32 protein-coding genes and 1 tRNA gene (1 of these 33 cut by a window edge) are annotated in these 45,549 nt (G+C 64.0%); 11 read left to right on the top strand and 22 right to left on the bottom strand.

Going from position 1 to position 45,549, the window contains the following annotated elements:
- Positions 1–229 precede the first annotated feature (229 nt).
- From CCC_RS02490 to CCC_RS02480, 3 genes are read left to right on the top strand one after another with little or no spacing between them, the layout of a single operon-like run.
- Complete coding sequence (locus CCC_RS02490; RefSeq protein ID WP_041039619.1) at positions 230–1,879, top strand: peptide ABC transporter substrate-binding protein; 1,650 nt, start codon at positions 230–232, stop codon at positions 1,877–1,879.
- On the top strand, positions 1,876–2,817 hold the full coding sequence (locus CCC_RS02485; protein ID WP_009867384.1) for an ABC transporter permease: 942 nt from the start codon (positions 1,876–1,878) through the stop codon (positions 2,815–2,817). Before CCC_RS02490 ends, CCC_RS02485 begins: the two co-directional genes overlap by 4 nt.
- A complete protein-coding gene (locus CCC_RS02480; protein WP_009867385.1) occupies positions 2,814–3,638 on the top strand; it encodes an ABC transporter permease in 825 nt (274 codons plus the stop codon). The genes CCC_RS02485 and CCC_RS02480 overlap by 4 nt, the downstream gene beginning before the upstream one ends.
- 9 nt (positions 3,639–3,647) lie before the next feature.
- Here the strand turns inward: CCC_RS02480 and CCC_RS02475 are convergent, their stop codons facing one another.
- Positions 3,648–4,469: a universal stress protein gene (locus tag CCC_RS02475; RefSeq protein ID WP_041039615.1), complete on the bottom strand. Its 822-nt coding sequence runs from the start codon at positions 4,467–4,469 to the stop codon at positions 3,648–3,650.
- Positions 4,470–4,569: 100 nt separating this feature from the next.
- A complete protein-coding gene (locus tag CCC_RS02470; RefSeq protein WP_041039612.1) occupies positions 4,570–5,916 on the bottom strand; it encodes an SPOR domain-containing protein in 1,347 nt (448 codons plus the stop codon).
- Positions 5,917–6,108: 192 nt separating this feature from the next.
- Here CCC_RS02470 and CCC_RS02465 point away from each other — a divergent pair, with 192 nt between their 5' ends.
- On the top strand, positions 6,109–7,644 hold the full coding sequence (locus CCC_RS02465; RefSeq protein WP_009867671.1) for a CYTH and CHAD domain-containing protein: 1,536 nt from the start codon (positions 6,109–6,111) through the stop codon (positions 7,642–7,644).
- Positions 7,645–7,652: 8 nt separating this feature from the next.
- Here CCC_RS02465 and CCC_RS02460 read toward each other — a convergent pair whose 3' ends face one another.
- Positions 7,653–10,073 (bottom strand): EAL domain-containing protein, encoded by a 2,421-nt coding sequence (locus CCC_RS02460; RefSeq protein ID WP_082036470.1) that lies wholly within the window; start codon positions 10,071–10,073, stop codon positions 7,653–7,655.
- 141 nt (positions 10,074–10,214) lie between these two features.
- A complete protein-coding gene (locus tag CCC_RS02455; RefSeq protein WP_082036471.1) occupies positions 10,215–10,391 on the bottom strand; it encodes a DUF4169 family protein in 177 nt (58 codons plus the stop codon).
- Positions 10,392–10,513: 122 nt separating this feature from the next.
- Here CCC_RS02455 and CCC_RS02450 point away from each other — a divergent pair.
- Positions 10,514–10,590, top strand: a tRNA-Asp gene (locus CCC_RS02450).
- Between the two features lie 269 nt (positions 10,591–10,859).
- On the opposite strand, the gene CCC_RS22525 is transcribed toward CCC_RS02450, so the two are convergent.
- Positions 10,860–11,012, bottom strand: coding sequence for a hypothetical protein (locus CCC_RS22525; RefSeq protein WP_162484138.1), 153 nt, complete (start codon positions 11,010–11,012; stop codon positions 10,860–10,862).
- Between CCC_RS22525 and CCC_RS02445 the strand changes: the two genes are divergently transcribed.
- The gene (locus tag CCC_RS02445) at positions 10,941–12,218 is read left to right on the top strand and encodes an ammonium transporter (RefSeq protein WP_041039608.1); all 1,278 of its coding nucleotides are present in this window, start codon (positions 10,941–10,943) and stop codon (positions 12,216–12,218) included. The two genes, CCC_RS22525 and CCC_RS02445, sit on opposite strands and share 72 nt — an antisense overlap.
- Positions 12,219–12,272: 54 nt before the next feature.
- Here CCC_RS02445 and CCC_RS02440 read toward each other — a convergent pair whose 3' ends face one another.
- From CCC_RS02440 to CCC_RS02390, 11 genes are all read right to left on the bottom strand, one after another.
- Positions 12,273–13,880, bottom strand: coding sequence for a hybrid sensor histidine kinase/response regulator (locus tag CCC_RS02440; RefSeq protein ID WP_041039606.1), 1,608 nt, complete (start codon positions 13,878–13,880; stop codon positions 12,273–12,275).
- A gap of 5 nt (positions 13,881–13,885) precedes the next feature.
- The gene (locus tag CCC_RS02435; protein ID WP_009867587.1) at positions 13,886–15,586 is read right to left on the bottom strand and encodes a response regulator; all 1,701 of its coding nucleotides are present in this window, start codon (positions 15,584–15,586) and stop codon (positions 13,886–13,888) included.
- Positions 15,583–16,641: a chemotaxis protein CheB gene (locus CCC_RS02430; protein ID WP_082036469.1), complete on the bottom strand. Its 1,059-nt coding sequence runs from the start codon at positions 16,639–16,641 to the stop codon at positions 15,583–15,585. Before CCC_RS02430 ends, CCC_RS02435 begins: the two co-directional genes overlap by 4 nt.
- Complete coding sequence (locus tag CCC_RS02425; protein ID WP_009867589.1) at positions 16,638–18,935, bottom strand: hybrid sensor histidine kinase/response regulator; 2,298 nt, start codon at positions 18,933–18,935, stop codon at positions 16,638–16,640. Before CCC_RS02425 ends, CCC_RS02430 begins: the two co-directional genes overlap by 4 nt.
- Entirely contained in the window at positions 18,932–20,554 is a 1,623-nt protein-coding gene (locus tag CCC_RS02420; RefSeq protein WP_236686278.1) for a methyl-accepting chemotaxis protein, read from the bottom strand. The genes CCC_RS02425 and CCC_RS02420 overlap by 4 nt, the downstream gene beginning before the upstream one ends.
- Before the next feature lie 11 nt (positions 20,555–20,565).
- Entirely contained in the window at positions 20,566–21,168 is a 603-nt protein-coding gene (locus CCC_RS02415; RefSeq protein ID WP_041039602.1) for a chemotaxis protein CheW, read from the bottom strand.
- Positions 21,168–22,625: a CheR family methyltransferase gene (locus CCC_RS02410; RefSeq protein WP_009868366.1), complete on the bottom strand. Its 1,458-nt coding sequence runs from the start codon at positions 22,623–22,625 to the stop codon at positions 21,168–21,170. The genes CCC_RS02415 and CCC_RS02410 overlap by 1 nt, the downstream gene beginning before the upstream one ends.
- A 13-nt stretch (positions 22,626–22,638) precedes the next feature.
- Positions 22,639–23,151: a chemotaxis protein CheW gene (locus CCC_RS02405; protein ID WP_041039600.1), complete on the bottom strand. Its 513-nt coding sequence runs from the start codon at positions 23,149–23,151 to the stop codon at positions 22,639–22,641.
- A 14-nt stretch (positions 23,152–23,165) separates the two neighbouring features.
- Positions 23,166–24,257, bottom strand: a complete 1,092-nt coding sequence (locus CCC_RS02400) for a ParA family protein (RefSeq protein WP_009868368.1) — start codon at positions 24,255–24,257, stop codon at positions 23,166–23,168.
- 379 nt (positions 24,258–24,636) lie between these two features.
- A complete protein-coding gene (locus tag CCC_RS02395; RefSeq protein WP_009868369.1) occupies positions 24,637–25,107 on the bottom strand; it encodes a cache domain-containing protein in 471 nt (156 codons plus the stop codon).
- 17 nt (positions 25,108–25,124) lie between these two features.
- A complete protein-coding gene (locus CCC_RS02390; RefSeq protein ID WP_009868370.1) occupies positions 25,125–26,828 on the bottom strand; it encodes a methyl-accepting chemotaxis protein in 1,704 nt (567 codons plus the stop codon).
- A gap of 470 nt (positions 26,829–27,298) precedes the next feature.
- Here CCC_RS02390 and CCC_RS02385 point away from each other — a divergent pair, with 470 nt between their 5' ends.
- A complete protein-coding gene (locus CCC_RS02385; RefSeq protein ID WP_041039598.1) occupies positions 27,299–28,837 on the top strand; it encodes a PAS-domain containing protein in 1,539 nt (512 codons plus the stop codon).
- On the opposite strand, the gene CCC_RS02380 is transcribed toward CCC_RS02385, so the two are convergent.
- Complete coding sequence (locus CCC_RS02380; RefSeq protein ID WP_009868372.1) at positions 28,827–29,606, bottom strand: GNAT family N-acetyltransferase; 780 nt, start codon at positions 29,604–29,606, stop codon at positions 28,827–28,829. The genes CCC_RS02385 and CCC_RS02380 overlap by 11 nt on opposite strands.
- Before the next feature lie 228 nt (positions 29,607–29,834).
- On the opposite strand from CCC_RS02380, the gene CCC_RS02375 reads away from it, so the two are divergent.
- The 3 genes from CCC_RS02375 (at position 29,835) to CCC_RS02365 (ending at position 31,338) form a co-directional block, all read left to right on the top strand.
- A complete protein-coding gene (locus tag CCC_RS02375) occupies positions 29,835–30,200 on the top strand; it encodes a hypothetical protein (RefSeq protein WP_009868373.1) in 366 nt (121 codons plus the stop codon).
- Between the two features lie 48 nt (positions 30,201–30,248).
- Positions 30,249–30,884 (top strand): peptide-methionine (S)-S-oxide reductase MsrA, encoded by a 636-nt coding sequence (gene msrA, locus CCC_RS02370; protein WP_041039595.1) that lies wholly within the window; start codon positions 30,249–30,251, stop codon positions 30,882–30,884.
- A 70-nt stretch (positions 30,885–30,954) separates the two neighbouring features.
- Positions 30,955–31,338 (top strand): hemerythrin family protein, encoded by a 384-nt coding sequence (locus CCC_RS02365; protein ID WP_009868375.1) that lies wholly within the window; start codon positions 30,955–30,957, stop codon positions 31,336–31,338.
- Between the two features lie 17 nt (positions 31,339–31,355).
- Here the strand turns inward: CCC_RS02365 and CCC_RS02360 are convergent, their stop codons facing one another.
- The 5 genes from CCC_RS02360 to CCC_RS02345 form a co-directional block, all read right to left on the bottom strand.
- Positions 31,356–31,856 carry a chemotaxis protein CheX gene (locus CCC_RS02360; RefSeq protein WP_041039593.1) on the bottom strand — a complete coding sequence of 167 codons (501 nt, stop codon included), beginning with the start codon at positions 31,854–31,856 and terminating at the stop codon, positions 31,356–31,358.
- Positions 31,857–32,145: 289 nt separating this feature from the next.
- Complete coding sequence (locus CCC_RS02355; protein ID WP_041039591.1) at positions 32,146–33,267, bottom strand: patatin-like phospholipase family protein; 1,122 nt, start codon at positions 33,265–33,267, stop codon at positions 32,146–32,148.
- 27 nt (positions 33,268–33,294) lie between these two features.
- The gene (locus tag CCC_RS22690) at positions 33,295–34,629 is read right to left on the bottom strand and encodes an alpha/beta fold hydrolase (protein WP_009867570.1); all 1,335 of its coding nucleotides are present in this window, start codon (positions 34,627–34,629) and stop codon (positions 33,295–33,297) included.
- 42 nt (positions 34,630–34,671) lie between these two features.
- Positions 34,672–39,510 carry a type I polyketide synthase gene (locus CCC_RS02350; RefSeq protein ID WP_236686277.1) on the bottom strand — a complete coding sequence of 1,613 codons (4,839 nt, stop codon included), beginning with the start codon at positions 39,508–39,510 and terminating at the stop codon, positions 34,672–34,674.
- A 30-nt stretch (positions 39,511–39,540) separates the two neighbouring features.
- A complete protein-coding gene (locus CCC_RS02345) occupies positions 39,541–39,768 on the bottom strand; it encodes a hypothetical protein (RefSeq protein ID WP_009867082.1) in 228 nt (75 codons plus the stop codon).
- Between the two features lie 510 nt (positions 39,769–40,278).
- Here CCC_RS02345 and CCC_RS02340 point away from each other — a divergent pair.
- On the top strand, positions 40,279–45,549 hold the 5' portion of the coding sequence (locus CCC_RS02340) for an AAA family ATPase (protein ID WP_052472907.1). It continues 555 nt past the right edge of the window; the window shows 5,271 of its 5,826 coding nt (coding positions 1–5,271); the start codon lies at positions 40,279–40,281; its stop codon lies off the right edge, out of view.

The following is a 45,549-nucleotide window of genomic DNA, read 5'->3' as shown; positions in this document are numbered from 1 at the left end:
GATCGGCCCTCCATAAGCCGACCTCTTATGAATCACGCAAACTTGCTCTTGGGAACCCCAAAAAACCGCCCGTAGCTAAAATATGCCAAAGTAGTGCTAATATCTAAAGATATATTTTATACTCCAAAAACTACGCCATATGGCATAGCTCAATCTCCATGTTTTCAATTTTTGGACGGCGCAAGTCCCTTGGCTTGACAGCCGGGGACGGGGCTTTGATTCTAGGACGATGTTCAAGCGCCTCGCCCCACTGGTCCTCTCACTCCTGTTTGCCGCCCCGGCGCTTGCCAAGGACGAGCTTGCCATCGGCATCACCCAGTTTCCGGCGACGCTGAACCCGTCCATCGAATCCATGCTGGCCAAGACCTATGTCCTGGCCTTCGCGCAGCGGCCCATCACCGCCTATGACGCGTCGTGGCAACTGATCTGCCTGCTGTGCGAGACACTGCCCAGCATGGAGAACGGCCTGGCCAAAGTGGAGTCACTGCCGGGCGGCAAGAAGGGCATCGCCGCCACCTATACCTTGCGCGCCGATTCCCGCTGGGCCGACGGCAAGCCGGTGACCAGCGACGACGTGGTATTCAGTTGGGAGGTGGGGCGCCACCCGCAATCGGGCGTGGCGGCGGCCGAGTTGTTCCGCCGCATCACCCGCATCGAGGTCAAGGATGCGCGCAGCTTCACGCTGCATGTGGACAAGCTGACCTTCGACTACAACGCCATCAACGATCTGCGCCTGCTGCCCGCCCATATCGAGGGGCCGCGGTTCAAAAGCGCCCCCGCCGAATACCGCAACCGCACCGCCTATGACCAGGATTCCACCAATCCCGGCCTCTATAACGGCCCCTACCGCATCACCGCGGTAGTCCAGGGCAGCCATGTGGTGCTGGAGCCCAACAGCCATTGGGGCGGGGCGAAGCCCGCCTTCAAGCGCATCGTCATCAAGGCCATCGAGAACACCGCCTCGCTGGAGGCCAATCTGCTGTCGGGTGGAGTCGACATGATCGCCGGAGAGCTGGGCCTGCCGCTGGAGCAAGCCATCGCCTTCGAAAAGCGCCACGGCGCCCGCTTCAATGTCGTCACCAAGCCCAGCCTGACCTACGAGCATCTGGATCTCAATCTGGGCTCCCCTATTCTCGCCGATCTCAAGGTGCGCCGCGCCCTGCTGCTGGGTCTCGACCGCGAGACCATGTCGCGCCAATTGTTCGAGGGCCGTCAGATCGTCGCGGAATCCCTGGTTCCACCCCTGGACTGGGTCTATGCCGCCGATCTGCCCAAGGCCTCCTTCGATCCCGTCCGCGCCGCATCGCTGCTGGACGAGGCCGGGTGGAAGCCGGGTCCGGGCGGCATCCGGGTCAATGCCAAGGGTGAGCGTCTTGCGCTGGATCTGGTCACCACCGCAGGCAACCGCTCGCGCGAGATGGTGGCCCAGGTGATGCAGTCCCAGTGGAAAAAGATCGGCGTGGAACTGCGCCTGAAGACCGAGCCGCCCCGCATTCTGTTCGGCGATACGGTGACCCGTCGTAAATTCCCCCATATGGCCCTGTTCGCCTGGTATTCGGCCCCGGAAAGCGTGCCGCGCTCCTCGCTCCATTCCGCCATGGTGCCTAACGCCGCCAACAACTGGTCGGGCCAGAATTATACCGGCTATGCCAGTCCGGCCATGGACCGGCTGATCGATTCGGTCGAGGTGGAGTTGGACAAGGACAAGCGCAAGGCCTTGTGGCGCGAGATCCAGGCGCTTTACGCCGCGGATCTGCCCGCCTTGCCCCTGTTCTTCAAATCGGATTCCTTTATCCTGCCCAAGGCGTTGAAGGGGCTGGTGCCCACCGGCCATCAGGACCCCTCCCCCTATTGGGTGGAGAATTGGCGGTGGGAGTGACCGCAAGGCTGGTCCATTCGGTCCTCGTCCTGGCCGTGATGTCCTTCGTGGTCTATGGCCTGATGGGCCTGATGCCCGGCGATCCCATTGATCTGATGATCGCCGCCGACCCTCGCCTCACACCCGACGACGCGCTGCGGCTGAAGGCGCTCTACGGCCTGGACCGCCCCTGGACCGAGCGCTGGCTGCGTTGGCTGGGACAGTTCGTCCAGGGGGAATTGGGCTATTCGCGGCTCTATGCCCGACCGGTCGGGGAAGCCATGCTTCCGGCCTTGGGCAACAGCGCGCTCTTGATGCTGTCCGCCATGGCTTTGTCCCTGTCCCTGGCTATTCCGCTGGGAATCGTCGCCTCGTTGAAGCCCCACGGCATGCTTGACCGACTGGTCAACCTCTTGGCCTTCGCCTCGGTCTCGGTGCCGGTGTTCTGGCTGGGCCTGATGTTGATCGTGGTCTTCGCCGTGTCGCTGGGCTGGCTGCCCGCTGGCGGCGTTGCGGATGTGGGCGATGGCGGGCTTGGCGACCGCCTGCGCCATATGGTCCTGCCGGTCTCGGCCCTGGCGCTCGCCGGTCTTGGCCAGGCGGCACGGCATATGCGGGCCGCCATGATCAACGAGGCGGGAGCCGATTATATGCGCACGGCCCGCGCCAAGGGCTGCGGCCCCGCCCGAATGGTGCTGGTCCACCAGTTGCGCAACGCCCTGCTGCCCATCACCACCATCATCGCCCTGGAATTCGGCGGGCTGTTTTCCGGCGCGCTGATCACCGAGACGGTGTTCGCCTGGCCCGGCATGGGCCGCCTGATCTACGAAGCGGTGATGGGCAATGATTTCAATCTGGCCCTGTCGGGTCTACTGCTGGCCACCGCCATGACGCTGATGGGCTCGATCCTGGCGGACATTGCCTATGGGCGCCTCGATCCCCGGACCAGCCGCACATGAGGGCGGGCGCGGTCATTCTCTTGCTGCTGCTGGCCGCCATCGCGCTAGCGCCTTGGGCTTTGCCCGCCCCCGATGATCTGGACCTGGCCGCCCGTTTCGCTCCGCCATCGCCGGACCATCCCTTAGGCACCGACGATCTGGGCCGCGATATCGGTGCAAGACTGGCCCAGGGCGGGCTGGTTTCGCTCAGCGTGGCGGCCATCACCGCCCTGATGGCGGCGATGATCGGCACCTTTGTCGGGCTGCTGGCGGGCTATCACGGCAAGAGGACAGACGCCCTTCTGATGCGCCTCACCGACGGAGTGATGTCGCTGCCCCTGCTGCCGCTGCTGATCGTGCTGGCCGCCGCCGATCCGGCCAAGCTGGGCGTGCCCCCTGGCATGACGGAGTCGCCGGTCTTCGCCGTTCTGCGCCCCGCCCTGATCATCGCCTGCGTCGCCTGGACCGGGGTGGCGCGGCTGGTGCGCGCCGCGACGCTGTCGGTGCGGTCGCGCGATTACGTGCGGGCGGCCGAAGCGCTGGGCGCGCGGCCGGGCCGCATCATGCTGCGGCACATCCTGCCCAATGTGGCCTCGCCCATGGTGGTGGCCACCACCTTGTCGGTGGGCAATATCATCCTGATCGAAAGCGCCCTGTCCTTCCTGGGCCTTGGCATCCGTCCGCCCCTGGCGTCCTGGGGCAATATGCTGACAGGCGCCATGGACGTGGTGTGGAGCGCGCCGCTCATGGCGTTTTGGCCCGGGGCCGCCATTTTCGCCACCGTGCTGGGCTTCAACCTGCTGGGCGACGGGTTACAGCGGGCTCTGGACCCGAAAAGGTAATATCCGGCCTCAGTGGCTGAACAGCACCGGCACGGTCATGGAATTGAGCATGTGCCGCGTGGCGCCGCCCAGGACCATTTCGCGCAGGCGGGAACTGCCGTAACCGCCCATGACCATCAGGTCCACATCCTCGTCGGCCAGACGCGACAGCAGCATCTCGCCCACATTGAGATCGTCGGAAACCACATGCTCGCACACGGCCTTGACCCCATGGCGCGACAGATGCAGACAGATATCGGCGCCGGGAATATCGCCGTGCCCGGCCATGCCGTGTTCGGGATTGATGGCGATGACGTGCACCACCTCGGCGCTGACCAGCAGAGGCATGGCGTCGTGGATGGCCCGCGTCGCCTCGCGGCCGCCGTTCCAGGCCACCATGACCTTCCGCCCCAAGCTGGGGAAACGCCCGGCAAAGGGCACCACCAGGACGGGGCGGCCCACCGACATGATCAGTTCATCCGCCAGACGGGGGGCCGAGGAATCGGCTTGTCCCTGCCCGATGACGGCCAGATCCGTGTAACGGGCGTGCAAGGCCACCGTCTCGGACATCAGCCCCGTCACGTCCCGCCATTCCAGCGTCACGGCGGGCGGAACCTGGAAGGCATCCACCACGGCCTTGACGCGCTTGGCCGCCTCGGCGTCTCCGGCGGCGCGAAACTGATCGAGATCGCCACCGAACCGGGCCGTCATATGGGACGGCAGCAAGGTCTGGTCGCGCACATTGAGCGCAATCAGATGGGCCTGGAAGCGGGCGGCAATACCGGCCGCCAGTTCAAGACGAATCCGGGCGCGTGGATGATCGTCCATATGGACCAGGATGTCCTTGTACATGACGGCGCCCCCCTTAAAACCTTTGCGACAAGACATTGTATACCCGCAGAGGTGGTTCCAGCCCCCTCATTGGCGCAAGGTCTGACCGTTGGAATTTGCGTTAATAGGAGGTGGCTTCGCAGGACTGCCGGTGCAGTTTCAGCACCTTGCACAGTTTGGTCGCGTCGGCGCGGCTCTTCATGGGACCGGCGACGATCCGCCAGCGGGTTCCCCGCTCGCCCTGATCGACCTTGGGGAATGTGGCGTTAACGCCCCCCAGTTCCTCGGGGAACTTGGCTTTGATCTTTTCCCAGGTGTCGCGCGCCGCCTCCTCGGTCTTGGCGCTGCCCAGACCCACACCTGGCGTTCCGCCGCCATTGGAGGACTTGGCCCCATTGGCCGATCCCTGGCGCAGGCCCGACGCGGTGCCCGACACTGGCTGCTTGGCGAGCTGGCTGTCGAGAACCTTCTCGACCGCGGCCTTCTCGCGCTTGGCTTCCTCGGCGGAAACCAGATTGGCGGCCCGCAGACGCTCGACCCGGCCGACGGCGCTGGCGGCTTCCATCACGTCCTTGGGCGGCAGGACTGGCATATCCACCTTGCGCGGCTCGGCGGGCAGCAGGGCCTCGAGGATGGCGGTGCGCTCGGCCCCGTGTTCGGACGGAGACAGGGCCCGGCTTTCCAGGGCCACGGCCAGGGCACGCAGACGGTCCACCACCTGTTCCTCGGTGGGACCGGGGCGTTCCAGCCCCTGGGCCGGGGGCAGCGAGGAGGAATAGGGCAGCAGGGCGCCGAGATTGGTGCTGCGCCGCCGCGAATGTTCCTCGGGCGTGATCAGTCCCTCGTCCAGCAGACGGCGCAGGGTGCGAAAGCGGGTGGCCACATTGGTTTCCGCCTGGGTGGCGCCCCGCGTCGACATCTGGGAGGCGGGGCTTCCCGGTTCGCCCAGCGGCTCGGCGGCGATCGTGCCGCGCGATGCCGATTGCGGCGTCGTGGGCTCCAACTGCTGCGGCGTGATTTCGGGGCCGCGCCCGGAGCGCAAGGCCGAACCGGCAACGGTGCGGCCCAGCATCTTATCGACCACCAGCAGATTGGCCTGGGCCACGTCGATCAGCGAGCGGACTTGAGGCCCGCCCTGGGACGGCACGGTGAGGGTGACCTGGGGCCGGTTGGCCAGGATCACCTCGTAATACTGGTGGGCGAGATCGTAGCGGCCCGTGGCCTGATAGACCATGCCCGCGGTGTAAAGGGCGTAGGGGTCCTTGGGGTTGCGGCGCAGGGCCCCGATGGCCAGGCGCTCGGCGGTGCTGTACTCGCCGCGGGTCAGCGCGGTCATGGCCTTCTCGCTGGAATCATCATCGAGCAGCGGAGACTTCATCACCGCGTCGGTAAAGCCGCGAGGGTCATTGAGCACGCCGCACGCCGCAAGCATGGCCGCCAGCGATACGGACAGAAGACCCCGGCTCAACCCTTTCCTGCTCATCGACATAGCCCCCAAAGATGGCACGCCCGCGCGCCTGTCCCGGACTCTCACATCCGCGCGGACAGGACAAGGCCTTTTCAGCCTCCTTGCGCATAATGCGTCAATGAAGGTTCACACTTTGCTAATGGCTGAATGCCTGGGGACTGGTATAGTCGCTTTATCGACCGAGGGACCTTCATGGACGGCCGAGAAATCGAGTTGAAGCTGGCACTGGCGCCCGAAGACTTGGCGCGCATCGCCCAGCGCCCCTGCCTGAGCGCCGGACGGCTGGCCGAGCCGACGTCCAAGCGCCTGTCTTCGATCTATTACGACACCTCTGATCACATCCTGGCATCCCAAGGAATCGCTGTGCGAGTCCGGCGGACCGGATCGGGATTTGTCCAGACCGTCAAGACCGCCGGAACCAGCGTATCGGGCCTGTTCGACCGCGACGAATGGGAAGTTCCCCTGGCATCGCCGGATCTGGATGCCGAGCAGTTGCGACTGACCGGTCTTGCCGCCTTCGCCGACGGCGAACTGGCCGACCTCTTGACCCCGGTCTTTTCCACCGAAGTGGACCGCGTCCTGATCCGCCTGGGCGGCGAAGGCTGGGAAGCCGAAGTGGCCTTGGACCGGGGCGCATTGGTCGTCGGCGACCGGCGCGAGGAGATCTCCGAGGTGGAACTGGAACTGGTGAGCGGCACACCCGCCCACCTTTTCCGGTTGGCCACCCACATCCAGGCGGAAACGGCGGCCCGCCCGCTTTGCCTCTCCAAGTCGGAACGGGGATATAGCCTTGCGGCGGGCAAGACCGCCCCGGTGGTGAAGGCCAAGGCGCCAATCCTGACGCCCGCCATGACGGTAGAGGAATCGTTCCGGGCCATCGCGCGGGCCTGCCTCGAACACCTGATGCTCAATGAACGCTGCCTGTTGGCGACCGAGGCGGGCGAGGCCATCCATCAGATGCGCGTCGCCATGCGCCGCATGCGCTCGGCCATCAAGGTCTTCAAGGCCGTCACCGAAGGCCCGGACCTGGAGCGGATCAAGGACGACCTGCGCTGGCTTCTGGCCCATCTGGGGCCAGCACGCGACGCCGATGTCTTTTTATCCGAAATCGTCGATCCCGTCCTGGCCGCCCATCCCGGCAATGCCGGGCTGATCGCGCTGCGCGCCCATTGGCGCAAGGACCGCGAAACCAAGCTGGCCGCCGCCATCTCTGCCGTGAAATCCAAGCGCTACGCCACCATGACCCTCAATCTCGGGCGCTGGGTGGAAACCGGGGACTGGCTGACGCCGTCCCATGGCGGTGCGCGACGGCGGCTGGCCGAACCGATCGCCACCTTCGCCGCTGGCCGGGTCGGCAAGGTGGTCACCCGCCTGCTGAAGGAAGGCGGCGAGACCTTGTCGCGTCTGTCGCCGGAACAGCGGCACGCGGTTCGTATCCGGGGCAAGCAGGTTCGCTATGCCGGTGAATTCTTCGCCTCCCTGGTGCCGCGCAAGAGCACCAAGGTCTATCTGTCGGAACTGGCTGAACTTCAGGACGTGCTGGGCAAGCTCAACGATATCGCCGTGGCGGGCCCCAAACTGTCGGGCCGCGGCGCCGGAGCGGGCTCTTCGCGCGCAGCCGGGCTTATCGCCGGTTGGCACCAAAGCCGCCGCGCCACCTTGCTGAATGATGCGGACAAATGCTGGAAGCGCTGGCGCGCCCTGCCCCTGCCCTGGGACGAGAAATAGGGTTCACCTTACCGATACACCCGCTCCAAGAGCGGCGGAATTTCAGTGGCGGGAACCGGACGGCTGAACAGATAACCCTGGGCGATGTCGCAGTTGATGGCGGTCAGATGGGCCAGTTGCTCGACCGTCTCCACCCCTTCGGCGATGACCTTGAGACCCAGCCCCGAGGCCATGGCGACGATGGTCTCCACCAGCACCTTGCGTTCCTGGCGTTCCAGCATGCCGATCATGAAGGAGCGGTCGATTTTCAGGGTATCGAAGGGAAAGCGCTCCAGATAGCTGAGCGACGAATAGCCGGTGCCGAAATCGTCGATGGATAGTTGGATCCCCATATCCGTCAGGGCGCGCAGCAAAACATCCACATCGCCGCGCTCGGTCAGCAGCAGGCCCTCGGTGATTTCCAGTTCCAGATTGGCGGGCGACAGGCCGGAAGCGGCCAAGGCGGCGCGCACATGGCCGAGAAATCCCGCATCCTGGAACTGACGCGGCGAAACATTGATGCACAGCCTCAGATCGGCATGCCCGGCATCCACCCAGCGGCGGGCATCCCGGCAGGCGGTTTCCAGAACCATCCGGCCGATGGCGACGATCACGCCGCAGGTCTCCGCCTGGGGAATAAAGCGGTCGGGGGGCACATTGCCCAGTTCCGGGTTACTCCAGCGCAGCAAGGCCTCCACCCCCACGGCGCGGCCGCTTTTCACATCGACCAGGGGCTGATAGGCCAGATGAAACTGATCGGTTCCCACGGCGCGGCGCAACTCGCCCTCCATGCGCAGCCGGGCCTCGGCCTCCTCATTCATGCGGCTGGTGAAAAAGCAGAACCGGTTCCGCCCCGCCAGCTTGGCCTGATACATGGCGATATCGGCGTTGCGCAGCAGGGTTTGCGGCGTGTGCCCGTCATCGGGATAGATGGCCAGACCGATACTGGCCGTGGCGATCAGGTCGCGGCGGCTGATGGCGAAAGGCCGGGAAAAACGTTCGACGATCCCGGCTGCCACCCGTTGCGGCGTCGCCCCGTCCTCCAGATCGCCCAGGATCACCAGAAACTCGTCTCCGCCGAATCGGGCCACGGTCCCACCGTCTCCGGCGGCCTTGCGCAACCGCTCCGAGGCCAGAACCAGCAATTCGTCGCCATATTCATGGCCAAGGGAATCATTGATGGCCTTGAACTCGTCCAAATCGACGAACAGCAGGGCCACCTTCCGCTCGCGCTCGCGGGCTAGATCGATCTCGCGCGACAGCCGATCCAGGGCCTGGACCCGGTTGGGCAGATCGGTCAGACCGTCGAACATGGCCTGATGCTGAAGCCTGCGCTCCTGATCCTTGCGCAAGGTGACATCTTCGATCTGAAGAAGGTAATGGGTCCCTCCCCCGCCCGGCGTCGCCACCTTTGATCCGTGGACCCGCTGCCATTGTCCGGCTCCGTCCTGGCGTCTGACGTGAACCTCGCCCTGCCACTCTCCCAGAGTGAGGAGGCTGCGCCAGAGATCGTCCAGTGTGGACCGCGCCTTGCCGGGGTAAAGCCCCGAAAGCGGCTTGCCGACCACCTGGGCCTGCGGATAGCCGGTGATGGCCGCATGGGCCGAATTGACGTATTGGACCACGGCGTCGCCGCCCACCACGGCCACGGCCACCGGGCTTTGCTCCACTGCCTGGGACAGCAGGCGCACGCTGTCCTCGGCCTTCTTGCTTTGGGTCAGGTCGCGGATGGAGGTGACGCGGACCGACTTCTCCCCCATCCAGCTGTGCTTGGAATAGATCTCCATGGGAAAGACCGAGCCATCCTTGCGGATGCCGCGCACCTCGTAGGGTGCCTCGTATTGCTGAGCCACCATGCTCTTGGCCAGGCCGATATCGCGGGGATCGATGACGTCCCAGGCCCACATGGTGAGCAATTCATCGCGCGGATACGCAAACAAGGTCTCGAAGGCCTTGTTCATATCGATGATCTTGCCCTCGAAATGGATGCAGATGGCTTCGGTCGCCACGTCCGAGAGACGGCGGAAGCGGTCCTCGCTATCCTCCAGGGTCTTGCGGGTCTGCCAGACTTCGGTGATGTCGCGGATGGCGCCGTTGATCCCGGCGAAACCACCCTCGGCATCGAAATGGGCGCAGGCATAAATGGCGGTCCAGATGGACACTCCGTCCTTGCGGCGCATCTCCATCTCGGCCCGGACGGCGCGGCCCCGCGCTTCGCGGATACGGGTTGCGGTTTCTGCCCGCAGTTCGGGGCGCGAATACATCCGCGCCGCCGGAGTACCGATCAGTTCAAGGGGGGAATACCCGAACACGGCCTCGGCATTGGGTGAAACCCAGATAAAGCAGCCATCGGCATCGATACTGTACAAAACATCCGGCAGATCGCGCAGCAAAGCGACGTGCAACCCCGCCGGAATCCGCGATTCCGGGACTTCCGTCGCCTGTGACATTTTGCCTCCCGGTCGCCGGAGCGTTAATCCGCCCTCAGGCTTTTCTCTCAGGAAGGATTATGAGCCTCGTTTAGGCTAAAACCAGGATGCGAAAGTATATATCATCAGCATCTTTAATAGGGAGTCACTGCAACGCGGCCATCACTCGTCCAGTTTCTTGCCGTCCAGCCCCCGCGACTGCTGCTCCGCCTCGCGGCGCGCCTCTTCCTTCTGCTGGCGGGTCCGTCCGAAACGCACCCGGTTGTTCTTGGCCGTTTCCTCTGCATCGGCCTTGGCGCGCGCCTTGCGGGCCTTGTTCAGATTGATGATATCCGCCACGGCCACCTCCCATGAACCACTGCCCGTCAGTTTATGGGCCGCCCTTCATGCTGTCGATTCACATCCCATCAAGAAAGAGGCTTGCGCCCCCCGAATTCGGCTGCTATATCACCGGCCCTCGCGCGGGTGTAGCTCAGTTGGTCAGAGCGCCGGCCTGTCACGCCGGAGGTCGCGGGTTCGAGCCCCGTCACTCGCGCCATTCCTCTTCGATCCGAGGAATGGCATCGCAAACGCCGGTCCCCTAGGGACCGGCGTTTTGCGTTCTCAGACCATTTTTCTTCATGCACAAATATTCATCAGTAATAAAATGTGCACAGAAATAAGGCCGAGGCCATTTCGCCGCCGCCATCGCAGCCGCCACCCGCCCTATTTTTAGGCCGATGCTCGATGCTAAAGATTATTTTGTAATCATATTTTGCATGATTAAATTTTATGCAGCCGGTAGTGGTTTGATTCAACAGCATTTCATCATTTCATCAACTTGGCATGCATCTTGAAGCCGCGCGGCAATTCCGCGGCGGCGGCAGCATTATTGGGCAGAGGAATGCAATGGAGACGTTGAAAACAGGCGCTGATGTATTGTTCATCCTCTTGGGAGCGGTGATGGTTCTTGCCATGCATTCCGGCTTCGCCTTCCTCGAGGTCGGTACGGTCAGAAAGAAAAATCAGGTCAACGCCCTGGTCAAGATCATCTCGGATTTCGCGGTCTCGACCATCGCCTATTTCTTCGTGGGCTATGGGGTGGCCTACGGCACCAATTTCCTGGTGGGCGCCGACGTGTTGATCGGCAAGACCGGCAACGCCTTCGCGGCGTCGGGCTATGATCTGGTCAAGTTCTTCTTCCTGGCCACCTTCGCCGCCGCCATTCCGGCCATCGTGTCGGGCGGCATCGCGGAACGCGCCAAGTTCACCACCCAGTTGATGGCCACCGCCATTCTGGTGGGGCTGGTCTATCCCCTGTTCGAGGGCATGGTCTGGGGCACCCGCTTTGGCTTTCAGGAGTTGATGAAGGGCTGGTTCGGCGCGGCCTTCCACGACTTCGCGGGCTCGGTGGTCGTGCACGCCGTGGGCGGTTGGATCGGCCTTGGCGCCGTTCTCATGCTGGGCACCCGCCTGGGCCGTTACCGCAAGGACGGCCGTCTGGTGGCCTTCCCGCCGTCGAACATCCCCTTCCTGGCGCTGGGGGCCTGGATCCTCTCCGTGGGCTGGTTCGGCTTCAACGTCATGAGCGCCCAGGTCATCGCCGATATTTCCGGTCTGGTGGCCATGAACTCGCTGATGGCCATGGTGGGCGGCATTCTCACCAGCCTGGTGGTGGGCCGCAACGATCCCGGCTTCATCCATAACGGCGCCCTGGCCGGTCTGGTGGCCGTCTGCGCCGGTTCCGACGTGATGCATCCCATCGGCGCCCTGGTCACCGGCGGCATTGCCGGAGCTCTGTTCGTCTGGCTGTTCAATCTGTGCCAGATCAAGTGGAAGATCGACGACGTGCTGGGCGTCTGGGCGCTACACGGCATGTGCGGCTTTCTGGGCGGCGTGGCCTGCGGCGTGTTCGGCCAGGAAGCCCTGGGCGGCCTGGGCGGCGTCAGCTTCGGCGGACAGATTGCCGGTACGGTGATCGGTGCGGCCTTCGGTCTGGCCGGGGGGCTGGCGGTCTATGGCGGCCTCAAGGCGGCCTTCGGCATCCGTCTCTCCGACGAAGAGGAATTTGCCGGAGCCGATCTGTCCATTCACCAAATTGGCGCCTATCCCGAGGACGCCACCACCGTGCACGACGATGGCCTGGCCATGTCCGTGCACTCGGCCAACAAGCGCAAGGCCGGGTGAGACCAACGACCCTGAAACTTCAAGGGCCGCTCCATCGGAGCGGCCCTTTTTCTTTTACCCCGCCACCACGCAGGAGGCGGGGAAGGTCAGCACCACCGTCGTCCCCTCGCCCACCTGGCTTTTGAGCGTCAGGCTGCCGCCGTGCAGTTCCATGAAGCCCTTGGCGAGCGGCAGCCCCAGGCCGGTCCCCTCGTGCTTAGGGCTGATGGCGTTTTCCGCCTGACCGAAAGGCTGCAGCACCATGGCCATATCCTCGGCGGCGATGCCGACTCCGTCATCGGCCACTTCGACGATCACGCAGCCATCCTTCAAGCGCGCAGCAACCGAGATATTGCCGGATTCGGGCGTGAACTTGGCGGCGTTGGACAGCAGGTTGAGAACGATCTGCTTCATCAGCCGCTCGTCCGCCCGGATCCGGGGTAGGCCGTCTTCGGGAGTGAAGGTCAGGCTTTGCCTCTTGCTGGAGACCACATGACCGACCAGACGCATGGCCGAACGTACCGCCTCGGCCACGTCCACCTGGCTTTCGCGCAGCGTGACCTTGCCCACCTCGACGCGCGACACGTCGAGGATATCGCTGATCACCCGAAGAAGGTGATGGGCGGATTCCGAGATGTTGTCGAGAAAGCCGCCATAGCGGTCAATTTCGGGCTTCTCCATGATGGAGTGGGCCAGTTCGGAAAAGCCGATGATGGCATTCAAGGGCGTGCGCAGTTCATGGCTCATATTGGCCAGGAAGATGGTCTTGGCGCGCGACGCGGCCTCGGCGGCCTCGCGCGCGGCCTGGGCCTGTTCCTCGGCCGCGGCCCGGCGGCCGATTTCCTTCTGGAGCCATCGGGTCCGTTCTTCCACCGCATGCTGCAACTCGTCATGGGCACGGCGCAGATAATCCTCCGCCTGCTTGCGTGCCGTGACGTCGCGGGCGATCCCGGCCAGCCCCACCACCTCGCCGCCCTGGCGGATGGGAACCTTGGTCACTGAATACCACTGGGCATTACCCTCGGGATCGGTGACGGATTCCACCCGGTCCAACTGCTGGCTGCCGGTCTCGATGATTTCGCGCTCTTCGGCCTCCACGGCCAGGGCCCGTTCGGACCCCAACAGATCCGAAAGGCGCTGGCCCATCAGATCGCTGGTCTCCGCCATGCCGATCAGTCGGGCCTGGGGCTGGTTGACGCGGGAGAATTTGAGCTGCAGATCCTTGATGAACACCGCATCGGGAATATTGTTCATCAGTGCCAGCAGCAGAGTCCGTTCCTGCTGCAACGTCCGGTCCAGACGCCAGCGATCGGCGGCGGTCCGCACCACCACCTTCAGTTCCAACGGATTCCAGGGCTTGGACAGATAGGCGTGGATCTGGCCGAGATTGACGGCGCTGACCAGGGCGTCCAGGTCGGAATAGCCGGTCACCAGCACACGGGTTGCATCGGATTGAATACGGGCCTGCCCCAGGAATTCGGCACCGCTCATGCCCGGCATGCGCTGATCCGACAAGATCACCGCCACCTCGTTCCCCTTCAGCAGGTCCAGCGCCGAAGGGCCATCATTGGCCGTCAAGACCAAGTATTCGTCTTCCAGCAGATCGGTAATGGCGGTCAGGATCTGCGGCTCGTCATCGACGACGAGAACGGTTTCCTTCGGCCCGGTCGGGGAAGCGTTCATGGGTTTCAGGCCCCTACGAGATTGACTGGGATCAGGATACGGATTTCCGTCCCCTGCCCCGGATCGCTCGACACCTCGATACGGCCATCATGGCTCTTGATGATACCGTAGGAAATGGACAATCCCAGACCGGTCCCCTGGCCCACCGGTTTGGTGGTGAAGAACGGATCGAAGATGCGTTCCCGGATTTCGGCCGGGATGCCACTACCGGTATCGGCCACGGCGATGGCGAACATGCCGTCCTGGCGGAAGGTGCGCACGGTGATCGTGCCTTTGCCCTCGATGGCGTCCACCGCATTGGCCACCACGTTCATGATCACCTGATTGAGCTGCCCGGCATAACAGGCCAGCATATTGTCGGCCATGTAATTGCGCCGGACCTCGATGCGGTCGCTCATCTTGTGGCGCAGGAACAAGAGGACGGATTCCACCGCATCCTTGATATCGACGGTCTTGAACTCGCCCTCGTCCAGGCGCGAGAAGGTCCTGAGCTTGACCACCAGTTCGCGCACCCGTTCCAGCCCCTGGCCGGTATCGGCGATGCGCTTCCTGGCCTTGTCCAGCTTGACCAGATGGTCCTCGGCCAGGCAGGGCGCGGCCTCGGCCATCACGGCGGCCAGCCAGTTCTCGATGGTGAAGACGTTGGACAACGCGAAGGACAGAGGGTTGTTGATCTCGTGGGCGATACCGGCCACCAGCTGACCCAGAGAGGCCATCTTTTCCGACTGGATCAGGTGAACCTGGGTCTCCTGCAGCTTGGTATTGGCCTCTTCCAGTTCGCGATTGGCGCGGGCCAGTCCCTCGGCCAGGGCGGCGCGGGCCTCGGCGGCCTCCTTCTCTGCCTTGGCGCGCAAGGTCTCCATCTCGCGCAGGCGGATTTCTTCGACGATGCGCTGGTTCTGCTCCAGCAGGAACTTGCGGCGCAGCAGGGCGCGCAGCCGGGCGCGCAACAGGCTCATCTCGGTGGATTTGCCCACGAAATCGTCGGCACCGGCCTCCAGCGCGCGGGCGACGTTCTCCTTGTGCTCGTAAGCCGACAGCATGAGCACCACCAGGGGCGCGGCGCTGTCGGCGCGCAGCTTGGACAACTCCTTGCACACGGCGATGCCGTCCATTCCGGGCATCACCATATCGACCATGACGCAGTCGAAGTCGCATTCGGCCAGCGCCAGCAGCCCCTCGCCGCCGCTGGTCACCTGGGTGACGTCGCAGCCTTCGTCGGTCAGTTCCTGCGCCAGGCTTTCGCGATAGGTTGCGCTGTCATCGATGATCAGGACGCGGGCGCGCCGGAACAGCGAACGGCCGACCTCCACATTGACCGCCTCGCGCCGGGCCTTGCGCAGCAGATTGTGGACCCGCAGCAGCAAGATCTCGGGGTCCTCTGACTTGGCGACGAAATCGTCGGCGCCGCTTTCCAGACCGTGCAGTTCCGCCGCCGAGGTTTCATCGGCGGTGAGCATCATCAGCGGAATACTGCGCGTGGTGATGTCCATATGGATCTGACGGCACAATTCGTCGCCCTGAATGCCCGGCAGATGGTAATCGACGATGATCAGGCTGGGGCGGCGGCGGTTGATCTCCTCCAAGGCCGCCTCGCCGGAATGGGCGCAGACGGTCTCGAACCCCTCCTGCTCCATAACCAATTGCAGCTTTAAGGCCTGAGTCACCGAGTCCTCGACAATGAGGATGAGATGGCTGTCGGTCACTTGTCTCCTCCCAGGGCGAGGTCACGCAATCTTGAGGCAATGGCGGGCAGCGGCAAGGTCTCGCGCGCCGCGCCCAGCTTGGCGGCGGCGGCGGGCATGCCGTTGACCACGCAGGTGGAGGCATCCTCCACGATGGTATAGGCCCCCTTGTCGGCCATTTGGCGCAACCCATCCGAACCATCGGTGCCCATGCCGGTCAGCACCACGCCGATCGCATGCTTGCCCATCTCGCGCGCCATGGCGGCGAACAAGACGGTCCCCGACGGCTTCTGATTACAGACGGCGGGCGAATCGAAAATGGCCAGATGGCCATGAATCAACCCCAGATGGCGATCGACGGGAGCCACATAGACCCGTCCCGGAAGCGGCTTCTCGTCCTCGCTGGCAATGCGGACTTCAAAGGGGGTGGCACCCGAAAGCCAGGTCACGAAGCCTTCGAGAAAACTGGACGTGATATGCTGGACCAGCAAGATCGGCAGGGGAAAATCGGCGCCCAACCCGCCCAGCAACTGCACCAGGGCCTGGGGGCCGCCGGTGGAAGCCACGATGCCGACCATGGAATAGTTCACGGCACCGCCCTGAAGTGGCTGAGGCGGCGCGTCGTCACTGCCGAAATTCAGACCTCGGCTGATGCCTTGGCGCACTACCTGGACCTGACTCATGATCGCCAGCTGGGTGCAGATCTTGGCCGCCATGGTCTCATAACCGGCATTGGTCACGCCCACCGGCTTTTCCACCACCGAAAGGGCACCGGCGCGCAGCGCGTTCATGGCGATGTTAAGCTCGTTGTCGTCCACCTGGGCCGCCACGACCACGATTGGGGTTGGGCGGCGCGACATGATTTTGAGCGTGGCATCCAAGCCGTTCATGCCGGGCAGACGGATGTCGAGCGAAATGACGTCGGGCTGCTGGGTCTCCAGCAGATCCAGGCATTCCTCGGCGCTGGTCACCGCCGCCATCACCTCGAAACGCTCGTCCGAACCGATGATGTGTTTCAGCAACTCCCGAACGACCAGGGAATCCTCGACGATCAGGACCTTGATCTTCTTTCTCATAGGAATTGCTCGATGGTTTCAAGGAGGTCCTTCTGGTCGAACTTGCGCTTGACCACATAGGCATCGGCGCCCAGTTCCAGCCCGCGTTCCTTGTCGGCTCGCGCCTCCAGCGAACTGACCAGGATCAGGGGAATGGACTTCAGCGCCGGATCGGCCTTCACCGCCTGCAGCAGACCAAAACCATCGAGGCGCGGCATCTGGATATCGGAAATGATCAAGTCGATTTGCTCGGCCCGGAGGCGGCCCAGCGCCTCCAGCCCGTCATGGGCCAGACGCACCTGATAGCCGTGGGCTTCAAGGATGCTCTTTTCCAAGGTCCGGGTGGTAAGGGAATCGTCCACCACCAGGATCACCGGAACCCTCTTTTCCGCCGGTTTTTCCACGGTGGTCAGCACCCGGATGCTGCCCGATTTGCGGAAGGTCTCGACGATCTCGAAGGGATTGAGAACCAGGGCGATATCGCCGTCCTCCAGCAGGACGCCGCCCGCCACCATGGTGCCGCGCGCCCCCGGCACGCCGATATCCTTGACCAGGCCCTCGCGGATGGACAAGAAGCCGTCGATGGCCACCGCCACCCGGCGTTCGCCGTTCTTCAGCACCACCAGCGGCACCACGTTGCGCGTCACCTTGACCGCGCTTTCCCCCAAGGCCAGCAGATGAGCCAGCGACAGCAGCGGAATCTGGCGGTCGCCAAGGAACACCACAGACTTGCCCTCGACGGTGCCCACATCCTCGGCCCGCACGCGATAAAGGCGATCGACGCCTTCGGTGGGCAGGCCATAGACATGCCCCTGGCACTCCACCAGGAAGAGGCGCTGGGTCGAGACGGTCAAGGGCAGGGACAGACGGAAACAGGTGCCCATGGGCTGGCGGTCCAGCACCTCCACCGTGCCATTCATCATGGCCATGGCTTCGCGCACCACGGAAAGCCCCATGCCGCGTCCCGACAGGTCGTCCACCACCCGTGCGGTGGAAAAGCCGGGATCGAAGATGATGTCGATCAGCGACTGGCGATCCATCTGGAAGGACTGGGCCTCGGAGAACAGGCCGCGCTCCACCGCCTTGCGGCGGATGGCCTCGAAGTTCACGCCCCGTCCATCATCCTCGATCAGAACGACGAGGCGTCCTTCTGAAACGTCGAAGGACAGGCCCACATGAGCCGCCGCGGGCCTGCCTGCGGCCTTGCGCTCGTCCGGCGGTTCGACGCCGTGGGACAGCGCGTTGCGCAGCAGATGCATCACCGGGTCCTTGAGCCCCTGCAGCACCATGCGGTCGGCCTCCACGTCCAGGCCGGAGACCTGCACCGTCACCTGCTTGCCGACGGCACGGGCCAGATCGCGCACCATCTTGCGGAAGGCCCCGAAAATGGAATCGGCGGGCACCATGCGGACCTGGCGGACTTCTTGCTGCAGGTCATTGCCAAGCTGGCGCAGCGCCCAACCGGTCCGTTGCTGGCGGCGGCGAACCGAGCGCAATTCGCGGCCGATACTGGTCAGATTCTGCTCCAAGGCCTCGTACTGGCGCTCCAGCGCGATGGCCCGGTCGTAATCGCCAAGATCGCGCAGCGCGGCGGCGGCATTCTTGCGGGCGCGCCGCCAGGAGCGGTCGAAATCGCTCAAGGTCCTGTCGAGACCCAGCAGTGATTGGGTCACCTGCCGCTGGTTCATGGTCTCGGTCAGCAATTCGTTGGACGAGCGCAGCAGACGGTCGAGATGCTCGGCCCTGACCCGGACCGTTTCCTCGGGACGCACCGGCGAGGCCGAGCGTTCGGCGGAAGACGGCTCCTCCTCCTCCTCCACAGGCGGCGGAGCGGCGGATGGCGGCGGCGGCTCGGAAGCGGGAACGGGAACGGGACGTGGCGGCACAACGGGTGAGGCCGCGACCGAAGGGTGGATATCGACCGCCTGACCGCCGATCATCGCTTCTAGGGCGATAACCGTGTCCGAGGTATCGGGCAGCGGCTCGTTGGCCATATTGGCGGCCACCCAATCCTCGATGACGTCGAGGACATGGCCAAGGCCCATGGCCATGGACGAATCCAGCTTCGCCTGGCCTGAACGGACACGGGCGAACAGGGTCTCCATGCGGTGGGAGATTTCCTCGATGGGCGGCAGATCAACCGCCCGCGCCGCGCCCTTCAGGGAATGGGCACGGCGGAAGATCTCGTCCAGCTGCGCGAGTCCGCTGCCTTCCGCCTTATGCCCGAGGTCGTCGAGCAGGGTGCGGATAGCCTCAACATGTTCCCGGTATTCGATCTGAAAGGCTTGCAGCAGCCTTTCGCGGATACTGATCAAAGCCGGTATTTCTCCAAGGTGCGCGACAGCGTCTGGCCCAACTGGCTGAGATCGAGGGAGGCCTTCTCCAACTGGGCGGTGGTCTGCGCCGTCTGCTGGCTGGCCTGACGGATTTCATGCAGCGCCTGGGTCACCTGTTCCAGGCCGATCTGCTGCTGATTGGTGGCGCCGACGATCTGCTGGAAGGCATGGACGCTTTCCTGGATGTTGTCGGACATCTGACGGATGACGTGCTCGGACATGGTGGATTTCTCGCGGCCCAGTTCGACGCGCTTCAAGGCCTCCTCGGTCAGCATCACCGAGGTGTTGATGCCCTTCTGGGTCTGTTCCAGGATGCCGCGCACCTGGGAGGTGGCTTCCTTGGCCTGATCGGCCAGGTTCTTGATCTCGCCCGCCACCACCGAGAAGCGCCGGCCCTGCTCGCGGGCGTCGGCGGCCTCGATGGCGGCGTTCAAGGCCACCAGATTGGATTGCTCGGCGATCTCGTTGACCGTGGCGATGATCTCGCCCACCGCCTGGGTGCGTTCCGAAAGCGTGATGATGTTTTCGGCCACGGTTTCGGTCTGCTCGCGGATGGCCTCCATACCGGCCGAAGCATCGCGCACCGCATGCAAGCCCGCATTGCCCGAAGTGGCCACCGCCTCGGCGGTGCCCGCCACCTGACGCGACCGCTCGGCCACCTGCTTGCCCGACAGGCTGATTTCCTCCACCGTGGTGGTGATCTCCTGCACGGCCGCGGCCTGCTGCTTGGTACCCGCGGCCTGCTCCTGGGCCGAAGACAGAATGGCCGCCGCCGCCGCGGTCAGCGCGTCACAGGCGGAACGGGTCTGAATCGCGATATCGCGCTGGCTGTACAACATCTCGTCGAAGGCCTGCTGCAGAACGCCGATCTCGTCGGTGGAACTCACCTCCAAGGGCTTGATGCGCAGGTCGCCCTCGGCGATCTTGCGGGCAGCCTCGGCGCAAGCGGCCAGGGGATCGGCGATCTGGCGGCCGATCAGGCTGCTGACCACCAGACCGGACAGGGCGCAGATCAGGCCCACGATGATTTCCAGCCCGATCATGCCTCGGATGGCGCCTTCGGCCTGAAGGCTCAGCATCTTGACCACCGCCTCGGTGGAATCGCTGAGCTGGGCCTGCAAGCCCAAGAGCTCCTTCAGCTTATCGGCCCGGCGGGCATCCGCCGCCCCCAGAGCCAGAAATCCCGTCGCCGAGGCCTCGTACTGACGCAGTAAGGTCGCCTGCTCGGCCAGCTTAGCCCGGATTTCCAGATTGGGAGCCGCGGGCAAGTCGGCCTTGGCCCCGGTGTCCAGATTGATCACCGCCTCGCCGCCCTCCATCAGGGCCGCCAGGGAATCGCGCATCAGCCGCAAGGTGGCTTGGTGATCAACCGCCACCCCGCCGCTCAGCAACAGGACCTCCTTGGCAAATTTCTGCGACAACATGCGCTGGCGCCCTGCCATGTCGGTGACCAACGAATTCTGGGTCTGGCTGCGCAGCACCATGACGTTGAACGAGATCAGCCCGGCCAGGACCAGGGTGAAGCCCAGGGACACGGTGGAAAACTTGCGGCGAAGCTTCAGATCTTTCCACCAGGAGCGTTTCGCATTCATGGTCATCGGGCCTTCCTTCATGACTCATCCGGGCCCTGGAGACGCGTATCTTTCAGCGCGTCCAGAGCCAGAAGCTGTGCGGTATCGAGAAGAATCAGGGCATCGGGTGTGATGCCGGAAATGAAACGTTGCGGCAGACCATTGCCGGATTCGTGCGGACAGGTCATCCGGGCCGGATCCAGGCGAATGACCCGGTCCAGGCCATCGACCCGGACCCCCACCTCGGAGCCCTCGGCCTTGAGAAAGATCACCCAGCTCCGCGCCTCGGGCGCGGGAACCGGAAGACCCAACAAGGAGTGCAGATCCAGGACGGGACGGATTTCCCCCCTGAGATTGGTGACGCCCAGGAGATATTGCGGCTGTCCCGGAACCGGAGTCCAACGAGATAGCAGCATCACCTCGGACAAGGTGTCGAGGGAGAAGGCATAGCGCTCATTGGCGATGCGTACCCCCAGGACGTCGAACCCCGCCGCAATCCGATGCGCATCACCGCGTGGCGCGGCCAGACGCCGGGCGCGGGCCTTCAGCAGGCTCTCCGCGAACTCGGCCTCGCTCCATCCCAGGGGCTGCTGGCTCAGGGCGTGAAGACGATCAAGAATCGACTCGGCCGGCCGGGACATCAGGCACCCCCAAGTAGTTTGAGATGCATCGCCACAGCCTCACGCATCTGTCCAACCGTGATCTTCTCGCCCGGATTCACCGGCAATTCCTCGGCGATACCGGTCAGCAGGGCCTGCGCGTTGCGGAACGAGCGCTCGGCCCCGGCGGTATCGTCCTTGCGTGCCAGAAACAACCCCAGGTGATAATGGGGGAGAACCAGCCGCCGGTCGAGATAAATGGCGCGGCGCAAGGACTTTTCGCAAGCCTCGTCCTCGCCCATCTGTTCGTGGACCATGGCCCGGTAAAAATGGGCCCAGGCATCCAGGGGACTGGCGCCGATGATGGCATTGCAGGCGGCGGCGGCCTTTTCCCACTGGCCGCTATCGGCCAGGTCGCGCGCCACTTTTAAACGGTCGAAGCCCGCAAGCCCCTGGGCTTGCGGCTGAGAGGGAGGCACAAGACGGGACGGGGTGGCGCGCGAACGGCGGACGGGTGAAGCCTTGGGCGGCGCCACCCGGCCCGCCCCGGCAGAAGCCGCCAGGACCGGCGGCACAGGGCGGGGAATGGCCGACGGACTGGGCTCGGCGGCGGGCGGCGGCCCGTCGGCACGCTGATAAAGGACGGCGCCCGGTGTATTGACCGTGCGGAAATCACGGAACAGCCGCTGATTGGGCTCGGCATGGCCCATGATCAGCCAGCCGCCGTCATTCAGGCTTTCGCGAAAACAGGGAACCAGGGATTCCACCGTGGACTGGCTGAAATAGATGATGACGTTGCGGCAGATGATGATGTCGAACCCGGCGATATTGTCGGCCAGCGAGGGGAACGGGCTCTTGATCAGGTTGTGGTACTGGAAGCTGACATTGCGCTTGAACTCTGGTCGGATCTGCCACTGATTGCCGACCTTGTCGAAACAGGCGGCACGCTGCGCGTCGGGCATGACCCTAAACGCCCATTCGTCATAGCGACCTTCACGCGCGCGGGTCAGGAATTTCTGGTTGATGTCGGTGCCCAGCACGGTGACGTGCCAGCCAGCGATGCGCTCTGCGAATTCGCGCTCCAGCATGATGGCCACCGAATAGGGCTCGGGCCCGGTGGCGCAGCCCGCGCTCCAGATGCGCAGGCGGCGGAACGAAGCGTTGCGCGCGATCACATCGGGCAAGATCAGATCGCGAAGCGCGTCGAACTGTTCCTTGTGGCGGAAGAAATAAGTCTCGCCGATGGTCAGTTCGGCGATCAGCGCATCCATCTCCGCCTTGCCCTGAACCAGGGATTGAAGCAAGCCGAGATAACCGGCGCAGCCAATCACGCCGATTTCGGCCATGCGCTCAGCCAGGATACGCGCCAGATCACCATCCTTGTCCCGGTAGAACGCCATGCCCGTCGTCTCGATGATCAGCGCCTTGAGGCCGGGATAAGCCGGATCATCGAGAATGGCGGCAATGGCCGGAGATAGGGTGGAAACGGCAGGACTCACGGCCCGGCTCCCGTCATGGTCCCATCACCGCCGCGTCGTCCAGCCTTGCCTGGGCGCGGATCTGGAACTCGGCCAGACGCGACCGCTCCTGCTCCAGCAGAACCCGATCCCAGGCCAGGAGATTCACCGCCTGCCCGTCACGTTCGAGAACCTCGGCCAGGCAGTTATTGAAGGATTGGCCTGGGGCAAGACCCATGGAGGTGAAATCGCCCTTGTCGCGCACGCCATCAACATGTTCGACCAGCAATCCCAGCAGCCCCTCGCCTTCCCCTGGCCGCATGACCAGGATCGACGCGTCGAGCCCATATCGCCCACCCTCGAGCCCCAGCAATCGGGCCAGGCGCAGGACCATCACGGCCTGCCCCCCCAGATTGAGTACCCCCTCGACCATGGCCGAAAGATGCGGCGGATGGTCGAGCCAGGCGACCGGCACCACTTCGCGTAGACTTTCCACCGGCAAGCCAAACCCTTGGCCCGCCAGCCGAAATACCACGACGCCGGAAATATCGTCGGGACTGGAAGCCATTCTCATTCTATCCGTCAGACGAAACCAAGCAGCCCGGCCAAACGACGCGCGCCTTCGATCCCAACGCCCAAAAGGGCAAGCCCGCCGAGCAGAACAACCACCAGAAAAGCAGCAAGGGACAAACGGTTGTCGATGAAGAAATGCACCACTTCCAGATGCCACCGCTCCATGCGCGTGCGATCGCCGTAAAGCATGCGGTCCAACTGATCGGTCTTCTGTCGCAAACGGGCATCATCGGTGGGGGCGGACACGTCGGCGCATCCCATCCGCCAGCGCGACAGGCGGGCAACCGCCTCGTCACGCGAAGAATGGGGCGTGACGGTCTCGTTATTCTTGGCGGCGATGGCCACATGGCGGCCGATGAACTCCTCGGTGAAGTCCAGATGGGCCTGTGCCGCGGGCGATTTCGGCGCGAAGACACAGACCGGCAGCCTTGCCGTCGCCGCCTCGATCACCGTGGTGTCGCGCGGAATCTCCGTCCGGTAGACGGTGCCGCCCAGGCGTGAGCGGATCAGCTCGTTGATCTTGCGTGTGGTCTTGTTCTTGTCGTTGATGGTGAACAGGACGCCCTGCAGCAGCAGGTTCTTGTTCAGCCCCTCCTGCACATATTTGATGGAGGGAAGCGTGCGCAGCAGGCCGTCATTGGCATAGGGCGTGGCGGTCACCGGAATGATCACCCCGTGGGCCGAGGCCAGGGCGTTGATGGGCAGAATCCCCAAGGCCGGCGGGCAATCGATCACCACATAATCGCAATCCAGGGCCGTATGGGACAGGATATTGGAGAGAGTCCGCTGGGAGTTCTGCATCTCCGACAGCTTGATCTCGATCCCCGCAAGGCTGTAGGTCGACGGCAGAACCCGCACGCCCTCGAACATGGTTTCCACCATGACGTCCTCGACGGCGGCGCCGTTGGTGAAAAGATCGTAGATGCCCTGTTTGGTCTTGGGATCAATGCCCAGGCTCTTGGTGGAATCACCTTGCGAGTCAAGATCGATGACCACCACCGATTTTCCGAATGCGGCCAAGCATACAGCCAGATTCGTGCTGGTCGTGGTCTTGGAAATCCCCCCCTTCTGATTGAAGATGGCGACAATATAGGGCCTCATGGGAATCTTGCCCCCATGCTGGTCGCCATTTCATCACTTAAACAATTCAGGGTGATTCTCAAAACTCTTCCCCCCGCCACCACAATTCAGAGCGCACCCCCCAGTTCCGCGCACTGCCAAGCCCGAGGTTCCCCGTATCCCCGGTGCGTATAGGTTAAGCATAGAGACAAGGATGTTGCAACGAAAGACACTACGGAATTCTTTCTTCGGCCCAAGCTGAACCGCCAGGAGAAAGATTCCATTGAGTCGAGTCGAAGAGGCAATCCCCAAAAAACCCGACTCGACAGTGACTCGGCGATGCAAGCCGACTTGCCTTGCCACAAATATAAATGCCGCCCGCATTTCGGCGGGCGGCATGAATCGTAAAACGCCCCGGCGATCAGGCCGGCGGATAGCAACCGGCCATGAACAGCAGGTCGCCATTGGCCTTCACCCAGGTCTGCTTCGGCGCCAGCTTCTTGGTTTCGGGATGGGTCCAGGTGTACTTGGCCCAGGCGCCAGCGGGGCCGGACTTTCCGGCCTTGATCATCTCCTGGATGATCAGGACGCCGTTGACATCCTTGAGCCCGGGCAGATCGGGATTGTCAATCAGCTTGGGATTAATGGCGTGGGCCTTGAAGATTCCGTCCATGGTGGCAACGATCACATAGAGTTCGCCGTTGACCCAGTCCTTGTTGCCCTTGTCCATGAAGTCGGCAAAGGACTTCTCCTTGCCAACCGCCTTGTAGTGGGCGATGGCCTTATCGACCAGCCCCTGGGCGGCGACGCACTCGTCGGCGGCACGGGCGGCGCCCGACAGGCCGAACACGGCAAACGCGGCCAGAACCGCCATCTTCATGAAATTCTTCACGGCTTCCCTCCTGGTTGTTATTCAGCGGATTTGAGACGGGCGACCAGCCCGTCCACCTGGGATTGAAGGCGCCCGAACTCGCCCACCAGACTCTCTGTCGTCACCTGAACCGTGGCGGCGGCGGAACCCACCTGACCCGCCACATGCCGCACTTCGCCGATTCCCGACGACACGGTGCGGGTGCCGTCGGCGGCGCGGCTGACCGATTCGGAAATCTCGCCCGTGGCGCGGCCCTGTTCGGCCACGGCGCCGGTAATGGCCGCCAGGGCCTCGTTGACCCGGCCGATGGTCACGACGATACCGTCGATGGCTCGCACCGCCTGATCGGTGGCGGCCTTCATGGCGGAGATCTCACCGGTGATCTCCTCGGTGGCGCGCGCCGTCTGGTTGGCAAGATTCTTCACCTCATTGGCCACCACGGCGAAGCCCTTGCCCGCGTCACCGGCGCGGGCCGCCTCGATGGTGGCGTTCAAGGCCAGAAGATTGGTCTGGCTGGCGATGTCGTTGATCAGATTGACCACCTCGCCGATCTTGCCCGAGGCCACGGTCAGGGTCTTGACGGTCTCGTCGGTCCGGGCGGCCTCGGCCACTGCTTCGCCTGCGATGCGCGACGATGCCTCCACCTGCCGGTTGATCTCACTGATGGAGCCCACCAGACGTTCGGCGGCATGGGCCACGGTCTCCACATTGCCGTTGGCCAGTTCCGAAGACTGGGCCACCTGGGCGGTCTGACTGATTGCCGTCTCGGCATTGGCGGCCAGCACCTCGGCCTCGCCCCGGATGGAATCTGCGGCGCGCGAGGCGTTTTCGACGGCGCCGCGCACGGTGGTTTCGATCTCACCGGCCAGATCGGCCATGGCCTGACGCTTGGCGACCGCGGCCTGGCGCTGCAGCGCGTCCTGCTCGGCGGTCAGGTTCTTGACGCGCTGGGCATTCTCCTTGAACACCTGGACGGTGGCCGCCATGGCGCCGATCTCGTCCTTGCGCCCGATGGCGGGCACTTCTACCCCCAGATCGCCCTGGGCGAGGCGCTCCATGGCGCCGGTCATGCCGCCCACCGCGCTGGCGATGGCGCGGACCAGCAGAAAGGAAATGAGCGCCAGAAGGCTCAGCACACCCAGGGTAATGCTGATGAACAGGCCCCGCGTGGTGGCAGCATCCTGACTGGCCGACTGGCGGGCAGCATCGACCATGCGGGCTTCCAGGCCGACCATGCCCTGGGTCTCGGTCATCAGGGCCTGATAACTGTCCTGGGCGGTCCACATGAAGGAGACGGCGGCGGTGAAATCCATCTTCTGCATGGAAATCACCTGATCGGTGGCGTTCTTGTATCCGGCAAGCCCCGCCTCGATCTTTTTCAGCAGGGCATCTTCTTCGCCGGTCACGGAAAAGGCCGCGCGATAATCGGCCAATTGCTTCTTGGCCTTGGCCATTCCTTCGGCGAAGGAGGCCTCGATCTTGTCGGTCTTGGCGGCCTCGACGCCCGCCGCGTTCCAGGTCAGAAGCCGGTAAAGATCGGAATGAGCATCCTGAAGCAGATCGGTGAAATCACCGATCTTCACCGATTTGGCGAAAGACACCTCGGCGATCTCGTCCAGGGTCCGGCTTTGCCCGGCCAGTCCCTGCATCCCCACCCAGGCGATGACAACCAGACCGATGGTGGCCACCAAGGGGACGATGGCGATCTTGGCCCAAATCCTCAAATCGTCGAGAAAGCTCATCTCATCCTCCCGGCTGGCGCATGACAGGAGGCGACACCTCCCCCCGATCCCGCCGAAGCCCAAAGTCCCTGCCGTCCCAGATCACATCGAAGCTGACGACACGACAATTAAACCGGCGGTGAGTTTCCGTTCAAACCCTCAATTGTAATGAATCTATACAGCATGACTTATGGCCGATCAGGTAATGGCCGCAGTATATGACCTAAACATTGCGGTTTAACGCTTTGCCCCGCGATACTCCCTGAGTACCCAATGGGCGGCGGCACGGCCATCGAACCGGATGTCGGGTTCGCGGTGAAGACGCTCCAGCGCTCCGATGGACAGACCGGCTCAGAAATGGATTGCGTCAACCAAATAACATTCTCGCAATAGCCGCAATGCTGTGCTGCCTGGACCGGCAGGGGCAGGCTGCTTTCGCAATGGCGGAAATTATCATATGCTACGTTCGCGCGAGCGGAGGAAACCTGAGCATGCATCACGGAGCGGGATCCGCCGAGTTCAAGTGGCGCCATCTGATCGAAGCGGTGGAAGAGTTCGGACAGGGCTTCACGGTGTTCGACCGCGACCTCAACCTGATCCTGTGCAACAACCGCTTCCTTGAAATGCTGAACTTTCCCGCCAGTCTGGTGCATCCCGGAACGGTCTTCGCCGATTTCATGCGATTCAACGCCTTGCGCGGCGAATACGGCCCGGGCGACGTGGAAGAACTGGTGGCCGAACGCGTCGACAGGGCCCGCGGCTTCGCCCCCCACTGTTTCGAGCGCGAACGCCCCGACGGCACGGTGATCGAAGTGCGCGGCACGCCGCTGCCCGGCGGCGGCTTCGTCACCACCTATACCGACATCACCGAACGCAAGCGCGCCGAGCGCATGCTGATCCACGCCAAGGACAAGGCCGAGGAGACGGCGCGGATCAAGGCCAACTTTCTGGCAACCATGAGCCACGAAATCCGCACGCCCATGAACGGGGTGCTGGGCATGCTGCACCTGCTGACCGGTTCGCCGCTGACCCCCGAACAGCGCGACCACCTGGAAACGGCCCAGTCTTCGGCCCGCTCCCTGCTGTCGATCATCAACGACATCCTCGACTTCTCCAAACTGGAAGCCGGGCAGATGAAGATGGAATCCACCCGCTTCGACCTTTACCGCCTGATGGAAGAGATGGGCGCGCTGCTCAAGGGCGCCGCCATGGACAAGGGGCTGGATCTCCGGCTGCATATTGCCGCGAACGTGCCCCGCCATCATTGCGGTGATTCCAACCGTTTGCGCCAGATTCTGACCAATCTGATGGGCAACGCCGTCAAGTTCACCGAAAGGGGCGGTGTGGAGGTCCTGGTCGAGGCCCTGCCCGATTCCCGCCTTCGCTTCCAGGTGGCCGACAGCGGCATCGGTATCGACCCCGCCGCCGCATCCGGTCTGTTCAGCGAATTCGTCCAGGCCGATTCCTCCATCACCCGGCGCTTCGGCGGCACCGGATTGGGGCTTTCCATCTGCAAGAAGCTGGTGGAGATGATGGGCGGCGAGATTGGCTTCGACAGCGTTCCGGGCCAAGGCACCACCTTCCACGTCGTCCTGCCCTTCACCCCCGCTTCCGACGACGGCAGGGCCGCAGCCATAGAGGAGCAGATCCCCGACCTGCCCCCCATGGCGGTGCTGCTGGCCGAGGACAATCCGGTCAACCAGAAGCTGACCACCGTCTTGCTGAACCGCTGGGGGCAGCAGGTCACCCTGGCCCGCAACGGGGCCGAGGCCATCGCCGCCCTGGCACGCCAGCACTTCGACCTCGTCCTCATGGACGTTCACATGCCGGGCATCGACGGGTTGGAAGCCACGCGGCGCATCCGCGCCATGTCCGGCCCGGTGTCCCGCATTCCCATCATCGCCATGACCGCCGACGCGCTGGACGGCGACGCCGCCCTGTGCCTGGAAGCCGGGATGGACGATTACGTCGCCAAGCCGGTGGACCCCGCCTTGTTGCTGGCGGCGCTTCACCGCGCTGTCAGGCGCTGAAACGCTTTACGTAGCGCCCGGCGATATCGGCGGCATTGACCACCACCAAGACATCTGTGGTGTTGAACGGCCGGTCGATCACCGCGCCGTCGCCGATCACGCCGCCCAGACGCAGATAGCCCTTGAGCAGCGGCGGCAGGGAGGCCAGGACCCGGCGCGCGTCCCAGGCAACGTCGATCCCGGCGAAATCCACCTTCTCGGCGCTGTCCAGCGCCCGGCCACGCAGGGCGGGCGGCGCCATGTGGTTGTCACGCAAATAGGCCAGTTGCGGCGCCAGGATCTCGGGATCGGTGCCGGGCAGACTGCCGCAACCGAATAGCAGGCGAATGTCATTCTCCACCATATAACCGGCCAGACCCTGCCACAGAGCCTGGAGCGTGCCCCGGTGGCGCCAGCGGGCATCGACGCAGGAGCGGCCCAGTTCGAGGATCTCGCCTTCGACGGCCAGGAAGGGACTGATATCGAATTCACCGGCGGTATAGAAGCGGCCCACCGCTTGTGCCGCGCTTCGCCGGATCAGGCGGTAGGTTCCGACCACGTCACCATCGGCCAGCACCACCAGATGGTCGCAATGCTTGTCGTAATCATCGAAATCCTGTTCCAGGGTCTGCATGGCGACGGTCGGCTTGGCCCCCATCTCCTCGTAGAACACGCGATAGCGGATGCGCTGGGCGGCGGCCACTTCGGCGCGGGTCCGGGCAAGGCGCACCTCCAATCCTTCGGGGGTGGCCGGGTTAAGGGCGTGGACCGTCGCTGCCTGATGGGTCATGGCTCGCCTCGTCTGGTTACGGACAATGGAACTGGGATGAAAAGCGTATCAAGCGCGCCACTTTCCGGCTGCTGCGGCACAAGATGCCGACCTTCGACAGGAGAGGTTTTGCTTCCATCCATGCCTATCCTATAACGCAAGGACTTGTGCTGTCGGGGTGAAACAATTATTACATCTGGTAGTTCTGTGGTTATTTTCGGCAGACGCCATCTTCACTGAGGTACCGCCATGGCCGAGTCCCGCATCGCCTCCGTCGAAGGCTTTCAGTTCTCCTTCCATGTCCAGGAGGCCGAACGTCCCGTCCGCAAGGTTCTGGACCGCTGGGTGCTGCAGGACTGGGCCTGCCAGGTGGAATACGAAGGCGAGTGGTGCGTCTTCACCATTCACGAATTCAACGACGGGGTCTTCGAGCCGTCGGCGGTGCAGGGCGTGTTCAGCGACTTTCCCGGCGCAGCCGCCGTGGAGGTCACCACCCGCTGGCTGCAGCGCCGCATCGAGGAAAAGGAACGGGCCCGGCGCCGCCAGCGCGACATCTTCATGGGCGCCCTGGCCATCGTCGCCGCCCTGGCCCTGGCCGCCATCTCGTTGCGTTGAAGCCTCCTCCCCATATAGTGTCTGGACACATACTGCGGAGGCACGTCCATGTCGCTTTGGGGACCCAGTAAGACGGTGATGGTGGCCGCCGATCAGGCCCTGCCCGGCCGCGCCAGTGAAATGCGCGTTCCCGAACGCCACTACGTTCTCGACACCCTCTTGAAGCCGCCCTTCCCCGTGGGAATGGAGACGGCGATTTTCGCCATGGGCTGCTTCTGGGGGGCGGAGCGGCTGTTCTGGAAGACCGGCGGAGTCTATTCCACCTCGGTGGGATATGGCGGGGGCTTCACCCCCAACCCCACTTATGAGGAGGTCTGCACCGCGCGCACCGGCCATGCCGAGGCGGTGCTGGTGGCCTTCGACCCGGCGGAGGTGCCTTATTCGGCGCTGCTGCGCCTATTCTGGGAAGGCCACAACCCCACCCAGGGCATGCGCCAGGGCAACGATATCGGCACCCAGTACCGCTCGGCCATCTACTGGACCAGCCCGGCGCAGAAAGACGAGGCCGAGGCGTCACGTCTGGCCTACGGCCAGGCGCTTCAGCGGGCGGGCTTTGGCGCCATCACCACCGAGATCGCCCAGGCGGGACCGTTCTATTGGGCCGAAGGACATCACCAGCAATATCTGGCCAAGGAACCGGGCGGATATTGCGGCCTGGGCGGCACCGGAGTGCGCTGCGGCTGATCTTGCACCTGGAATTGTTCCCAGAGGCTCCCCACCTAACCGTTTAGCGTGCAACGAGGGGGGATTTGGAATGGCGACGTGGCTCGAGGATCAGTGGAAAAGCGGCGATTCGACCATCGACACCGAACACCTGAAGCTTCATGAAATGATCCGGTCCATGACGGCGGTCATGCGCAACGACCCCGGCACCGGCCTCGCCCAGGAGGCTGTCGATGTGCTGACCGAACGGTTGCGCATACACTTTCGCATGGAAGAGAGCCTGGCGGCCAAGGCCAATCCCGAGGCAATCGATACCCTCAAACAGGACCACCAGCGGCTGCTGCGGCTGCTCACCCCGGTTCGCGACGCCGTGCAAAGCGGGTCCGCCGAAAAGGCCAAGTCCTTGATGACCGATTTCGCCGAGCAATTGGACAAGCACGACCGCGAAATCGATATCCCGCTGTTTCGAAAGTAGGGGGCCTCGTCCGGGACTCAGTGACGGTAGTTCAGACTGTCATCGAACAGATGGCGCGGCCCGAACAGATTGACGCTGACCGCGCCCTTGTCGGTCAGGATGTCCATGCTGGCAAACACCGCATCGCCCTGGCGCTGAATGTCGCGCGAGCCTTCCATCACCACCGGCGGCGACAGGCTGACGGCGGTTTCCTTCAACTCGAAGTCGGCGGTACACAGACCCAATACCGTATTGACCACCTCCGCCGCGGTCTCGCGCAGATAGAGTTCCCGTTCCTCGTCGGGGACCGGCAGAGCGCCGGTTGCCTTGTCGAGAATGTCGCCCAGCAGGGTCTGGTCGAAGCTGAAAGCGATCAGCAAACCCACCGGCACGCCGAACCCGGCCACGGCGGTGATGTCGTGCAGCTTGACGCTGTCTTGCCCCACTTCATGGACGTCAAAGCCATCAATGCGCGCCACCCCATCCCCGGCCAGAACCGCGCTGGTCTGGTGCAGAATGGAGAACATGGTATGTGACATCAGTTCCGCGCCAGACGGAAACGCCCTGCGCCTCCGGCTGGAGGGGCGTGCATGACCTTGCTCGAACGTTGTGGGCAGTTTGCGCATACCAGTAATGATACCCCTAAGCCGGGCGCTTGAAAACAACGGAAATACACATTGACCTTGCTGCAACGCAACCTTTGGGCTTTTGCGCCGCAAAATAATGTGTTTTCAGCTAATTCTTCCAGTCTGAACGGAATTGTCACATAAAAACACATACCCCACCCCTCGTGAAACGAGAGGTGGGGTATGCGGAAATGTCCCTGCCTTAACCGATGCTGGCACCGCCGAACATGGCGTCGTCGTCCTTCTTGGCCGCGCCGCCGCGGCCCTTGGCGGGCGTCGGCTTGGGCGGCAAGGTGGCTCCCAGACGGACCCCCTTCTCGGCGACGAATTTCTTGCCGGTCTCGTAGCCCAGTTCGAACATGCGCTCCAGATTCGAGCGCGACCAGTCCAGCGCGGTGGGCAGCCATTCGGGCGGAATGGGGAAGGTCACCTTGATCAGTTCCACGTCCTGGCGCGCCGGGTGGGATTCGTTCCAGTCATCGAGCATATGCTCGAAGAAGGCCAGGTCGTGCCGGGTCAGCGAGATCAGCGGCAGGATCAGGTTCTGCCCCCAGGCCTGCCACAGATTGGGCGGGTCCTGGATATAGCCCTCATTGCCAAAGGCGTCGAACACCACCACGGTGCGGATGCCCTCGTCATGCTCGAGAAGCCCTTGGAAGTTGAAGGCGTCCTCGGCCGCGCCCTCCAGGTACAATTTCCCGTCCACCTTGGCCGGCGGATAAATGAAAGGATAGGCCAGGGTTGCGCCGAAATGCTCGTAATCCAGGATATCCTTGCCGAAGATCGCCATCTTGTGATCGGTCAGATTATAGGCGTTGAGGTAGACATCCTCCTCCACCGTCTTCAGGGCCTCGAAATCCACCATCTCCATGATGAACGGGGCGTTGGCGCACAGGCCCTTGCTGAAGAAATTGACGGTGCTGGGTGTAAACAGCGCCCAGACCATCTGGATCAGGTCGCTGTAGAACTTCTGGCGCTTGGTCATGTTGAACTGGTTCATGATCAAGTTGTAGCCGGGCATCTTGGACAACAGCCAGCGATAGGCGGCAGCGATCTTGCTGCCCTTCATGAACACCTTGTAGTTCATGGGGATGTATTTGTAGATCGCATCCGAGACGCCGAAATTCACCGAATTGCGCAGAGAATCCTGGCGGCTCATTCCCTTGGGCGCCAGATAGGACAGAGCCACGCCGCCGCCGCCGCCTGTGGCCGAGATCACGTCGAACTTGACGCCCGCCTCGTCGAAGGCCAGCAAAGCGCCGGTCATCAGGGTGAAATTGGGGGCGCCGCCCCCCAGCACCAAAGCCATCTTATGCTTATGCATGTCGTTCTCCCCTGTCGTCCATCCCGGTCAGGATGGTGGCGCCATCAGCTCACGGCCGATGACGCGCTGGATGAAAGCCGCGTCTTCGAAAATGGAATAATGGGTGCCTTCGCGCATATAGACCTGCATGCGCGAATTGGTGAACCGCCCCCAGCCCAGGATGTCCTGGCGGGAAACGTAAGGATCGCCCTTTGAGACAAAGCAGGTGATGGGAATGTCCCAGGGCTTTTCCGGTGCATAACGGTACTTGCTGGTCATCTCGAATTCGGCGCGCACGGCGGGCAGCATCAGGCGGCGCAGTTCCGGGTCGTCCAGGAACTGGTCGCTGGCCGCCATGTCGAACTGGCGGATGATCTCGGCGAAGATGGGGTCCGCCTGGCGATAGGGCGGCAGATTGGGCTTGTAGCCAGGCATATTCGCCAGATGCAGCGCCAGATTCTTCTCGAACGGGCCGATGACGCGCACCCGGTCGGGGCACCGCGCCCCCGAGCAGAACAGGTGGCGCGGCTTGGTCTCAGTCTCGTGGATCAGGGTGCGCGCCACCTCATAGAGCGTCAGCCCGCCCAGGCAATGGCCGAACAGGGCGAAGGGCAGGTCCAGCTTGCCCGCATCCTCCATCTCGTCGATGACGTGATCAACGAAGACATCCATGTCGCGCACCGGCTTTTCGCTGATGCGGGCCAGACGTCCGGGGGGCTCGACCGCGATGACCTCGATGGCTGGATCGGTGGTGGCCGACCATGCCTGGAAGGCCGCCGAGCCGCCGCCCGCGAAGGGAAAGCAGAACACCCGGTAACGAGGATTGGCGCGCGGCGCCACGGTGACCAGCCACTTTCCGGCCCCGGTATTGATGGCGGGCTTGGGCTGCGGCGTAGGAGCCTCTTGGGTTACCACCTGCTCGGTAACAGCAGGAGCGCTCACCTCCACTCCAGCCAGATCGGGCCACACATCGGCCACCAGATCGTCGATGCTGGGCCCCTTGATCAGCTTGACCGCCGGAATGCGCAGGCCCGTGGCACTTTCCACCCGGTTGATCAGGGTGACCGACATGAGCGAATCCAGGCCCAGTTCGCGCAAGGGCCGGTCGGGCTCCACCTTGGTCGTCATGCCCAGCGTGGTCATGACCTGACGCGCCAGGAAATCGGTGATGGCGGCGCGGCGAAGCCCCGGGTCGGGGGAGGCCATGGCCTGCTTCAGCGCCTCGATATCGGCGGCCAGACCGCCCACCGCGCCGCCTTGCAACTCTGCATAGAAGCGCGGCGGCACCTGGAACTGGCGCAGGAAAGTGGGCCAGTCGGCGGGGATCACCACGGCCTGATCGGCAGCACCATCGAACAGAAGGTCGAAGGCTTCCCGCCCCATCTCGGGCTCGATGTAATGGATGCCGCGCGCCCGCCAGATGGCCTAGCCCTGAGATCCCAACCCGTCGGCCATGCCCGCGCTGGCCCAGGCGCCCCAGTTGACCGCCAAGGCTGGCAGACCCTTTGACCTGCGATGGGCGGCCAAGGCGTCCAGGCAGGCATTGCCGGTGGTGTAGTTGGTCTGCCCCGCCGAGCCGATCACGCTCAGCACCGAGGAGTAGAGCACGAAATCGTGAAGCTTCAGGCCTTGGCTATGCTTGTGCAGCCACCAGCTGGCATCCAGCTTGGGCGCCAGGGCGCGGCGGAACTTGCCCCATTCCATCTGGTCCACCAGACCGTCGTCCAGCACACCGGCGCTGTGATAGATGCCCTTGAGCATCGGTTCGGCCTTGGCGAGGCGGCCCAGCAGCTTGGCGACATCACCTTCCTTGGCAATATCGGCCTTGGCGATGGTGATCTTGGCGCCCAGGGCCTTGATGCGCGCCGCGATTTCGGCGGCATTGGCGGCCTTGTCACCCTGGCGGCTGACCAGCACCAGATGGGCGGCCTTGCGCGACGAAACCAGCCATTGGGCGGTCAGCACACCCAGCGCGCCCAATCCGCCGGTCACCAGATAGGTTCCGCCCTCGCCCGCCGTGTCTCGGCGATCAGGCACGGCGGCGCGCACCAGCCGGGCGGCCAGACGCTTGCCCCTACGAAGGGCCACCTGAGCCTCGTCATCACTGGCGGCCAGATGGGCGGCCAGCAATTCCGCCTCGGCACCAGGGGCACCACCGGCTTCCAGATCGATCAGTCCGCCCCACAGAGCCGGAGCCTCGAGCGCCAGGGACCGCCCCAGCCCCCACAGACCAGCGCCCAGCACATGGGCGGCAGGCTCGGATTTGGTGGCATCCACGGCATTGCGGGTAATCAGATGCAGCTTGGGCGCCACCAGAAAGCTGGTGCGGGTCAGTCCCAGGGCACGCGCCAGATTCAGGACGGGGTCATAGACAGACCGCTGCGCCCCTTCGTCGCCCCAGGCCTCCTCGCCGGGGGCCTCGATTCCGCCCAGATGGAGGATTCCGGCCTTGCCCGCCCCGGCCTCGGCGGCGAAGCTTTCCAGCAGGCGGGAGAAGCCTTCCAGATCACGGGGGCAGTCCTTGGCCGCCACCACACGGCAGGCGGCGCCGGTACGGCCCAGGGCCTCCTTCAAGGGTTTGGCGAAACCGTCACCGCCCAGCAGCAGCCAGGTCAGCGGCCCCGAAGCCTTGGCGGCCACCGGCGGCACAGGCTTGTCGTCCCAGCGCTTGGCATAAAGCCAGCCATCCTCGCCATCGGGTTTGCGCGGCCTGAACAGGGAGGCGGGCAGTTTCTTGACCGACAATCCCTCGAAGGCGGCCACCGGGCGACCATCGGGGTCGAAGGCCTCGATATCGATCACCGTGATATCGCCGCCATGGCCGTTGGGCTTGCGCCTGCGCGCATGGACCCAGACCTCGCGCTCCTCCGAGCGGGCACCAGAAAAGCGCTCGAGGCTCAAGGGCAGATGGGCGGAGGAGCCTTCGGGCGGCGGCTGGGTGAAGTCGCCGTGCTCCTCGATCACCGCGGGATAGACATGCAGGCAGGCATCCAGCAGGGCCGGATGCATCAGCCCGTTGCCCATGGGCTCCACATGATCGGGCAGACGGATACGGGCCAGGGCCTCGCCCTCGCCCCGCCACAGGCTTTCGATGGCCCGGAAACTGGGGCCGTAGGCCAGACCGAGCGAGCGCATGCCAGCGTAATAGCTGTCGGCCTTGACCGGCAGATGACAGCGCCGCTTCAGCGCCTTGGCGTCGAAAGCCTTCGCCTTGCCCGGCGTGGCGCGGCGGATCTCGCCCCGCATATGGGTGCGCCATTTTTCGTCGTCACCGCCCCGGCTGGACAGGAAGAATCCCGCCCCCTCGCCATGGGGCTCCACCACCAGATGGCCGAGGCGCACCTCGTCATCGCCCAGGACCAGGGCGTCGCCGTGGGCAAACCCCGCCACCTCCAGCGGCCCGTCGCCCAGCCGGGGACGCGCCCCTTCCAGGGCGGCCAGCAGACCGGCGGTGGTAGGCAGCACAACGGACCCATGGACCCGGTGATCGTCGAGCCAGGAAAAGCGCTCGCGGCTGAATTCGGTCTCGTATTGATGCGCGGCCAAGGGCGAGGACAGCCGCCGTCCGGTCAGGCCAATCCCTGCGGCTACGGGTACGCGGCGTCCGCCCACAGGCTCGTAATCCTTGGTGGCCCACACCCGCTCGCGCGCGAAGGCATAGGTGGGCAGCGACAAACGCCTGAGATCGAAGGGCGCATCGAAACAGGCCCAGTCGGGGTCATGACCGGCGCGGTACAGCGCGCCCAGACTCTCCAACAGGGTCTGATGCTCGTCGCCCCGGCCCAGGCTGGGAAGCCAGCCCAGCCCTTCCTGGCCCGAGACGCTGCGCCCCAGGGCCAGCAAGGCGCCACCGGGGCCGATCTCGAGGAAATCCTTGATCCCCGATTTGACCAGTTCGGCCACCGCATCGGCGAAGCGCACCGCCTGGCGCGCCTGACGGCACCAGTATTCGGAATCGGGCGCGTCGTTCTTTAACTGACCGGTATAGGTCGAGACCCAGGCCATGGCCGGAGCCTTGGCCTCGACCTGCCAGACCGCCGCATCAAGCTCGGGCAGAGCCGGGTCCATGAGCGGCGAATGGAAGGCATGCGACACGGTCAGGGCCTTGGAGGCAATGCCCCTGGCCTCCAGCGCCTTGACCGCCTTGGCCACCTCGTCGGCCGCGCCTGAAATCACCGTTCCTTGCGGCCCATTGACGGCGGCGATGCCGATCTTGGCGGGGTCGAGAGCGGCCAGCACCTCGGAAACCAGAGATTCCTCGGCGAAAACGGCGCTCATGGCGCCGCCCGCGGGCAAGGCCTGCATCATTCGGCCACGGGTGGCCACCAGCCGCGCCGCATCCTCCAGGGAATACACCTTCGCGATGACGCAAGCCGCGAACTCGCCCACCGAATGGCCGCAGACCGCATCGGCCTTGATGCCCCAGGCGGCCAGAGTGCGGGCCAGGGCCACTTCCACCGCGAAGAGGCAGGGCTGGGTATAGCCGGTGTTGTGGATCTGCTCGCCCTCGCTGAACAGCACGTCCAGCAGACTGGCGTCCAGATGGGGATCGAGGGCGGCGGCCACCTTGTCCAACTCGGCCCGGAAGACCGGCTCCGTCTCGTAAAGCGCGCGGCCCATGCCCGCCACCTGGGCGCCCTGGCCGCTGAACAACAGGGCCAGCTTGCGGGGCTGCGACACTTTGCGCGCCGCCTTGGGATCGGCCTTGAACCCCTCCAACCTGGCGGCCAGCTCGGCGGGGGAAGAGACGACGCAGGCGAAGCGATGATCGAAATGGGTCCGGCCCACCGCCATGGTATGGGCATAGTCACCCATATTCATCTCGGGATGGGCTTCAGCCCAGGCGCGGTGGCGGGCGGAATTGGCGTCCAGGGAATCGGCGGACTTGGCCGACAGCACCACCAGATGGCGGGGACGAGGCGCGGCGCCCGTGCGCGGCCGCGCGACCGGCGCCTGCTCCATCACCACCACCGCATTGGTGCCGCCGATGCCCAGGCCGTTGACCAGGGCGCGGCGCCGATGCTCCGCGACTGCGGGCCAGTCCAGGCGTTCGGTGTTCACGAAGAACCGGGACTGCTCGATCTTCAGACGCGGATTGGGAATGCGGTAGTTGATGGTGGGCGGCACCACCCCTTCGGTGAGCGACAGCGCCGTCTTGATCATGGAGGCCAGACCGGCCGATTGCTCGGAATGGCCGATATTGGGCTTGGTGGAGCCGATGGGGCGCTTGCCCTCGCGCTTGTCACCCTCGAAGGCGCGCTGCAGCGCCGTGAATTCGCGCGGGTCGCCCACCGTGGTGCCTGTGCCGTGGCACTCCACCGAACCGATGGTGGAGGGATCGAAGCGGCTTTGGGCCAAAGCCGCCTTCATCACGTCGGTCTGGCCGCGCACGCTGGTTCCGGCATAGGACGCTTTGCGCCCGCCGTCATTGTTCAGCGCCGTGCCCCGGATCACGCCATAGATGTTGTCTCCATCGGCCACGGCCTGGTCCAGGCCCTTGAACAGCATGGCCGCCACGCCGGACGAGAACACCGTTCCCCCCGCCTCGGCATCGAAGGTGCGGATATGGCCGTCGGGCGCGAAGATGGCGCCCTTCACCCCCATATAGCCCGCCGCCTGCGGCACCCGCACGATCCCGGCCGCCGCCAGAGCCATGGAGCATTCCCCACCCTGGATGGCATTGCAGGCCAGATGGACCAGGACCAGGGAGGTGGAACACGCGGTCTGCACATTCAGGCTGGGCCCCGTCAGGTTCAGCTTGAACGAGACGCGGGTGCCCGCGAAATCCTTGTCATTGCCGATATGCAGCAGGCTGGCCGTGGCGCCCCGGGAATCCGGGTGATCGGCCAGTTCGTTCATCATATAATTGGTGACCACGCTGCCCGTGGCGGCATAGACGCCCACGGGCCCGAAATCCTGGCCGGGGGGATAACCGGCATCCTCGAACGCCTCCCACGACACTTCCAGCAGATGGCGCTGCTGCGGGTCGATTAGCCGGGCCTCGTGGGGGGAATAGCCGAAGAACAGCGGGTCGAAGCGGTCGGCCTCGGGCAGCAGGAAGGACGCCTTGACGTAATCGGGATGACGCAACTGGGCCGGGTCCACCCCGGCCTCGATCATCTGGGCATCGGTGAGAAAGGTGACCGACTCGACCCCATCCAGCAGATTGCGCCAATAGGCCCGCCAATCGGATGCACCGGCAAAGCGGCACGCCATCCCGATGATGGCGATATCCAGCGGCTTGCGCACGCCCCCCATACTCATCCCCCCTGCCCCGACCGCATGCCCTTGCGATTACCAGTCCTTGCCGTCGTCGCCCTGATCGCCGCCGCCGCCCATGAAGCCGCCGCACAGCTCCATTTCGCGCAGGCGGTCAAAGGCCCGCTCGAACACGTCTTGCATGGCCGACAGGTAGTCCAGCCAGGTCTCGACCATCCACATCAATAGTTTAAGTTGCATATTGGCCATTCCGGCGCCGGGCATGCCGCCGCTCATGGCCATCAGGAGGGGCAACATCTGCATGAACTGGCCGGGACCAAACCCGCCACCGAAACCTCCGCCGAACGGATTGCCGCCGCCGAAGCCATGCCCACGATCAAAACCACTATTTTCACGGGATTTTGACCATCGCCTGTTTCTATTTTTTTCCAGTCTGCTCCTCAGAACTCTCGCTATCGTCTATTTTTCCTTGATTCTCATCTCTCATCTTGCCACCCAAACATGCCGATTTGTCGTTTTGGATATCATAAGCGAGCCATAACAGTCCATTCATTGCTATTGATGCGCCATCACAATTTTGATGCCTCGGCCACCGGCCATGGATTTCATTTTGCGGGAGACCACAGGAAGAAGGAAACCGATGGAACGAGTGGTTGTGGCGATTGAACGTAAAGGCAAAGCAACGTAGGCTGTGGGAGGTGATGGCCTCCCAAGTCGGAGCAGCCGCCAGCAGTCCTGTTTTGGGGGATCTTGGGAACAATGACTGTTCCGTCCGGGGTCAAAATAACCGACACCCTCTGCCGGGAAGAGGAGATGTCGCTGGCACGGGGCACGGCCCCGGGAAATCGGGCGATTCTGCTGCGCAGCACCCTGTCCGCGCGCCCCTCGCAAGCGGTCATTGATCGGCTTCGTCGCGAATTCGCGCTGAGGACCGAAATCGATGCCGCCTGGGGCGCCGTTCCCCTGTCACTGGATGAAACCTCCGGCCGCCCCAGCCTTACCCTTTCCGATCCCGGCGGCCAGCTCTTGTCGCAATTGATCGCATCGCGGTCCGGCCCATTGCGCCAGGCCGACCTGTCCCGCTTGCTGCGCCTGTCGTCCGCCATGGCGCGGACCTTGGGACACATCCATGCCAGGGGGCTGATCCACAAGGACGTCACGCCCAACAACATCCTGATCGATGAAACCGCAGACACGGTGGTCTTCACGGGGTTCGGATCGGCCTCGCAACTTCAGCGCGAACACCGGCACAGCCAGATGATCGAGATCGCCGTCGGCAATTTCGCCTATATGGCCCCGGAACAGACGGGACGCATGAACCGCTCGGTGGATTCCCGCTCCGACCTGTATTCGCTGGGCGTCGTCCTCTACGAGGTGTTCACCGGCCTGCGCCCGTTCTCGGCGGTCGATCCCATGGAATGGGTGCACTGCCACATCGCCCGCCAGCCCTCGCCGCCCAGGGAAAGGGTCGCGGGCCTGCCCGATCAGGTTTCGGCCATCATCATGAAGCTGTTGGCCAAGACGGCGGAGGAGCGTTATCAGACCGCCGAGGGTCTGGCCACGGACCTGGAGCATTGCCTGGCCCAACAGGTGGCAGAGGGCCGGATTTCAAGCTTCCCCCTGGCGGCAAACGACCATTCGGGCATCCTCACCATTCCCGAACATCTTTATGGCCGCGAGTCGGAATCCGCCCTCCTGCTCGATGCCTTCCGCCGGGTCGCCGATGACGGAGCGCCGGAACTGGTGCTGGTATCGGGTTATTCCGGTGTGGGCAAGTCGGCCCTGGTCAACCAGATCCACTCCGCCATGGTCGAGCGCGACGGCATGTTCGGCGCGGGCAAGTTCGATCAGCACAAGCGCGACATTCCCTATTCCACCTTCGCCCAGGCGTTTCATACCCTGGTCCGCCAGATTCTGGGGTCCCCCGAATCCGATATCCGGCGCTGGCGCGAGGCGTTCCTGGATGCCATGGGGCCCAATGGCGATTTGCTGATGGATCTCATTCCCCAGCTTGAACTGGTGATCGGCAAGCAGCCCGCCGTGCCGGAACTTCCCCCCGGCGAGGCCCATGTCCGCTTCCTGACCGTGTTCCGCCGCTTCGTCTCGGTCCTGTCCCGGCCGGAGCAGCCGCTGGTTCTGTTCCTCGACGACCTGCAGTGGATGGACAACGGCTCCATGAAGCTGCTGGAACATCTGATGACCCACCCGGAGGTGAGGTATCTTCTGCTCATCGGCAGCTATCGCGACAACGAGGTGGATTCGTCGCATCCGCTGATGCTGTCCATGGACACCATCCGCAAGGGTGGGCGGGCGGTAAACGACATCGTTCTCAAGCCGCTGAGCGCGGACGACCTTTCCCTCATGGTAACCGACACCCTGCGCGGCACGCCCGAGCAGGTGGAGCCCCTGGCCCGGCTGATCCATCAGAAGACGGCGGGCAATCCGTTCTTCGCCATCCAGTTTCTCACCTCCCTGGCGGAAGAGAAACTTCTCTGGTTCGATCTGGCCCAGGGTCTGTGGTGCTGGGATCTCGAACGCATCGGGGCCATGGGCTTTTCCGACAATGTGGTGGTGCTGATGGCGGCCAAGTTGCGCCGCCTGCCCGAGGCGGATCAGGCGGAATTGCGCCGGATCGCCTGCCTGGGCAGCGGCACCACGCTGGGCACCCTGGTCATGGTCTACGACCGCTCGGAGGAGGAGTGCCTGAACAGCCTGGAAAAGGCCATTCAGTCCGGTTTCCTGATCCGCAGCGGTGACCGTCTGGCCTTTACCCATGACCGCATCCAGGAAGCCGCCTATCTGTCCTTGCCCATCTCCGAAATGGTCGCCACCCATCTGCAGATAGGGCGGCGAATGCTGGAGCGGCTGAGCGAGACCGAGGTCGAGGACCGGCTGTTCGACGTGATTCACCATCTCAATCTCGGCCGCCAGATGATCACCGAGCGGGCCGAACGCGATCTGCTGGCCCGGCTGAACACCCAGGCGGGGCGCAAGGCCAAGGCATCATCGGCCAATGCCTCGGCGCGGGTCTATTTTGCCCTGGCGCGCAACCTGCTGAACGCCGATTGCTGGGAAACGGACCACGACCAGACCTTCGCCCTCTTCCTGGATCTGTCCGAGTGCGAATATCTGGTGGGCAATCACGCCCAGGCGGATGAACTGTTCGAATTGCTACTGGGCAAGACGGACAGCGATGATCAGAGCGCCCAGGTCTGGCGCCTGCGCTTTCGCATGTTCATGGTCTCGGGCCGCTATGGCGACGCCGTGGCCATCGCCGTCAAGGCCCTGGAGCGTTTCGGGCTCACCTGCCCCGAGACGGAAGACGACACGGCCAAGGCCGTCCAGGCGGCCCGGCTGGAACTGGCCGGTCTCCTCGAAGGGCGCCATATCGCCGATCTGGTCTCCCTGCCTGAATGCCGTGTCCCGGCCGTCCGGGCGCTGATCGGCGTCATCGCCGACGCCATTCCGGCGGTTTACCATGTCCGCCCGCTGCTTTATCCCTTCCTGGGACTGGCGGCCATCAACCTGTCCCTGCACCATGGTGTGACCGAGGATTCCAGCGCGGCTTTTTCCGGCTATTCCGTGTCCCTGGTCGGCCGGTTCGAGGATTTCCGCACCGGGCTGGAGTTTTCGGAACTGGCGCTCAAACTGGGCGAAAGGTTCAATAGCGCGCCACTCAAGGGAACCTTGCTGTTCCGCCATGGCTATTTCGTCACGCCCTGGAGCAAGCCCATCGCCACCATCATGCCGGTGCTGGAAGAGACCTTCCGCACCTGCCTGGACACCGGCAATCTGATCTATGCCGCCTATGTGGCCTATGCTTCGGCCTGGATGCTGTTCGAGAAGGGCGAGCCGCTGGACCTGGTCCTGGCCCATATGCGCAAATTCGCCCCCTTCGCCGCCAATGCCCGCATCCCCTTCGCCATCCTGATGCTGCGTTTGCAGGAGCTGTTCATCACCGGCCTGCAGGGCGTCGAGCTCGAGATCACGCCGGGCGTCGCCGGAGCGGACGGCGCCAAGGCCTCCTACGAGGCCCTGGTGGGGACGGCCCATGGCTATGGCATCGCCTTCTACCATGTGGTCCGTCAGGTTACCCCCTATCTGATGGGCCGCCACGAGGAGGCGCTGGCCGCCGCCCGCGAGACCGCCGCCCTGGTGCCGAAGATCTCGTCTTCGGTGATCGAGTCCTCCCATCACTTCTACGGGGCGCTGGCCATCACGGCGCTGTATCCCAGCGCCGACGCAAAACACCGGGCCGAGATGGGGCCCTGGCTGGCCGAACATCATCGTAAGCTGGTGCTGTGGGCCGAACATTGCCCCGAAACCTTCGCGGCGCGCGCGGTCCTCATCGATGCGGAGATTGCCGCCCTGTCCGGCAGCGGCAACGAGGTGATGCGCCTTTATGAGACGGCGATCCTGACGGCCCGCGAACAGGGCCAGCTTCATTGCGAGGCCATCGCCAACGAGCGGGCGGGCCGTTTCTGCCTGGATCAGGGACTGCCCAGCATCGCCGAGAACTATCTGCGCAACGCCCGCTATTGCTATACGCGCTGGGGCGCGCTGGCCAAGGTCGCCCAGCTTGACCAGGCTTTCCCCAGACTGGCGGATTCCGCCATGGCCGATGGAGCCGTCACCGGCTTCAGCGGCAGCGCCGACGGACTGGACCTGATGACCGTCATCAAAGCCCAGCAGGCCGTTTCCGGCGAGATCGTGCTGGGCAATCTGGTGGAATCCCTGCTGCGCATCGTGGTCGAACACGCCGGTGCCGATCGCGGCCTGCTGATCCTGCGCCATGGAGAGACGTTCCGCATCGAGGCCGAGGCCATGGTGGAGGGAGACCTCATCGCGGTCTCCACCTGCGCCACCGTGCCCAGTTCCGACGATCTGCCTCTGACCGTGTTCCAGTATGTCACCCGGACCCGCGAAAGGGTGGTGATCGACAACGCCATCGGCCCCAACACCTTCATGACCGAGGGTTACGCGGCGCGCGGCGGGGTCAAGTCGGTGATGTGCCTGCCCGTGGTGACCCATGGGGCGCTGTCGGCGGTGCTTTATCTGGAAAACCACCTGGCCGCCGGGGCCTTTACCCGCAAGCGGGTCGCCGTACTGGACCTGCTGGCCAGCCAGGCCTCCATTTCGCTGGAAAACGCCCAGCTCTATACCGAGATGGAAGAACGCGTCCGCGACCGCACCCGCGAACTGGCGCAATCCCTGTCCACGGTTAAATCCAAGAGCGATCAGGTTTCCGCCCTTTTGGACAATTCCGGTCAGGGTTTCTTGTCGTTCCGCGGCGACTTGCTGGTCGAGCCGGAATTCAGCCATGCCTGCCTGGATTTCTTCGACGGATCGCCAGCCGGCAAGTCGGTGGATGAGCTGCTGTTTTCCGGCGACGAACACGCCCGCGACACGCTGCGCGCCTGCATCGAAGAGGCCTTGAAGGAACCCGACCCCTCCCGCGCCGAGCTGTACCTGTCGCTGCTGCCCGAGGAAATCAATATCGGCGACCGGATCCTTAAGACCGAATTCAAGCCACTGGATCAGGCGATCATGGTGGTGCTGACCGATGTCACCGGCGAGAAGGCGCTGGCGGCGCAGGTCGCGCGCGAGCGGACCCGGCTCGAGATGATCGTGTCCGCCGTCACCTACGGCAACGACTTCTTTGACGCCGTCGCCGAGTTTTCCAACTTCGTCCAGGACGGGCCGGGAATGTGGCGGGGCCGCGACCGGGGGGTCTTGTACCGGACCATCCACACCTTCAAGGGCACCTTCAACCAGTTGGGCTTTCACCACCTGCCCACCAATCTTCACGAGGTGGAATCCGCGTTGCAACGCCTGGGCCGCAGGGGCGACGCCGCCGAAGCCGCGTCCATGGTCTTCGCCCGCGACTGGCAGTCCGTCCTCAACGCCGATTTGGAAACCGTCCGCGAGGCCTTGGGCGAGGACTTCATGGCGCGGCGCGGCGTGGTCACCGTCACGCCGGAACAGGCCAAGCGGTTTGAACGCTTCGCCCGCGGACTGCTGGCGGAAACCGAGATCCCCGAGGTCATCGAGGAAATCGCCGCCATCCGCACCGTGTCGCTGCGT

This window comes from Paramagnetospirillum magnetotacticum MS-1, from assembly GCF_000829825.1.
GTDB lineage: Bacteria > Pseudomonadota > Alphaproteobacteria > Rhodospirillales > Magnetospirillaceae > Phaeospirillum > Phaeospirillum magnetotacticum.
This window is presented reverse-complemented; position numbering and strand designations above follow the sequence as displayed.

Coding starts and splice junctions, on each gene's coding strand:
- CCC_RS02490 (WP_041039619.1), top strand. CDS start 230: ATGTTCAAGCGCCTCGCCCCACTGGTCCTCTCACTCCTGTTTGCCGCC.
- CCC_RS02480 (WP_009867385.1), top strand. CDS start 2,814: ATGAGGGCGGGCGCGGTCATTCTCTTGCTGCTGCTGGCCGCCATCGCG.
- CCC_RS02475 (WP_041039615.1), bottom strand. CDS start 4,469: ATGTACAAGGACATCCTGGTCCATATGGACGATCATCCACGCGCCCGG.
- CCC_RS02465 (WP_009867671.1), top strand. CDS start 6,109: ATGGACGGCCGAGAAATCGAGTTGAAGCTGGCACTGGCGCCCGAAGAC.
- CCC_RS02460 (WP_082036470.1), bottom strand. CDS start 10,073: ATGTCACAGGCGACGGAAGTCCCGGAATCGCGGATTCCGGCGGGGTTG.
- CCC_RS02445 (WP_041039608.1), top strand. CDS start 10,941: ATGGAGACGTTGAAAACAGGCGCTGATGTATTGTTCATCCTCTTGGGA.
- CCC_RS22525 (WP_162484138.1), bottom strand. CDS start 11,012: ATGCATGGCAAGAACCATCACCGCTCCCAAGAGGATGAACAATACATC.
- CCC_RS02440 (WP_041039606.1), bottom strand. CDS start 13,880: ATGAACGCTTCCCCGACCGGGCCGAAGGAAACCGTTCTCGTCGTCGAT.
- CCC_RS02430 (WP_082036469.1), bottom strand. CDS start 16,641: ATGAGAAAGAAGATCAAGGTCCTGATCGTCGAGGATTCCCTGGTCGTT.
- CCC_RS02420 (WP_236686278.1), bottom strand. CDS start 20,554: ATGACCATGAATGCGAAACGCTCCTGGTGGAAAGATCTGAAGCTTCGC.
- CCC_RS02415 (WP_041039602.1), bottom strand. CDS start 21,168: ATGTCCCGGCCGGCCGAGTCGATTCTTGATCGTCTTCACGCCCTGAGC.
- CCC_RS02405 (WP_041039600.1), bottom strand. CDS start 23,151: ATGGCTTCCAGTCCCGACGATATTTCCGGCGTCGTGGTATTTCGGCTG.
- CCC_RS02400 (WP_009868368.1), bottom strand. CDS start 24,257: ATGAGGCCCTATATTGTCGCCATCTTCAATCAGAAGGGGGGGATTTCC.
- CCC_RS02390 (WP_009868370.1), bottom strand. CDS start 26,828: ATGAGCTTTCTCGACGATTTGAGGATTTGGGCCAAGATCGCCATCGTC.
- CCC_RS02385 (WP_041039598.1), top strand. CDS start 27,299: ATGCATCACGGAGCGGGATCCGCCGAGTTCAAGTGGCGCCATCTGATC.
- CCC_RS02380 (WP_009868372.1), bottom strand. CDS start 29,606: ATGACCCATCAGGCAGCGACGGTCCACGCCCTTAACCCGGCCACCCCC.
- CCC_RS02375 (WP_009868373.1), top strand. CDS start 29,835: ATGGCCGAGTCCCGCATCGCCTCCGTCGAAGGCTTTCAGTTCTCCTTC.
- msrA (WP_041039595.1), top strand. CDS start 30,249: ATGTCGCTTTGGGGACCCAGTAAGACGGTGATGGTGGCCGCCGATCAG.
- CCC_RS02365 (WP_009868375.1), top strand. CDS start 30,955: ATGGCGACGTGGCTCGAGGATCAGTGGAAAAGCGGCGATTCGACCATC.
- CCC_RS02360 (WP_041039593.1), bottom strand. CDS start 31,856: ATGTCACATACCATGTTCTCCATTCTGCACCAGACCAGCGCGGTTCTG.
- CCC_RS02355 (WP_041039591.1), bottom strand. CDS start 33,267: ATGCATAAGCATAAGATGGCTTTGGTGCTGGGGGGCGGCGCCCCCAAT.
- CCC_RS22690 (WP_009867570.1), bottom strand. CDS start 34,629: ATGGGGCGGGAAGCCTTCGACCTTCTGTTCGATGGTGCTGCCGATCAG.
- CCC_RS02350 (WP_236686277.1), bottom strand. CDS start 39,510: ATGAGTATGGGGGGCGTGCGCAAGCCGCTGGATATCGCCATCATCGGG.
- CCC_RS02345 (WP_009867082.1), bottom strand. CDS start 39,768: ATGCAGATGTTGCCCCTCCTGATGGCCATGAGCGGCGGCATGCCCGGC.